The organism is Microbispora sp. H11081, assembly GCF_012999535.1.
GTDB lineage: Bacteria > Actinomycetota > Actinomycetes > Streptosporangiales > Streptosporangiaceae > Microbispora.
Genome location: NZ_JABBWV010000001.1, coordinates 1,085,573 through 1,143,243 on the forward strand (window position 1 = coordinate 1,085,573; position 57,671 = coordinate 1,143,243).

At 69.9% G+C, this 57,671-nt stretch carries 34 protein-coding genes (1 of these 34 cut by a window edge); 20 read left to right on the forward strand and 14 right to left on the reverse strand.

All coding sequences use genetic code 11. From position 1 onward, the window contains the following. Positions 1–635, forward strand: the 3' portion of a protein-coding gene (locus HHX31_RS04750; protein WP_169945289.1) for an N-6 DNA methylase. Its footprint begins 1,219 nt before the window's first position; only the last 635 of its 1,854 coding nucleotides appear in the window; its start codon lies off the left edge, out of view; the stop codon is at positions 633–635. Between the two features lie 45 nt (positions 636–680). On the opposite strand, the gene HHX31_RS35905 is transcribed toward HHX31_RS04750, so the two are convergent. From HHX31_RS35905 to HHX31_RS04760, 3 genes are all read right to left on the reverse strand, one after another. Continuing rightward, the gene (locus tag HHX31_RS35905) at positions 681–887 is read right to left on the reverse strand and encodes an IS3 family transposase (protein ID WP_396709943.1); all 207 of its coding nucleotides are present in this window, start codon (positions 885–887) and stop codon (positions 681–683) included. A gap of 281 nt (positions 888–1,168) precedes the next feature. After that, complete coding sequence (locus HHX31_RS04755; protein WP_169945291.1) at positions 1,169–3,217, reverse strand: MBL fold metallo-hydrolase; 2,049 nt, start codon at positions 3,215–3,217, stop codon at positions 1,169–1,171. Next, the gene (locus HHX31_RS04760; RefSeq protein ID WP_169945293.1) at positions 3,214–9,444 is read right to left on the reverse strand and encodes a hypothetical protein; all 6,231 of its coding nucleotides are present in this window, start codon (positions 9,442–9,444) and stop codon (positions 3,214–3,216) included. The genes HHX31_RS04755 and HHX31_RS04760 overlap by 4 nt, the downstream gene beginning before the upstream one ends. A gap of 564 nt (positions 9,445–10,008) precedes the next feature. Here HHX31_RS04760 and HHX31_RS04765 point away from each other — a divergent pair. Genes HHX31_RS04765 through HHX31_RS04775 form a run of 3 tightly spaced genes read left to right on the forward strand, consistent with a single transcriptional unit; the run spans position 10,009 to position 18,918 of the window. Further along, entirely contained in the window at positions 10,009–11,028 is a 1,020-nt protein-coding gene (locus tag HHX31_RS04765) for a serine/threonine-protein kinase (RefSeq protein ID WP_169945295.1), read from the forward strand. A 10-nt stretch (positions 11,029–11,038) separates the two neighbouring features. Continuing rightward, positions 11,039–13,846 (forward strand): helicase-related protein, encoded by a 2,808-nt coding sequence (locus HHX31_RS04770; RefSeq protein WP_311931507.1) that lies wholly within the window; start codon positions 11,039–11,041, stop codon positions 13,844–13,846. Continuing rightward, complete coding sequence (locus tag HHX31_RS04775) at positions 13,843–18,918, forward strand: Eco57I restriction-modification methylase domain-containing protein (protein WP_169945297.1); 5,076 nt, start codon at positions 13,843–13,845, stop codon at positions 18,916–18,918. Before HHX31_RS04770 ends, HHX31_RS04775 begins: the two co-directional genes overlap by 4 nt. Before the next feature lie 155 nt (positions 18,919–19,073). On the opposite strand, the gene HHX31_RS04780 is transcribed toward HHX31_RS04775, so the two are convergent. Continuing rightward, positions 19,074–19,232 (reverse strand): hypothetical protein, encoded by a 159-nt coding sequence (locus HHX31_RS04780; RefSeq protein ID WP_169945299.1) that lies wholly within the window; start codon positions 19,230–19,232, stop codon positions 19,074–19,076. 903 nt (positions 19,233–20,135) lie between these two features. After that, on the reverse strand, positions 20,136–20,636 hold the full coding sequence (locus tag HHX31_RS04785; protein WP_249345376.1) for a hypothetical protein: 501 nt from the start codon (positions 20,634–20,636) through the stop codon (positions 20,136–20,138). A 176-nt stretch (positions 20,637–20,812) separates the two neighbouring features. Here HHX31_RS04785 and HHX31_RS04790 point away from each other — a divergent pair, with 176 nt between their 5' ends. From HHX31_RS04790 to HHX31_RS04800, 3 genes are all read left to right on the forward strand, one after another. Then, positions 20,813–27,319, forward strand: coding sequence for a DEAD/DEAH box helicase (locus HHX31_RS04790; protein WP_169945303.1), 6,507 nt, complete (start codon positions 20,813–20,815; stop codon positions 27,317–27,319). 100 nt (positions 27,320–27,419) lie between these two features. Next, on the forward strand, positions 27,420–29,603 hold the full coding sequence (locus HHX31_RS04795; RefSeq protein WP_169945305.1) for a UvrD-helicase domain-containing protein: 2,184 nt from the start codon (positions 27,420–27,422) through the stop codon (positions 29,601–29,603). Further along, entirely contained in the window at positions 29,600–30,493 is an 894-nt protein-coding gene (locus HHX31_RS04800) for a serine/threonine-protein kinase (RefSeq protein ID WP_211589199.1), read from the forward strand. Before HHX31_RS04795 ends, HHX31_RS04800 begins: the two co-directional genes overlap by 4 nt. Before the next feature lie 434 nt (positions 30,494–30,927). On the opposite strand, the gene HHX31_RS04805 is transcribed toward HHX31_RS04800, so the two are convergent. The 3 genes from HHX31_RS04805 to HHX31_RS04815 all read right to left on the reverse strand — a co-directional run bounded on the left by HHX31_RS04805 (position 30,928) and on the right by HHX31_RS04815 (position 32,593). After that, positions 30,928–31,272, reverse strand: a complete 345-nt coding sequence (locus tag HHX31_RS04805; protein ID WP_169945307.1) for a hypothetical protein — start codon at positions 31,270–31,272, stop codon at positions 30,928–30,930. 50 nt (positions 31,273–31,322) lie between these two features. After that, the gene (locus tag HHX31_RS04810; RefSeq protein WP_169945309.1) at positions 31,323–31,883 is read right to left on the reverse strand and encodes a flavoprotein; all 561 of its coding nucleotides are present in this window, start codon (positions 31,881–31,883) and stop codon (positions 31,323–31,325) included. Positions 31,884–32,032: 149 nt separating this feature from the next. Continuing rightward, positions 32,033–32,593: a TetR/AcrR family transcriptional regulator gene (locus HHX31_RS04815; RefSeq protein WP_169945311.1), complete on the reverse strand. Its 561-nt coding sequence runs from the start codon at positions 32,591–32,593 to the stop codon at positions 32,033–32,035. Between the two features lie 80 nt (positions 32,594–32,673). Here HHX31_RS04815 and HHX31_RS04820 point away from each other — a divergent pair, with 80 nt between their 5' ends. Then, entirely contained in the window at positions 32,674–33,411 is a 738-nt protein-coding gene (locus HHX31_RS04820) for an SDR family oxidoreductase (protein WP_169945313.1), read from the forward strand. A gap of 192 nt (positions 33,412–33,603) precedes the next feature. On the opposite strand, the gene HHX31_RS04825 is transcribed toward HHX31_RS04820, so the two are convergent. Beyond that, positions 33,604–34,038: an ester cyclase gene (locus HHX31_RS04825; RefSeq protein WP_169945315.1), complete on the reverse strand. Its 435-nt coding sequence runs from the start codon at positions 34,036–34,038 to the stop codon at positions 33,604–33,606. 409 nt (positions 34,039–34,447) lie between these two features. On the opposite strand from HHX31_RS04825, the gene HHX31_RS04830 reads away from it, so the two are divergent. Next, entirely contained in the window at positions 34,448–35,665 is a 1,218-nt protein-coding gene (locus HHX31_RS04830; protein ID WP_169945317.1) for a cell wall metabolism sensor histidine kinase WalK, read from the forward strand. Between the two features lie 193 nt (positions 35,666–35,858). Here HHX31_RS04830 and HHX31_RS04835 read toward each other — a convergent pair whose 3' ends face one another. The 3 genes from HHX31_RS04835 to HHX31_RS04845 all read right to left on the reverse strand — a co-directional run bounded on the left by HHX31_RS04835 (position 35,859) and on the right by HHX31_RS04845 (position 38,863). Continuing rightward, on the reverse strand, positions 35,859–36,485 hold the full coding sequence (locus tag HHX31_RS04835) for a TetR/AcrR family transcriptional regulator (protein WP_169945319.1): 627 nt from the start codon (positions 36,483–36,485) through the stop codon (positions 35,859–35,861). A 244-nt stretch (positions 36,486–36,729) separates the two neighbouring features. Continuing rightward, entirely contained in the window at positions 36,730–37,647 is a 918-nt protein-coding gene (locus HHX31_RS04840; RefSeq protein ID WP_169945321.1) for an NADP-dependent oxidoreductase, read from the reverse strand. 184 nt (positions 37,648–37,831) lie between these two features. Next, a complete protein-coding gene (locus HHX31_RS04845; RefSeq protein WP_169945323.1) occupies positions 37,832–38,863 on the reverse strand; it encodes an inorganic phosphate transporter in 1,032 nt (343 codons plus the stop codon). A 798-nt stretch (positions 38,864–39,661) separates the two neighbouring features. Between HHX31_RS04845 and HHX31_RS04850 the strand changes: the two genes are divergently transcribed. The 8 genes from HHX31_RS04850 to HHX31_RS04880 all read left to right on the forward strand — a co-directional run bounded on the left by HHX31_RS04850 (position 39,662) and on the right by HHX31_RS04880 (position 49,350). After that, positions 39,662–41,281 (forward strand): OPT/YSL family transporter, encoded by a 1,620-nt coding sequence (locus HHX31_RS04850; RefSeq protein WP_169945325.1) that lies wholly within the window; start codon positions 39,662–39,664, stop codon positions 41,279–41,281. 105 nt (positions 41,282–41,386) lie between these two features. Beyond that, on the forward strand, positions 41,387–41,521 hold the full coding sequence (locus HHX31_RS34945) for a hypothetical protein (protein WP_259402773.1): 135 nt from the start codon (positions 41,387–41,389) through the stop codon (positions 41,519–41,521). A 103-nt stretch (positions 41,522–41,624) separates the two neighbouring features. Next, positions 41,625–43,145, forward strand: a complete 1,521-nt coding sequence (locus tag HHX31_RS04855; RefSeq protein WP_169945327.1) for a radical SAM/SPASM domain-containing protein — start codon at positions 41,625–41,627, stop codon at positions 43,143–43,145. After that, positions 43,100–44,017: a methyltransferase domain-containing protein gene (locus tag HHX31_RS35525; RefSeq protein WP_169945329.1), complete on the forward strand. Its 918-nt coding sequence runs from the start codon at positions 43,100–43,102 to the stop codon at positions 44,015–44,017. The genes HHX31_RS04855 and HHX31_RS35525 overlap by 46 nt, the downstream gene beginning before the upstream one ends. Then, complete coding sequence (locus HHX31_RS04865; protein WP_169945331.1) at positions 44,008–45,387, forward strand: TldD/PmbA family protein; 1,380 nt, start codon at positions 44,008–44,010, stop codon at positions 45,385–45,387. Before HHX31_RS35525 ends, HHX31_RS04865 begins: the two co-directional genes overlap by 10 nt. After that, positions 45,371–46,711 carry a metallopeptidase TldD-related protein gene (locus tag HHX31_RS04870; protein ID WP_169945332.1) on the forward strand — a complete coding sequence of 447 codons (1,341 nt, stop codon included), beginning with the start codon at positions 45,371–45,373 and terminating at the stop codon, positions 46,709–46,711. Before HHX31_RS04865 ends, HHX31_RS04870 begins: the two co-directional genes overlap by 17 nt. Positions 46,712–46,726: 15 nt before the next feature. Continuing rightward, a complete protein-coding gene (locus HHX31_RS04875) occupies positions 46,727–47,950 on the forward strand; it encodes an NAD(P)/FAD-dependent oxidoreductase (RefSeq protein WP_169945334.1) in 1,224 nt (407 codons plus the stop codon). After that, positions 47,947–49,350, forward strand: a complete 1,404-nt coding sequence (locus HHX31_RS04880; protein WP_169945336.1) for a hypothetical protein — start codon at positions 47,947–47,949, stop codon at positions 49,348–49,350. Before HHX31_RS04875 ends, HHX31_RS04880 begins: the two co-directional genes overlap by 4 nt. On the opposite strand, the gene pepN is transcribed toward HHX31_RS04880, so the two are convergent. Beyond that, positions 49,327–51,855, reverse strand: coding sequence for an aminopeptidase N (pepN, locus tag HHX31_RS04885; RefSeq protein WP_169945636.1), 2,529 nt, complete (start codon positions 51,853–51,855; stop codon positions 49,327–49,329). The two genes, HHX31_RS04880 and pepN, sit on opposite strands and share 24 nt — an antisense overlap. 50 nt (positions 51,856–51,905) lie before the next feature. On the opposite strand from pepN, the gene HHX31_RS04890 reads away from it, so the two are divergent. The 3 genes from HHX31_RS04890 (at position 51,906) to HHX31_RS33535 (ending at position 54,990) form a co-directional block, all read left to right on the forward strand. Further along, entirely contained in the window at positions 51,906–52,295 is a 390-nt protein-coding gene (locus HHX31_RS04890; RefSeq protein WP_169945337.1) for a helix-turn-helix transcriptional regulator, read from the forward strand. A 316-nt stretch (positions 52,296–52,611) separates the two neighbouring features. Then, a complete protein-coding gene (locus HHX31_RS04895) occupies positions 52,612–53,712 on the forward strand; it encodes a GTP-binding protein (RefSeq protein WP_283244366.1) in 1,101 nt (366 codons plus the stop codon). A 63-nt stretch (positions 53,713–53,775) separates the two neighbouring features. After that, positions 53,776–54,990, forward strand: coding sequence for a GNAT family N-acetyltransferase (locus tag HHX31_RS33535; RefSeq protein WP_211589201.1), 1,215 nt, complete (start codon positions 53,776–53,778; stop codon positions 54,988–54,990). A 104-nt stretch (positions 54,991–55,094) separates the two neighbouring features. On the opposite strand, the gene HHX31_RS04910 is transcribed toward HHX31_RS33535, so the two are convergent. Beyond that, positions 55,095–57,401: a heavy metal translocating P-type ATPase gene (locus HHX31_RS04910; protein ID WP_169945341.1), complete on the reverse strand. Its 2,307-nt coding sequence runs from the start codon at positions 57,399–57,401 to the stop codon at positions 55,095–55,097. Positions 57,402–57,671 lie beyond the last annotated feature (270 nt).

Consider the following 57,671-nt stretch of genomic DNA (forward strand, 5'->3'; position numbering starts at 1 on the left):
CGGCGGTCCGCGAGCAGTTGCTCCAACGCCTGGAGCGGTTGGCCACGATGGTCCCCGAAGCCGTTCCCGCTCCGGCCAAGACGATGCCCTCGGTCGATCTCGCCGAGGTTGAGCGGGCCGGGGCGATCAAAGTGTTCAGTTCAGGACGGTTCGACATATCCGGATCGGGCGACCCCGTCATCACCGACCAGGACCTGTTCTCGGGAAACACACCGCAGTCTCGCACCCAGCCGGACGACCGCATCGTCACAGAACCGGGTGACGTCGTCGTGTCCGCCAGGGCAGGCGAGCTCGCGGTGAGAGTCGTCACGGAGAAGGGGATCGTGCTCGGCCCGCGGCTGACCCTCCTGCGTCCCGACCTGCAACGGGTCGACGCGTACTTCCTCGCGGGCTTCCTGAAGGCGGCATCAGGAGCGTCGGGCGGCGGTTCCCAGTCCAGCATCAGCCGATTCGACCCGCGCCGGGTGCTGGTTCCGCGCATGTGCATCGAGGAGCAGCGACGGTACGGCGAGGCATTCCGGAAGGTCTTCGAGTTCGAAGAAGAGCTCCGGAACCTCGAAATTGCCGGCCGCGCCGCTGCCGCCGCCATCGTCAGAGGTTTCAGCACAGGCGAGCTCAGCCCGCCTTTGGGATAGGTCGCTGAGCTTGTTCCGCTTTGACGGACACCGTTGGTGTGGTAGTCAGGCTGCGGCAGTTTCTTCGTAGGCGGCGGGGCTAACGTAGCCGAGGCTGCTGTGGAGGCGGCGGAGGTTGTACCAGCTTTCGATGAATTCGAAGATCGCGCTGCGGACGGCGGCGCGGGGGGGGGGGGGGGCCAGCGGTGTTCGTCCAGCAGTTCGCCCTTGAGCGTGGCGAAGAACGACTCGGCCAGCGGGTTGTCCCAGCACTGACCCAGACGCCCGACCGACAACCGGACTCCGAGCCGCTAGGTTCCACGCGATTCACGGTGGACGCCGCCGATGCGTTCGCTCAACTGTTTGTCGCGGACAGCGCGGGGCCGGGTGTGGGTTGCGTCGGGCGTAGAAGCCGGCGCGGGAGACTTCCAGCAGTTCACACGCCCCTTTGACGTTGTGACCGCCCTGCTTCTCCGCCTCGATGAACGGGCCCACGCTCACCGGGTCTCCCGCACGAAGAAAGCCAGGGAAACTCGCCTAGCTAGTCGGTGCCCTCAGTCGTCACCCCACCGCCCGGTTGTCACGGGGTTGTGGCCCCGGACCTCCAGAACCTTGGCGAATTCCCGCTGGCGGTGGCGTAGGCCGTGAACAAGCATCACCTCGTGGGCTCCCACCTCGTTGGCGATGTCGAGGAGTCCTCGTCTGTCGGCGTGGGCGGACAAGCGCATCATCTCAACGCGGGCGCGCAGTGGGATTTCCTTCACCGCACCATGATCGTTGACGGACAGGTGTGATGCCTGCTCCTCGACGAGTCTGAGCAGTCTGGCGCCAGCAGACTCCTCGTCCTGGTAACCGGAGAGGAACAGCGCGCTGCGGGGCTCTGGCAGTATCCGGGCAGCCCACTGGACGGCGGGACCCCCGGTAAGCATGCCGGACGTCGTAATCACGACGCCAGAAGTGAACAGGTCCAGGTCACCGGGACGCTGCGCGCGGGCCACGCCGTCGCCGAAGATGCACAGAGGAGACGGCCGGTCGGCTGTGATGCGCTCGAACGACGACGTTACATCGGCTGCCATCCCGTCGAGCAGCACGGGTACGTGCGGAAGGTGCTTGCGCATGATCATGGCAAGTTCCTGCGCCCGCCCCAGTGCGAAGGCCGGGATGAGCACACGCCCGCCGGTCGTGTACACCTCCTCAATGGCCCGGACCAAGTCCCTGACGCGGGTCTCCCGGGAGTCGTGGTCCTCCGCGCAGCAGGTGGACTCCATGACGAGGAGATCCGCCTCGCGTGCCGAGTCCGGGACGGAGTAACCGTCCACGGTCTCTTGACGAAAGCCGGAGATATCACCGGTGATGACAACACGTTCGCCACCGGCCTGCACGACGACTCCCGCAGCACCGAGAATGTGGCCAGCCGGGAACAGCTCCACAGTGAGGTCGCCAATCCTGACTACGGTGCCAAAAGGGACTTCCTCACATCGTTGTACGGCCGCCTCGACCGCATCGCGCCGGTACAGGACTTCGCTGTCCGCGCCCCATCGGCGGTGGAGCCGCTCCCGCTCGCTCATGAGCTTGGTCGAGTCGGCCCACATTCGGGGCATCAACTCGGTCGTCTCCGGAGTGGCCATGATCCGCAGATTTGGAAGGCGTTCGACCAGGGCGGGGACGTAACCGCAGTGGTCGGTGTGGGCGTGCGTGACCACGACGGCATGAACCGGCCCTGTAAGAGCCTGGTCGATGTCGCGCGGCGGAAGCGCCGGATCGCCGGGCCGTAGTCCGGCGTCGATCAGCAGGCGGGTCGTACCTGCCTCGACAAGTACGCAGGAACCGCCGATCTCGTCAGCGCCCCCCAGCGGTTGAACGCGAAGGTGACGTTCTCCGCTGACGGTCACCCGAGGAGGCGCCGGCACTGGCTGTGGAGGCGTAACAATCGCCTGAAGCGCCGCTGCGAGAGCCTCCGGCGCGATACCAGCTGTCTGGGCCGCGAGAACAAGCGGAGGCTCTGACCGCGCCTTTGGTTCGGCGCGGAGGTTGCGTGGGTCCCGGGTCTCCGGTCCCCCGTCGACTGTGTCGGGAGTCTGCTGGAGGACCGCCAACAGGGTGGACGCCAGGATTCGGTGGTCGTGCAGTCGCCGCTGCAAGGCCGCTACCTGGGTGTCCAGCTCCTCCGCGCGCTTTTCCGCGTCGGCGAGCGCGCCCTTGGTATTTTGAAGGGCTTTGTCGGCGTGCTCGTGCCTCCCTCTGGCCACCTCAAGTCTGCCACGAAGATCATCAATCTTCTCCTGGTGGCGTTTGCGTAGAGTGCGGCGAGCGTCCTCCTGCCTGGACAACTGCTCAGCGAGGCGCAGGCCAGCGCGGACGATGTCGCTGTCAGGAGACAGGAGCAGGGTGGCGACCGCCCGCAGATTCGGCTGGTCGCGGTCGATCAGCAGGTCACGCCGGAGTCTCGCACGCAGAGCCGGAACCCGGACGAGTGCATCGATGATCACCTCGCGATGTTCGGTGGCGAAACATCCCGCGTCGTATTCTCTCCCGGCCAGAGCCGGCCGGGAAAGCATCACCTCCGCCGCCGCGTGGAGGATCGGCAGGAGAAGGTCCGTCATCGGGACAGCCCCATTCGCTGGGTGGCCTTCAGAAGAACGGGCTCCGGCCTCAGCGTCCCGTCGTCCTGAGGGACCAGCGCACCGAGAATCCGGAGCACCTCCACCAGGTCCGCCGTCGAGATAAAGCCCTCCTCCTGGAGATTGGCCTCCGACAGAGGGTGGTCGTCCCCGTCGCTCCCGATCGAAGCAAGGAGGTCGGAGAGCGTCTCGGGGCTCTCCGCCGTGTCGAGGATCTCCACCAGCGTCTGCCATGCGGAGCTGAGCGCCGAGCCGGAGAGCACACCGGTCGACCGGACGAACTCCTCCGGGACCTCCTCCAGGTGTCTCCGGCAGCGCTCCAGAGCGTGTTCGGGGTCAGGGTCGCCGACGGTGAGCGTCTGGACCACCTTGCTGATCAGCAGCGGCCAGCCACCGGTGGTGCGCAGCAGTGCGTCCTGGCTCGACCTGTCCTGGAAGCCGAGTCCGACCTCGTGCATCCACTGCCGGACAGCGGCATGGTTGAAGCGCTGGAGTTCAATCAACTCTGCGACGCCGGTCAGGCCGCCGAGGCTGTCGTCTTCCGGCTCGGCCCCGCGACCCGCCGAGAGCCATTCCGAGGCGTGCTCGGGCGGCGCGACCAGGGCGATGGATCGTGTCCCCTTGGTCGGGGCGGAGATCGCCTTGGCCGCCCTCCGCGCGATGGTGGCCGCCTTCCTGGGCTGCTGCCCCGTCAGGTCGACGATCACGATGTCGTGGCCGGAGCTCTGCTCGGCGCGCTGCAACGCCCCTTCCAGAGTGAGACCGTCCGCTCCGACCCGCAGTGTTCGGGCCTGCTTGTGCCGAGAGGCGGTCTCCTCCAGGGCGGCGGCCACCCGGTCAATCTGCAAGGCCGGTGAACCGGCGATCAGGTGCAGCACGTTGCGATGACCGAGCACCCTTGTCACCTGACTACCGGTCAGGGGGGACCGCTCGCCGTGCTCCTTGTAGGCGTCGCGGTAGGACTGTGCGTCGAACTCCTCGGGCCGCTCGAACGTCTCGGCCTGCCCGAGCACGGCCTCCACCTCGTCGGCGCCGCCGAGCAGGTTGAGGATGTGCGGAGTGCGCAGCCGGTAGCGTTCGCCGTCGGCGGCGAGGACACCGAGGTTGACACACTCTTCCAGCAGCCCACGGAATCCGTCGCTGGTCGAGTCCTTGAATCCGTGCGGCCACCACTCCTGGCAGTCCGCCCGCAGTTGGCTCGCTGTCAGCTCGCCGACCCCGCTCTCGTCGAGCGCGTGGAACGCGACGGTGTAGGCGATGACCTTGTATCGCTTGTCCAGGTTCAGGGTCCACTCGAAGCGGTCGCGGAAGCCACGCGCCAGTTTGCTGTCTCGCCAGACCGCGTCCACGTCCTCCCGCGTGATTTCGTACGGCAGCGCCATGTGCGTCGCTGAAATCCGGCGCAACCGGGTCAGCAGGGCGTCGGCGAACAGCTGAATGAGGGCCGGAGCGTTGTTCGCCTCCGCGATGACACGCGCCCCCAGGCGGGGGGAGAACCTGAAACCGAGCGCCTCCAGGGGCTTGGTCAGCAGATTGTAGGCGTCCTGCGGATCGAGCGGACCGACCGCGATGGGCGTTCCCAGATGGGCGAGAGGCTGGTTGGACAGGCTCTCGAACCGGGCAGTCTGGTGCAGGCCGGCGAAGACGACCTTGACGCGGCCGTCCGTCTCGTTCATCAGGTTGCGCAGCGCGATGACATTGCTGAAGGAGGCGTCCCTCGCGTCCGCGTTGAGGAACTCGTCGGCTTCGTCCAGCAGGATCAGCAGTTGCCGCGCGGGATCGGCCTCAACCCACTCCTTCACCCCCCGGCAGATCTCCTCCGGGTCGGCAGGGGGTGCCGATCGCTGCGGCAGAACCTCGGCCTGCGTGAGCCGGTCGGCGAGCGTCCGCCATAACGCGGCGACGGATTCGACCTTGCCGATGTTCTGGATGACCTCGGAGATGACCAACCGGTTCGGGTCGGTCTTGCGGATGTACCGCTCGGCCTTGCGCAGGAGGGCGGACTTGCCGAGCTGCCGCCCGCCGTACACGAAGGAAGATCCGGCCCGGCTAATCACCTCCTGCCACTGGTCCAAGCGCCCGTAGAACATCTCCTCTGGCACGTCTCCCGTGGGGGCGTACGGATTGGTGGCGGTGAACGGGGCCAGCAGATTCACCGTCGTGCTCCAGTCCGCGTCGGGCAGACAGGCGAGGTAACTGATCGCGGCGTCGTCGAGGAACGCCGCGATCGGTGTCGGACGCCTGCGGCTCACGGCGGCCAGTTGCCGGCGCTGCTCCATGGTGAGCACACCGAAGTAGAGGACGAGGACCGTCTGGTCCGCCGGCTGCTCCTTCAGCCACTCGATGACCTGCTGCGGTCCCGGCGGTCGCCATACCAGCAGGAGCTGGAGCCGGTCACCTGACGGGCTCATCCGGGAACCGAAGGCCGGCAGCTGCGGATCGACGATCGTGCGCACCTTGTCCAACGTGATCCAGAGCCGGTCTCGTTCTTCACGAGAGGCTCCCTGCTCGCCCTCCAGGCCGATAACCTGCAGAACCGCGGTAACGGCGGACCTAAGGTTGCCCGCCCCCTTCGGCCCCTGGGACAGGGCGTGCCACAGACGCAGGCCCTCTCCCGCCACGGCGCGCCGGGTGCGAGGAATGCCAGAGATCGACAGCCCGGTGCGGTGTAGGAGGAGACCCAGCTCAGGCTCGTCGATCTCCTGGCCGGTACGGAGCGCGTCCTTGAGCCGTTGCAACCACTCCGCCCCTTCCTGACCCTTCTGCCTGGCCGGCAGCCGAGCGGACATGGTTTCGAAGGCCTGCGGAAAGTGGGGGAAGAACCGCTTCAGGTGGTCGACCGTGTCCGATATCTCGGGCAGCCGCTTGCCGCTTTTCGCCTGCGCCATGAACTCACGGGCGGTGGTCAGGTCACCGTCCTCGATGTAGGTCCTGATGCGTTCTCGGACGTCGGCGACATCGGCGTTCTCGGCGCTCAGGGCGGCCAGTGCGGCCAGCTCCGCGGTGATCTGTTCGTCGCGGACGCGGGCGACCTCCCGCTCCAACGCGTCCAGCTCGCGCGTGATCAGGTCGAAGTCGTCCCGCTCGGTGTTACCGAGAGCCTGGAGCAGAGCGGAGAAGCGGGTGGCGGTCACCTCAGGGAGCACTCCCGCCCGGCGCCACTCCGCGATGCGGTCCTGAAGCTCGTCGATGCGATCGTCACGCTCGTGCCGGGCCTCGTTGACCAGCTTGTCCCTACGCTGGCGGAGCTCGGTGTGGAGTTTGTGGTCCTGCTGAGCCAGGACCGAGAGGAGGGCGCGTGTTCCCCGGTGGTCGCCGTTCCCGGCGCGTCCCTCGAAGGCCGTCCGCCAGTCACGGTCGCCGGTGGTGCAGAGGGGGAGCAGGTCTTCCAGCGTAGGCCGGGCCCGCGGCGCGACGGTGTCGGCGTCGAAGTCGATCGTGGGGGAGAGGAGTAGGTCGCCGTTGAGGAGGTGTGTGATCAAGGGCTCCGGCTGGGAGAGCGGCTCGCCGTCCAGCAGGCCCAGGGTGTCATGCACCAGCAGTGAGACACCGCTCGCCGCCGCGGCGACGAGCGGGTCGGAGGACATCGCCAAGGCAGCGATCTCCTCCTCGACCTGCGTCCGGTAGCCCTGCACGGTCGCGCGAAGTTCGTCCAGGTGCCGGACGACCCAGGAGACGCCGGACGCGTCCGTCTGCAGCGACTCCACCTCGCGTACCGCGGCCACCCAGTTCGCCACGAGGTCGAGAGACTTGTCGATTTTCTCGATCAGTTTGGCCCTGGCGCCGGAGTGAATGCGGTCGGCCCCTCTGCGGGAAGCGCGGGCCTTGGCCGTCTCGTCGATCAGCCGGTCGATCGCCTCTCCGGTCCGGAGCTTGTCGAGTTCCTGTTCGACCTCGCGTGCCAGGGACGCGTCGTCGCGGGCCGCGCTCGCCAGTAGCCTCCCCGGACCCGACGAGTCATCCTGGATCAGGGTCTTCCAGACATCCGTGGCCAGAGCGTACTTGATCTTCTGGGATGGGCCCTCGTCCAGGAACCTGGCTGCGGCGGCAGAGGCTTGCTCCCGGCTTCCGTCCGCCTGCGAGGCGTCGTGCATCCGCCCCGACAGTCCGGACACCAGATAGGCCCCGGCCTTCGCCATCCGGCCGAACGCCTCACCGTACGCCGTCAGACCAGGGTACGGCGCCAGCGCCGGCGACAGCTCGTCCAGCAGGCGAGTCGCCTCCGGGGTCGGGTGAACCAGGCCGCTGCGCAGCGCCGCTGCCCAGGCCAGCAACTGACCGGGCACGTCGTCGCCAAGGGCCTTCACGGTCACGTTCACAGCGGACTCCGTGAAGGCGGCCGACAGCCGCCCGGCGAACTCGCTCGTCTCGGCGGATATAGCGGCGCACCGCCGCGCGCTCACCTCCGCGGAGGGTCTATCCGCAGCCTCACGCAGCCACGCCGCCAACCCGAAGCGCCCAGCACGGAGCGCGGCCGCCTCTGCCTCGGCGGCGGAGCCGGTGAGGCCCACTCCACCGGTGAGCTCCGCGGCGCCGCTGGTCGCTAGGGAGCCGGTCGGCCGGGCCGGTTCCAACTCGGACCTGTCGTCCGCGCCCGCCTCATGCACTTCTGTGTCCGACGGCGGGACGCGTTCCTGCGACACGGCCGCACGCGCCTTCAGCGGACGCGTCGGCTTGTCCTTCACCGGCTGCGCCGCACTCTCGATGAAGGCGTCCAGGTCGGCGAGCTCGTCCAGGTCGGCGTGCCGGCTCACGTCCGCCGGAACGGGTGGAGCATCCGCGGCGGATGGTGAGGAGGGCGCCTGCGGCTCGTCCGTCCCAGGAGCGACACCCCCATCGTCCTCTCCTGCCGGATTCTCATCCACCGAGCCCCCGCCTGTGGAGCCGTCAAAAGATGCGTCATCCGACGGGATAGTCGCGCCGCCGTCATTCTCTGCAGGCATCCCGTCGTGCAGTGGAGCGGGCAGGGGCACGCCGACATCACCGGGAACTGTCAGCGAACCTCGAACCGCGGCCGCGCCCAGCTTGCGCCATCCGGGGGGTGCCTCCTGGCGGAATCGTTCCTGCAGCTCGTCGATCCTGTCAAGGGCGTCGGGGTCGTCAGCCAGGCTGATGAGTTCCGCCAGGATCTCCAGGACTGGGCTCTCTGCTGTGGCGGCCTCGCGGACCTCCTGGAGAAGGTCTTCGAGATTCGATGGGCCGTTGACGTGGGCCAGCGCGAGGATCCTGCTGCGCCGGTAGTCCTCGGACTCGAGCTGGACGATTTCGTGCTGGAGCGCCTCGGCGGTCGTGCCAGAGAGTGCGGAGCCGCGAACAACCTCGAGGCTGCCCCGGAGCCCGTCGAACTCTCGGACGCCCCGCAGGATCGCCTCGACATCCTCGTCAAAAGGCCGTCCTGCGTCCGCGAACGCCTGCCGTACCCGCTCGGCGGCGGTTGCCGCATCCTTAAGCGTCCGGCGCAGAAGGTCGAGTTCCGTACGCAGGGTCGATCTGGAGGGCCGCTGATCGTCATCAACGGGTTCCCGGGGGACCGAGGTCATCTCTTCCTCTCCAACATGAGACTCCTCGGTATAAGACGCTTGGAGCGATCCACTGGACGACAGGGATAGGGCGGCCTCCCGGAGCTCGGAGAATGTGATCGGCTCCTCCGGGAGCGTGGGATAACCGGTGCGGAGCTCCCGCCAGGCGGAGCGGACCGCGTGCGCAGCGGAGGCACCCATCCGCTCAGTGGAGCCCATGAGGAGCCCGAGCGCCACCGTGGACAGCGGCAGATCGTGCCAGTAGACGTGTGCGAGCACGAGGTCAACCATGCTCTCGGTAAGACCCTTGGCACTGGTCAGTGTCGCGGCGAGCATGGGGGCGTTGGAGAGAACGTCGGCGGCCTGACCGGAGTGGAGCAGGCGAGCGCACTCGTCCGCGGATAACTCGTCGTGGTTATCGAAGCCGGGAAGGAAGGGGGTGCTCAGGGCGCAGGAGAGGGAGGTCTGCAGCTTCCCGTCAGTTCCGTGGAGGATGCGGGTGAGACCGATGGCCGCCGACCGGGGTATCGAGCGTACGTCGCCGAGCTTGACATAGCTCAGGACCCTTCTGCGGACCGGTGGCGGATAGTGCCGGACCACCATCAGATCGTCCGGGGTCACACGGGCTGCCGCCTCCGCCACGATCAGGCCGACGTGTTCGAACGCGGCCAAGGCGCTGACTTCGCCCACTGGCGCCGGATGTCGGTCATGCGGGCCCTTCGCGATGCAGAGTTGCCGCACAGTGTCCCCCTTCTTCGTTGGTGGGGCGCGAACAGTCCGTACGCGGAGAAATGCCGATCAGGACCGTCGAGTCCGAGCAAGAGCGGCTGGGGCATGGGCCGCGCAGGGATGACCGGTCCTTCTTGGTGACGGGTGAGCGTGCCGGGCTTGTCGATGACGAACGGACCATATCCCAAGAGAAGCCGACTGACAACAGTGAAATCAGTTCACAGGAAACGCCATGTGAGGGTACAAATTGAATGCTTTGGGGCAGGCACGGTTGAAGCTCATGAATCCGGCGGTAGGGGATTCCAAGCGTCAGCATGGCGACAGCAATGCTGACTATCGAGCTGTTGCTTGGGTTCACAGTGTAGATCCTGTAGATCCCGCGATGTCAACCGGCTACTGTTGCGTGGCGCAGGCGAAATTGTCAGGCGTGATCTCCTTGAGACCGGAACGAGCATCTCAGAAGCCCGACCCGCATATCTTGAGGGCGGTGCGTTCCCCCCTACGTCGCCGTGGAGGCAGGTAAGCATGGACCCCCTGGACCGCTCCGACCCTCAGCGGATCGGCGGGATCACGCTACGCGGACGGCTCGGTTCCGGCGGAATGGGCCGGGTCTTCTACGGGATTACCGACGACTACGAGCAGGTGGCTGTAAAGATCATCAGGGAGGATCTGCTCGGCCATGCCGAGGCGCGCGCCCGGTTCGCCCGGGAGATCGACGCGTTACGCACCGTTCAGGGGCCGCACGTCGCCGCTCTGTTCGACGCCTCCGGCGAGGACGAGGAACCGCCCTGGCTCGCCGTGGAGTATGTGCGCGGCCTGAGCCTGAAGGAGTTCGTCGAGACCTACGGCCCGCTGAGCGGCGAGCATGCGGCGACGCTCGGTGTCCTGCTGGCGTCTGCCCTGGGGGACATCCACGAGGCCGGCCTGCTTCACCGTGACCTCAAGCCCGGCAACATTCTGCTCGGCAAGGATGGAGCGAAGGTCATCGACCTGGGCCTGGTCGCCCTCGTCGAGGGCCCGACCGACCTGACCACGACCACCTCGACGCTCGGCACGCCCGCCTGCATGTCGCCCGAGCAGGCCAACACCCCCAAGAAGGTCACCGCCGCCACTGACGTCTACTCTCTCGGTGCGACGCTGATGTTTGCGCTGGCCAAGCACTATCCGTACGACGGCAAGACGGTCGCGGCGCTGTTCATGAACATCATCAGCGCCGAGGTGCAGCCTGACCTCAGCGGCCTTCCCGCGGAGTTCGAGCCGCTCATCGCCGCGATGATCGCCCACAACCCTGAAGACCGCCCCACGGTGTCCGAGGCGTACGAGCGGCTGAAGGACCTGGCGACGGCAGAAGCAGGCACGCTGCCGGTGGCCGTGCGCAGACTCGCCGAAGTCACCTACGTCGAGCGGGAGACCGATCCCAAGGCCCCTGCCCCGTCCGTCCGGCCTCGCCCCCGTAACCTGTCCGAGGTCGTCGTCCCCGGCTCCGTGGTCGCGAAGCTCGCCGACCGTCTCCGCGGCGCGTACGCTGCCGGCGCCCGTTTCTAAAGGGAGAACCGTGACCGAGACCTCCTTCCCGCCCGGCGCCCGCATCGAGGTCCGGGACGCCGAGTGGATCGTCCGGACCTGCGCGCAACTCTCGACCGCCGGAGACCAGCCCAGATACAAGATCACGGCGGTGGGCGCGTCGGAGTTCGTCCGCGACGAGGACGCGGTCTTCTTCACCGATCTGGACACGGTGAGCCTGCTCAAGCCGGAGGAGACCGTGCTGGAGCAGGACATGACCCCGCGCTTCGCGCAGAGCCGCCTGTTCATCGAGGCCGTCCTGCGCCGGACGCCGCTCCCGCAGACGGAGAAGGGCCTCGCGCTCGCCGACCGGTTCCTCCTCGACCCGCTGCCGTACCAGCGGCGGCCGGCCGAGCTCGCGCTGAAGGGCCTGCGCCCGCGCATCCTCATCGCCGACGTGGTAGGTCTCGGCAAGACTCTGGAGATCGGCCTCATCCTCGCCGAGCTCATCCGGCGCGGCCGGGGCGAGCGCATTCTCGTCGTCACGCCGCAGCAGGTGCTGGAGCAGTTCCAGCACGAGTTGTGGACCCGGTTCGCCATCCCGCTGATCCGCCTCGACTCGGTCGGCATCGAGCGCATCCAGCGGGAGATCCCCGCCGGCCGCAACCCGTTCACCTACTACAAGCGCATCATCGTCTCCATCGACACCCTCAAGAACGAGGGCAAGTACGGCCAGCACCTGGAGAAGATGGACTGGGACGCGGTCGTCATCGACGAGTCGCACAACCTGATCGGCGAGGCCAGCCTGCGCAACAAGCTGGCCAGGCTGCTCGCCCGCCGTACGGACGCGTTGCTCCTGGCCAGCGCCACCCCGCACAACGGCAACAGCGAGTCGTTCGCCGAGCTGATCCGCATGCTCGACCCCGCCGCGATCGCCGACGACCGCAGCTACTCGGCCAAGGACATCGAGCACCTCTACATCCGCCGTACGAAGATCAGCCCCGAGGTGCGCGACCAGATGGGCGCGAAGTGGCCCGAGCGGGGTCCCTCCGTCCCGGTGCGCTGCGCCGCCACCCCCGCCGAGGAGAAGGTCTTCGAGGAGCTCACCCAGGTCTGGCTCGCGGGGGACCAGCGCGCCGGCGGCCCGGTGGTCGACGGCAAGAACCGGCTCTTCCCCTACACGCTGCTCAAGGCGTTCCTCTCCTCGCACAAGGCACTGGCCAAGACGGTCGGCAACCGGCTGAAGAACGCCAAGGAGCCCCGGGAGATCGACGCGCTGAAGACACTCGCGGACCTGACCACGCGGATCAACGACGCCGACTCGGCCAAGCTCGACGCCCTCGTCCGCCTGCTCCGCGACGAGATCGGCGTACGGCACGGCGGCGAGACACGGGCCGTGGTCTTCTCCGAGAGCGTCGAGACGGTCAGGTGGCTGGCCGAGGTCCTGCCCAAGCGGCTCGGCCTGACGGGCAAGGGCCAGGTCGAGATGATGCTCGGCAACGGCATGTCCGACCAGCAGCAGCAGGAGATCATCGAGCGGTTCGGGCTCTCCGACGCCCCGGTCCGCCTGCTGGTGACCACCGACGTGACCTCCGAGGGCGTCAACCTCCACCGGCAGTGCCATCACCTGGTCCACTACGACGTGCCGTGGAGCCTCATCCGGATCGAGCAGCGCAACGGCCGCATCGACCGGTATGGCCAGACGCGGCAGCCGCAGTTCCGGGCGCTCATCCTCACCTCCGAGGTCGAGGGCGCCAAAGACGACCGGGCCGTCGCCGAGAAGCTGCTGGAGAAGGAGGAGACGGCGCACCGCACTCTCGGCACGGCGGAAGCCGAGACCGGCGAGTATCGGGCCGAGAGTGAGGAGCGCCGCCTCATCCAGGACCTGCTGGCCGGCAAGACCGTGGAACAGTTCCTCACCGAGCGCAAGGCCGATGACCCCTTCGCCGACCTGTTCGGATCGATTGACGGCGGTGTCACGGACGCCGACCCGCTCCGCGCGGACGTGCCCCGGCTGTTCGATGGTTCCGAGGCGTTCGTGAAGGAGGCCGTCGACACGCTCGGGCTGCTCAAGGACCTGGAGGACGACGGCGTGATGCTCGCCTTCGAGCCGCCGCCGGACCTCGCCCACCGCCTGTCCGCGCTGCCCGCCGACTACCTGCGCACCCACGACGTCCGCAGGCGGATGAAGGTCACCTTCGACCGCAAGGAGGCCCAGCGGAAGCTCGACGAGGCACGCAGGACCAAGACGATGTGGCCGGAGATCGCCTACCTCTCCGACCTGCACCCGATGGTCGACTGGGTGACCGACAAGGTCCTCGTACGGCTCGGCCGCCAGAAGGCGCCGGTCGTCACCGCCCAGGTCGACGAGCCGACCTTCCTCATCCAGGGCATCTACTCCAACCGCCTCGGGCAGCCGACCGTCGTCGAGTGGATGGCCGTCACCCCCGTGGGAGTGCTGGACCGGAAGATGACCGACGTCCTCGCCGCGGCCGGCGTCGAGCCCAAGATGATCAACACCGGGCAGGTGATCGACCTCCGGCCGCTCCAGGAACGGGTGCCCCAGGCCGTCGCCACCGCCCGCGCGCACCTGGAGGAGCGCCGCTCGGCGTACGAGAAGCAGGTCGTGGAGCCGCTCGACCTCTACCGCGACCGGCTCGGTGAGTGGCAGCAGCTCACCCTCGACGGCGTGCACGCCTCCCAGCGGGGGCGCAAGGAGCAGCGCGTCCGCGAGACCGTCGAGCGGCAGCAGCGCCTGCTCGACTCTCTCAAGATCACAGGGGAGCCGCTGCTGCGGGTCCTCGCCGTACTCGTGCCTCATGACGGACACCAGACCGGACCCCAGGACGGACACCGATGAGCTTCGACTCGCTGGTCAACCGCGGCGACTACTTCTCGGCGCACTACCTGGCCGAGGTGCTGCCCAAGGACCTCAAGAAGTCCGGCGGTCTGTTCGCCCGCTGGAGCGAGGAGGAGAAGGCCGGGCGCACCACTCCGCGCAAGGGGCTGCGTGGGCTGTCCAAGCCCTACTTCGCCGGCCGGCCGTACTTCGCCGAGCTGGACGCGCGGCTGCGCGACGGCGAGACGCTGACGGCGGACGAGCGCGCCGAGTGGCGCAAGGAGCTGGGCGAGCTCCACGGCGACGTGCTGCGCGCCCTCGGCTACGTCGCGGCCCTCCGCGAGCTGACCGTCGAGCGGGCGGGCAAGGAGCACACCGTCGAGGTCGCCTACGCCGACCGGCATCTCGTTGCGATCGAGTGCGGCTGGGCCGCCGATGTGGACGCCGCCCTCGACGACGACCAGGCAGGGAGGCTGCTGGCTCCGGTCCGGCTCGACAACATCGAGGAGATCACCTCCGGCACCAAGCTCGCCACCTGGCTGCTGACCTCCGAGGAGCCGCCGCGTTACGTGCTCATCCTCGCCGGCGGCGTGGTCGTGCTCGCCGACCGCGCCGTCTGGGGCGAGGGCCGCTACCTCGCGGTCAGCCTCGACGTCGCGTTGGGCCGGGGCAACGAGGCCGAGCTGGGCACGATCGCCGCCCTGTTCGGCGCCGACTCCCTGCTCCCGCCCGAGGAGGGCGGCTCGGAACCGCTCGCCGAGCTGCTCGACCGGTCGCGCAGCCACGCCGTCGGGGTGTCCAAGGAGCTGCGCGACGGCCTGAAGGAGTCGGTCGAGCTCATCGCCAACGAGGTGCTCGCCCGCATCCGCGCCCAGGGCGTGCGGCCCGAGGACGTCATGGAGCCCGCCGCCCTGGCGAAGGAGCTGGGCCGCGAGTCGCTGCGCTACCTCTACCGGATCCTGTTCCTGCTGTACGCCGAGGCCCGCCCTGAGCTGGGCATCCTGCCGACCGACGACGAGGACTACGTCAAGGGCTACAGCCTGGCCCGCCTCGGCGATCTGGTCGTACGCGACCTGACGGGGGAGGAGGCCCGCAACTCCTTCCACCTGTACGAGTCGCTCGACCTGCTGTTCCGTATGGTCAACCAGGGGCACCGGCCGCGCATGGGCGCCGAGATCGAGGGTTCGGAGGGGGAGGGCCTGCGCTTCGAGCCGCTCCGCTCCGACCTGTTCGAGCCCGAGGCGATCAAGCTCATCGGCCGTGACGCGATCTCCCTGGACGAGGACGACCCGGACGCGCCGGGCATCGACACCCGGCTGCGCAACGAGACGCTCTACAAGGTGCTGCGCAAGCTCATGCTCACCAAGGGGCGCAAGAAGGAGCGCGGCGGGTTCATCTCGTACGCCCAGCTCGGCATCAACCAGCTCGGCGCGGTGTACGAGGGCCTGATGTCCTACACCGGGTTCATCGCCGCCGAGGAACTCTACGAGGTCGCCAAGGGAGGCGACCCGAAGGACGGCTCGTGGCTGATCCCGGCCTCGAAGGTGGACGACTACCCTTCGGAGGTCTTCGTCCACGCCGTCGACGAGGACGGGACCAGGCTCGACGAGTACAAGCGCTATCGCCAGGGCGCGTTCGTCTACCGCCTGGCCGGCCGCGACCGGGAGACCAGCGCCTCCTATTACACGCCCGAGTCGCTGACCCGGGTAACCGTCCAGCTCGCGCTCCAGCACCGCCTCGACCAGGACGACACGGTCACCCCTGCCAGGGAAATCCTGGAGTGGAAGATCTGTGAGCCCGCCCTGGGCTCCGGCGCGTTCCTCAACGAGGCCATCAACCAGGTCGCCGCCGAGTATCTGAAGCGCCGCCAGCAGGAGCTCGGCGTCTCGATCGACCCGGAGCGGTTCGAGGAGGAGCTGCAGAAGGTCAAGGCGTACGTCGCGCTGCACAACTCCTACGGCGTCGACCTCAACGAGACCGCCATCGAGCTGGCCGAGGTCTCGCTCTGGCTCAACGTCATGCACCCCGGCCTCCAGGCCCCCTGGTTCGGCCTCCACCTGCGCCGCGGCAACTCGCTCATCGGCGCGGCTCGCAGGGTGTACGGCGCCGCCTCGCTCACCAAGGGCACCTGGCTGAAGGAGGCCCCCGAGGACCTGCCGTTCTCGGCGGGGGAGTTGCCCTCGGGCAAGGTGCACCACTTCCTGCTTCCCGCCGAGGGCTGGGGCGCGGTCGCCGGTGCCAAGGAGGCCAAGGAGCTTGCTCCCGAGCAGGCGAACCGGCTCAAGGCCTGGCGCAAGCAGATCCAGAAGAGCGTTTCCGACAAGAAGAAGCAGGGCCAGAAGTTCACCCAGCTCCAGCGGTTGCAGGCGCTGTCGAAGCGGGCCGAATATCTGTGGGACCTGGTCCAGCAGCGCCTTGCCATCTCCGAGCGGGAGATCAGCCGCAAGATCGACGTCTGGGGCGCCGACTGGATCGAGCAGCCGGCCGACGCCGTGCCCAAGGAGAAGGTGTACGGCGACCTGACCGCGCCGGGCACGCCGTACTGGCGGCTCAAGAAGGTCATGGACGCCTGGTGCGCGCTGTGGTTCTGGCCGCTGGACAAGGCTGGGCTGCTCGACGGCTCCGACGAGGCCTACGCCCGCCGCGCCGCCGAGGCCGCTGAAGCCGACCCGGTACGGCCCGCGTCCCCGTCTGCGCCCGCAATCGAGAGCACCCCTGCCGACGAGTCGATCGGCTTCGGGGAGGTCTACGTCACCGATTCGCTGTTCAGCATGGGGGACAAGCAGCTCGACCTTGCCGCCTACGCCATGGACGCGAAGGCCACCAAGGCCGGCGGCCCGGCCAAGCCCGCCGCCCGCAAGCCCCGGCCTGCTCTGGAGCCGCTCCGCCCGGTGATCCCACTGGCCACCCTCGACGACTGGCTCGACTTCGCCGAAGCCCTGCTCGGCCGGGCGGGTGTTCCGGAAAACTCGCTGGTGGAAAGCTTCGCGTCGCTCGACGACCTGGAGGAATACGAGAACCAACTCCCGGCCTGGACGGGCATGGACTCTGAGTTCAAGCTCGCCGAGCGCTTCCCCTGGCTCGATGTGGTCGAGGACATCACCGACCAGCAAGGTTTCTTCCACTGGGAGCTCCAGTTCGCCCAGGTCTTCACCAAGGGCGGCTTCGACCTCCAAGTCGGCAATCCCCCCTGGGTTCGACCGGACTGGCAGGAGGACGCGGTTCTGGCCGAATTGGAGCCGTGGTTCAAGCTCGTGGAGAAGCCGAGCGCCACCGAGTGGCGTGATCGGAAGGCCATGGTGTTGGCAGAAGGGGCAGCGCGAACCTACTACCTGCGAGAATTGTTGGCCACCGCGGGCACGGTCGAGACCATTGGTTCCGGGATCGCCTATCCGTTGCTGGCCGGGACTCGGCCTGACCTCTATCGCGCCTTCATGTGCCGGATCTGGACCAATCTTGGCCTTGCCGGTACGGCCGGCCTGATCCATCCCGACACTCACTTCAGTGGCGTGAAGGAAGGACGATTGAGAGCGGCCTCATACCGACATCTGCGACTTCATGCCCACTTCACCAATGAATTGCGACTGTTTGAAATCGGGCACACCCGTCCTTTCGGCATTCATATTTACGGCCCCACCGGCAGTATCGGATTCGTCAACGCGAGCTGGCTCTTTCACCCAGTCACGCTGTTGGGCTCCTTGGAACACGATGGAAGCGGTAAGCTGCCGGGGATCAAGCACGAGGGCAAGTGGGAACTACGCCCACACCGAGAGCGGCTAATTCAGGTGGACGAGCCCTTGCTCGCTCGATGGCAACGGCTCACTGGCTCCACTAACATACCGGTGGCCCAGGCCCCATTGCTTTACCCGGTATCCACGGCCGAGGCGGGCGCGATTGAGGCACTAGCGGCTTACCAGCGCCGCCTGGGTGCCAGTGATCCGCGCATCAGTTCCGGCTATAACGAGAAGACCGCCAAAGACGACGGTTTGATCCGATGGAGGACCGGTAATCCTGAATCGCTGAATACCGTTATCTTGCAGGGGCCGCATCTCGCGCAGGCCACGCCATACAGTAAGCAGCCCAACATCCCATGTAAGACGCATCACGACTGGTCGACCTGGGACCTCACGATCCTGTCAGAGGACGCGGTACCGGTTACCAACTACGAGCGAGCCTGTGATGAGGAGACCTACCGCGCCGTTCAGGACCTTTGGTATACGGCCGATGGCGGCACCCGCAGATACACCGAGTTCTACCGGTTGGCCTGGCGAGTCTTGATTGATACAAAGAGCACCGAGCGGTCGCTGTTCGCCGCGCTGATCCCGCCGGGGCCAGCGCACGTGGACGCGGTAGGCACGCTGGCACTCGGCGACAACAAGAACACGGCCCTAGCCGTGGGGTTCTGGGCGGCGCTGCCGCTGGACTATTTGTTGCGGATAACCGGTCGGTCGCATCTTCGGAACGCCGAGGCTAACGCCATGCCCGCCGCCGATTCCGACCATCCGCTGGCTCCGGCGCTGCTGCTCCGCACTCTCCGTCTCAACTGTTTGACCAACGCCTACGCTCCGCTTTGGGCTGAGTTGTACGACCCGGTCTGGAATGGTGAGCAGTGGGCCGCTGACTGGCCGAGGCTCAAGCCGCTCGGGGACCCGGCCGCTGTCACCCCGGAGTGGGCCTATGCCACCCCGCTGCGTACCGAGCGGGAGCGACGGGCCGCGCTGGTCGAGCTGGACGCGCTGGTTGCGCTCTGGCTCGGTATGACCGCCGAGCAGCTCGTCGCGATCTACCGCTCCCGCTACCCGGTTCTGTCCGACTACGAGGCGCAAATCTGGTTCGACGCGAACGGGCGGAAGATCGCGGGCAACCACAACACCTACGGCTACAGCCAGACGAAGCAGCACTTTGAGCAGCTCATGGCGTATCTCGACCCGGAGATCAACGGGCCGGTGCCCGACGGGTACACCGCGCCCTTCTATAAGGCCGGCCGGGAGGCCGAGTACCGCCAGGCCCATGCCGTCTTCTCCGAGCGGCTCCGCCAGGCCGGCTGGGAACCGCCGACTGAAGTTGCCAGTGGCGGCGAGAACGCATCGTGACGATAACCGCTTGCCCGGTCACCCAGGGTGCGGCACCCTCAACAGTGCCGCACCCCCGGTGGGTGCCGGAAGCAGGGGCCGGGACGACCGATGGAATCGGGTGCCCGGCCCCCGCGCCCTGTCCGGCGCCCCGCGTCTCACGGTTGCTCTTCGGACTACGCCGCGGGGCTTTCCCTGCTTCCCTGGCCCTTTTGCCCCTCGGCCATGATCTGGCGGTAGCGGCCGGACAGCTCACTCTCCCCGCTCTCACCCAATCCAACCCAGGGGAAGCGCCGCCGCACGGCCTCGTAGTCGATGGGCTTGTCGTCGCTCATGTCTTCAGCGTAGATAGACGTCTTACTGTGAGTGATTTGGCGGATACGACTGGAAGCCGGTTTGCTGGCCTTAACCGCGCCATCGAACTCGCGTCGATGGTTGAAGGCCCCGCCCACCGGACGGGGCCTCGCCTCTTCTCTTGGGTCGGCCTCGCGCCCGTTGCTCTCAGTGAGTTGACGAGTGAGGAAGCGGACTGGTCTGCTGTTTTGGGCTGCACCATTCGTCTTGAAGGATGGCCCGAAGCCTCGTCCGCTGGGTGGGGCTCTATGTTTCAGTCATCACGGATAGCCGCTTGCTTGATCGCTTACAGTGAGGCAGGCTTAGTGATGCCGCACTCTCGGTGGGTGTCGGAAGTGAGGCCGGGCTCCCCGATGGAATCGGGTGTCCGGCCTTCGCGTTGCTGCGTAGCTTCTGGGTCGGGCCGGGCGCATCCGCGAGCTCCCCTGCTGAGTCAGGAGTCGGCGGAATCTGCTTGCCGGGTCACGCGGCGTACGTCATCCTCGGCTGTGCCGCACCCCTGGGAGTGTGGAAGTGAGGCCGGGGCTACCGAGGGACATCGGGTGCCCGGCCTTCGCGCTGTCTTCGTGCCCTTAGAGGGTGTTAAGTGTCTGGCCTTCGCGGTGCCCGCGGTCCGAGGCGGGGTCGGGAGTGCCCGAGTTACGCTGAGTGAGTTGACGAGCACAGAGGCGCTCTTGTTTGCTGTTCTCGACTGCACCACTCGTTTCGGTGGGTGGCTCGGAGCCCCGTTCAGCGGACGGGGCCCTATGTCGGGGTCGTCACTGAAAGCCGCTTGCCCGCTCACCCTTGGTGAGGCATACTTGGGGAAGCCGCACCCCCTGGGGTGCGGAAGTGAGGCCGGGCCTCCCGATGGAATCGGGCGTCCGGCCTTCGCGCTGTTCGGATCATTCAAGGCTGATCGCGCGGACTTGCTCGACGAGCAGGTTGTAATGGTGGGCGCGGTCATCCAGCCACCAGGTCGTAGCGCTGACAACTGCGTCCGCAGCCCAAAGAAGCGGTTCGCTGACGGAGGGCTGCCAGGTAACGGTCAGGCTCTTCGGCAGCATGCTTGCCATGCGCAGCCCGGTCAGCAGTCCCCGATCGAGGTGGTCCTGCTCGGGCGACCGGCTCTCGATGACCACCTTCGAGACTCCGGTCTGCTCGACTTCCATGAGCAGCCGCTCCAAACACCGTCGACGGGCTCGCTCCGTGCGGACTTCCTTGCCGTGGAGATACACCGTGACGATGCCTCGAATGGGCATGGTCGCAAGCCGCTGAGTGATCATGAGTTGTCGGGCGGGGGACTCGTCTCGCCAATGGAGGCGAGGGCTCTTGCCCAGCCGAAGAGATTCCAGATCCGCGCGGATGTTCGCGTGGTCGGCGGAATCTACGATCACGGCGGCCATCGCGTAGACGCTGTCGTCGTGAGGACGGCGACGGAGGCTCTCGTCGACATAAGCAGCAAGCACTGCGTAAAGATATCGTCACTGAGGGTAAGAATGCGTAGGGTTGGTCGAACGGGAGTGCGGGTGCGGAGCGGGTTCAGGTGCAGGCGGGCCGTACGGGTGCACAAGGAGGAGCGGTGAGGCCGACGCTGGCCGCGGACGAGTTGCGGCAGAGCCTGACGCAGTACCTCACCACCACCTTCGCGCTGGCCGACCCGCCCGTCCGCCAGGCACTGAAGCGGTTCCTTGAGCATCCCGAGCAGGGCATCTTCCGCGGGCCGTACCTGCGCATCCGTACGCCGTTCCGGACCGCGAAGGACGGCTGGCGCACCACGGTGGAGTGGGCGCCGGAGGGCTTCTCGCCGTACCGGCACCAGGCGGAAGCGTTCAAACGGCTCAGCACGCTCGGCGGCAAGAAGGCCGAGCCGACGCTGATTACGACGGGCACCGGCTCGGGCAAGACCGAGTCGTTCCTCATCCCCGTGCTCGACCACTGCCGCCGGGAGCGCGCCAAGGGGAAGGGCGGCGTCAAGGCCGTCCTGCTTTACCCGATGAACGCCCTGGCCACTGACCAGGCGCACCGCATCAACGGCTACCTGCAGCAGTCGGGGCTGCACGACGTGACCGCCGCCCTCTACATCGGAGACACGCCGGAGGTCGGCTACGCGAAGGTGATGACGCGGCGGTCGGAGATCCGGCACAACCCGCCGGACGTGCTCATCACCAACTACAAGATGCTCGACCTGCTGCTTCAGCGGCCCGACGACCTGCCGCTGTGGCAGGACGCCGAGATCGCGTACGTGGTGGTCGACGAGTTCCACACCTACGACGGCGCGCAGGGCACCGACGTGGCCATGCTGCTGCGCCGGCTGGCCGCCGCGACCGGGAACTCCAGGCCCGGCCGGCCGCTCGGCGACATCTGCCCGGTCGCCACCTCCGCCACCCTCGGAGAGAACACGGGTCAGGAGGGCGGCGGGCGAAGCATCAGTGAGGTCGCTGAGCAGGTCTTCGGCATGCCGTTCCCCGAGAAGTCCGTCGTCGGCGAGGACCGGCTCACGGTCGAGGAGTTCATCGGCGACATCGACGTCACGCTCCCGCTGCCCGGCCCCGAGGACCTGATCGCCTGCGGCGACCCGCTGCGCGACCCGACGGCGATGGACGAACTCGCCGCCGCCGTCACCGGGCGGACCGGGCTCGGTCCGCAGGATCTGGGGAAGGTGCTCCGCCGGCACATCCTCACGCAGGCCGTGCTCGACGTGCTCGGTGGCGAGCCGCGCACGTTCGACGAGATGCTCGACCTGTTGCCGCGGCGCGGCGCCTACAACTGGGGCGCCGCGATTCGCGCGAACCCGGATCGGGCGGCCACCGCGCTCGCCCGGTTCGTCGCCCTGCTGTCGTCCGCCCGCGACCCCGAGGACACCGAAGACCTCGGCAAGCGGTCGCGACGGCCGTTCCTGCTGGTCGAGACCCACATGTGGGTGCGCGCGGTCTCGCGGCTGCTCCGCCTGGCGCATCACACCCCGGCCTTCGCCTGGATCGGCGAACTGCCGGTGGTGGACGCCGACTCCACGTTCAGCGTGCTCGGCAAGGCCCTGCTTCCGGCCGTCTACTGCCGCCACTGCGGCCGCTCCGGCTGGGCCGCGTTCTCGCCCGAGCGCGACCCGGACCAACTGGTCACCACGCCAGAGCGGATCTACCGGGCGAACGTCGGCGCGGAGAAGAAGCGAGTCCGGCCGCTGATCCAGGCGACCAAGCGCGAGGTGGAGGCGGCCGTACGCAACCTCGCCGTTCTGGACGGGGAGCGGGTCCGGCCGTACGACCCGGCGCGTGACACCTACGGTGAGGGCGACATCGTCTTCGTGCTGACGGACCTGCGCACCACAAGGGAGGCGCTCTACGCCGCCGAGCAGGACCGCTGCCCGGCGTGCGAGATGGACGAGGGCATCCGCTTCCTCGGTTCCGGCCTGGCCTCGCTGGCATCGGTGGCGATCACGCAGTTGTTCGCCGGAGGCCAGTTGGAGCCGGAGCAGCGCAAGACGCTGCTGTTCAACGACTCGGTGCAGGACGCCGCGCACCGGGCCGGGTTCGTCGCCAACCGCTCCTACGCCTTCTCCCTGCGCCGGCTGCTCACCTCGCGGCTGGACCCCGAGGCGCCGATCCTGCTCAACGACCTCATCGGCGATCTCGCGGCGGCGGCCAGCGAGGCCGGGGTGCTGCCCGCGGTCGTCCCGCCCGACCTGCACGACCGCCCGGAGATCGACGCCATCCTCGCCGAGGAGACCGAGGGCGGACCCGACGCCTGGAACCTCATCGGGGAGCGGCTGGCCTTCGCCACCGTGATGGAGCTCGGCCTGCGTTCCAGGAACGGCCGCACACTGGAGCTCACCCGGACGGCCGCGGCCGAGGTCGTGCTCGCCGACCCGGCGAGGATCGCCGCGCTGGCGCGTGACGCGCACACCGCGACCTCCGGCATGGTCGAGTTGCAGGCCGGCGACCGCTACCTCGTCTACGTACGCGGCCTGCTGGAACGGCTCCGCTACCGGGGCGCGGTCAAGCACGCGTGGCTGGACAGGTGGATCGGCAACGCCGGAACCAGCCGTTACAACGCCATCTGGGGACGCCGCCCCGACGGCATGCCCGCGTTCCCGCGTGGGGTCAGCGCTCCGACGTTCCTGCTCGACCGGATGAAGACGAAGTCGGAGTTCGACCGGGTCGACGCCGAACAGGGCTGGTCGCGGGACTGGGCCACCCGCTGCCTCGGCCTGACCCGGGGCCAGGCCGACGAGTATCTGTCACGACTGCTGCCTCTGCTGGCAGCCGAGGGCGTCGTCGCCAAGCGCACCGCCGACGACGGCGCCACCGGCGTGTACGGCCTGCAGCCCGGCCATATCCAGGTGCACCTGCTCGAAGACGAGCACGTCGACGACGCGGGCATCGGCTGCGACCGATGCGCCTGGCAGCAGACGCTCCCGCCGCACCTCGTCAAGGACTGGTACGGCCAGCCGTGCCCCCGCTACCGCTGCGGAGGCTCCCTGACCGACCGCGGCACCCGCGACCACCGGAGCGACTACTACCGCCGTCTCTACCGGGGCGAAGGCGTCTTCCGGGTCGTCACCGCCGAGCACACCGGCGCGCTCACCCGCCGCCAGCGAGAGCAGACCGAGGAGCGCTTCCGCGAGGGCACCCGCTACAGCGACCCCAACGTGCTGTCATGCACGCCCACTCTGGAGCTGGGTATCGACATCGGCGAGCTGTCCGCGGTCATCCTCGCCTCGCTGCCGCCGGGACCGGCCAACTACGTGCAGCGGGTCGGCCGGGCCGGTCGCCGCACCGGCAACGCGTTCCTGGTCACGATGGTCGGCCGGTCTCCGCGTGACCTGTACTTCCTGGAAGAACCGCGCGACATGATCGCCGGTGAGATCGTCCCGCCCGGCAGCTATCTGTCGGCCGTGGAGATCCTGCGCCGGCAGTACGCGGCCCACCTGATCGACCTGTGCGCACGTGACAGGCTCTCCGGCGTACGGGCGCTGCCGCGGCGGGCGTCGGCGCTGTTCGGGGAGACCGGCTGGCTCGCCGGCTTCACCGCGGCCGCGCTGGCGTCCGGCGCGACGCTCGCGGAGGGTTTCCTGGAGTTGTTCGGTGACGCGGTGAGCGAGGCGGCGGCCGCCGAGCTGCGCGGCTTCGCCACGGGTCGGCTGAAGGAGACCGTGGAGGAAGCCGAGCAGGTGTGGAACCGGCGCCTGGACGACCTGCGCGAGCGGCTGAGGGTCATCGACGCGGCGTCCGAGACGCTGGTGGAATCCGACCCGAGCCAGCAGGCGATCAAGCGGTCGCTGGCGGCCGAGCGCCGGGCCGTGGCCCGGCTGATCAGTGAGATCGGCAGGGAGAACGCCCAGGGTACGCTGGTCGAGCTCGGCCTGCTGCCGAACTACTCCCTCATCGACGCCGCCACCACGCTGGAGGCGACGATCACCTGGGATGAGGAGGTCCCGGGCGGCAGGCGGTATCACAGCGAGGTCCGCGAGTACAAACGTCCCGCCAGGCTGGCCCTCACCGAACTGGCCCCGGGTAACTCCTTCTACATGCGCGGCTACCAGCACAGCATCAGCGGTCTGGACATCGGCACCTCGTCCCGCCCGGCCTGGGAGGAATGGCGGGTCTGCCCCGGCTGTGGTCATGTGCGGACCTTCCGGGCGGCCGAGGACACCTCGCCGTGTCCGCGCTGCGACAGCCGGCAGATCGGGGAGCTGGGCTCACTGCACAAGGTGCTGCGGCCCGCCCGCGTCACCGCCCATGACCGGCGGGACGACGCGCAGATCCGCGACGACAGCGACGACAGGCGGCGGCGCTACTACGAGACCGCCGTCGCGGTCGACGTCGACCCGGCCGACATCGCACCGGGAGCGTCCTGGCGGCACGCCACCGCCGTCTTCGGCGTCGACTTCACCCGGCAGGCCGTGATCCGGCGGTTCAACCTGGGCACCGCCCGCTATGACCGCCCGGCGGGCGACCGGTTCGCGGGCGAACTCGTCCGGCTCAACCCCTTCCACGCCTGCCCGTCCTGCGGCGGGACGACCGTGGACGGCCCGCCCGCCTCCAGCGAGTCCGACGGGCTGGTCGCCACCTCGTCGTTCGACCGGTCGCGCAGCCACCACCGGCCGTGGTGCCCATTCCGGCGGTCCGCCCTTGACGCCGAACACGTCAAGCTCATCCTCGCCCACGAACTGCACACCGAGGCGCTGCGTATCCTGCTCCCGGTCGCCACGCTGATGGTCGAGCAGCGCTCCGCCTCCTTCCAGGCGGCGCTGATGGCCGGGGTGGCGGCGCGGTACGGCGGCGACCCCGACCACCTCGACATCGTCACCGCCACCATGCCCGACCCTGCCACGGGCCGGGAACGACGCTTCCTCGTGCTGCACGACACCCTGCCAGGCGGCACCGGCTACCTGCACCGGCTCTCCTCGCCCGAAGGCTTTCGGGAGGTGCTCAGCGCCGCGTACCGGATCGTGGCCGAGTGTCGCTGCAAGGAGGAGCGCCAGAAGAAGGCCTGTCACCGCTGCCTGCTCGCCCACGTCCCCGGCAGCATGTACGACAAGGTCAGCCGGGTCGACGCCCTGGAGATGCTCGGCGAGTTGCTGGAGAAGTGGGAGGTCGCCCCGGTCACGACCACGGCCGACATCTCGCTGTGGGACCAGGTCGAAAGCGAACTGGAGGCACGCTTCCTGGACGGCCTGGAAGCATGGGCCCGCCGGTCCGACACGCGTGCCGCGCTCGCCCGTGGCGAGGTCGTCAACGGCAGGAAGACCGCCGACCTGCGCGTCGAGGGCCCCGACGGGGTGATCAGGCACTGGCGGATGACCCTGCAGAACACCATCAGGGGAACGCGGCCCGACGTGCTGTTCCGGCTGGTGGACGACGAACCCCAGGAGGTGGCCGTCTACCTCGACGGCTACGCCTACCACGCGACGGCGGAGATCAACCGGCTGGCCGACGACGCGGACAAACGGGCCCGGCTGCGCGCCCATGGCCGGGTCGTCTTCCAGCTGACATGGGAGAACCTCGACGAGTGGGAGGGGCGCGGCTTCGCCCCCGATGAGTCGGTCGAGCCGCTGCGCAAGCCGTACGAGGGCATCGCGCAGGAACAGGCCCGAAAGTTCTACGGGCGCTATGAACCGCACCGCGAGTCCGTCGATCTTGTGCGCACGATGTGGACCAACCCGGTCGAGACGCTGCTGGCCTACCTCCGCGAGCCCGACCGGCGGCTGTGGCTGCACCGCGCGGAGGCGGTGGTGGCGGGCACGGTCCGGAAACTCAACGGCATCAGCGTCTGCGACGCCGATGGGGTGGCGGAGCGGGTGACGGCATCGTTGCGCGGCGAGGACCTCCCGCCCGGCGCGGCGGGTCCTATCAGGGTCTGTTCCACAGACGATCTGGACGGCTGCCGGCTCACGGTCGTCGTGGACGGACGCGCCGGAGGCGCGTGGAGCGCCTTCACCGTGATCGACGACCGGAACGAGACGATCCTCGCCGACGACGCGGCGCACCGGCGCCACTGGGCGGGCTGGCTCTACTGGGGCAATCTCCTGCAGTTCCTCGACGCCGGTGCGGGCGACGGCGGTCAGCTCGTCTTCAGCGAGCTGGACCTGTTCGATCCGGGGCTGCTCGCCGCGGCGGGCGGCGACGGTCTGCTCACGGTGCTCAGCGGGCTCCCGCTCGACGACGGACTCGTGGGGGAGCTCTCCGAGGCCACGCCGTTCGTACCGCGCCCGCCGGACGAGGACGGCGAGTCGGGACGGCCACCTTCCGACGACACAGAGGCGACGGACAAGACGACGGATGACGTTGTCCCGCAGGACTGGGAGGAGGTGCTCGACCTTCTCGACCCCGAGGACGCCGCGCTGGCGCGCCTGGCGCACGCCCTCACCGAGCTGGGAGTGCCTGCCCCCGAGGCGGGCTACGAACTCGGCGAGCAGGCGTGGCAGGCCGAGCTGGCCTGGCCGCAGGCCAAGCTGGCGGTCATGCTCGCCGGGGACGACGACGAGGCGCGCAAACGCGACGCCGCCTACGCCCAGGCGGGCTGGGACGTACGGGTCGCGGAGGGCTGGACACCAGAGGAACTGGCTGAGCGGATCGGCGGACGGTGAGTGTGCGAGGCGAGGCGGACTCGACCCGGAGTAGCAAAGGGGACCCGGTGAACGGGCGGGGCAACCGGTACGGCGATGGCGTCCCAGTGAAGGAGGTCGCGTGAGCACGGTGACGTTACGGCTCCTCGACAAGGCCGACAAGGAGATCCTCAAGCTCCCGCGCGCGGTCAAGGGCGCCATCTACGACTTCCAGCACAAGTTCCGCCAGGACCCGGAGAGCCCCGGCCTGCGGTTCAAGCAGCTCAAGGGGCATCCGCGGTTGTACTCGGCGCGGGTGAACCTGGACTACCGGGCGCTGCTGCTGCACGCGGGCGGCGGCGACTACATCCTGGTCGCGGTCAAACCGCGCCAGGAGGTTTATGACAACCTGGACAAGTTCGCCTACCAGATCAACCCGGTGACGGGCGGCATCGAGTTCCTCGACCTGCTGACGATCGGGGGGAAGGTCGAGCCGGCAGCGCCCCCGGTGACTCCCGCTCCCGCAGCGGAGAACCCGCCGCCGGAGCCGCTCTTCGCGAAGTTCTCGGCCGAGACCCTGCTCGGCCTGGGCGTGGCGGAGCCGCTGCTTCCCCTGATCGCGAAGATCACTACTGAGGACGAACTGCTCGGCCTGACCACCTACGCGCCGCAGCTCACCGGTGAGGTGCTGCTCGCGCTGTACGACGGCAAGACGGTCGACGAGGTCATGGACCAGATCACCGCGCCGGTCGCGGTGGAGGAGACGGTCGACACCGACGACTACCAGGCGGCGCTCGCCCGTCCCGCGACGGTCGTGACCACCGAGGACACAGCCCTGCAGGAGGTGCTGGAGGACGGCGACTTCGGACGCTGGAAGGTCTTCCTGCACCCCACCCAGCAGAAGATCGTGGATCGCGTCTACAGCGGCCCCGCCCGCGTCACCGGCGGCCCGGGCACCGGCAAGACGATCGTGGCGCTGCACCGGGTCAAGCATCTGGTCGAGCGGCTCGGCCCGGGCGAGGGCAAGGACGTGCTGCTGACGACGTTCAACAAGAACCTCGCCGCCGACCTGCGGCGGCGGCTGCTCGACCTCGCCGGGCAGGAGGTCGTCAAGCGGGTCGAGATCGTCAACATCGACAAGCTGGCCAGCGACCTCGTCGCTCCCACTCAGAGCGGCACCGGGCGGCAGTGGATCGACGACACCAAAGCCGTCATCCAGTGGGAGGAGCTCCTCGACGAGTTGGGGGAGCGCCGGTGGGATGCCGAGTTCCTGCACGCCGAATGGTCGCAGGTCATCCTCGGCCAGGGTGTCGCTACCAGAGCCGACTACTTCCGCGCCCGGAGGGCCGGGCGGGGGCGCGCCATCAGCAGGCAGGACCGGGCGGAGATCTGGAAGCTCGTCGAACGCTACGTGATGCGCCTGGACGACAGGAAGCTGTGGACCTTCAGGCAGGTCGCCGAGAGGGCCGCGCGACTGGCCATCGAGCGGGCCAAGGCCATCGCCACCTACCAGGCCGCCCAGATCAGTTCGGTGAAGCTGCAGCACGAGTCAGGCATCTGGTACAAGCACCCCTACCGGCACATCGTCGTCGACGAGGCGCAGGACCTCGGCGCGGCGCACTGGCGGATGCTGCGCGCGATGGTGCCCGAAGGCCCGGACGACCTGTTCATCGCCGGCGACACCCACCAGCGGATCTATGCCAACCAGGTGTCTCTGGGCAGCCTTGGCATCAACATCCGGGGCCGGTCGTCGAAGCTGACTCTGAGCTACCGCACCACCCACGAGATCCTCGGCACCGCCTGTCGCCTTCTCGGTGAGGAGGAGTGGGACGACCTCGACGACGGCACCGACGACCTGACCGGCTACCGTTCGGTGCTGCGTGGGCCCGACCCGGTGCTCAGGCCGTACTCCACGTGGGCCGCCGAGCTCGACGGGATCGCCGAGCAGGTCAAGGAATGGGGAGGAGGCTCCATCGCGGTCTGCGTGCCGGAGCGGCGGATGGTGGCCGAGGTCGAGAACCGTCTGGGCAAGGCCGGCGTCATGGCCGCGTCCATCGGCCCCGACGGGCCGAAGTTCGTCGAGGCGCCCGTCCACGTGGGCACGATGCACCGGTTCAAGGGGCTGGAGTATCAGCGCATGATCATCGCCGGTGTCACGGAGGGCCGACTGCCCGGTGAGCGGCTTCTCGCGTTCGAGAAGGACGACCCCCTGCGCTTCCGCCGGGAGTTGCAGCGGGCCCGGTCGCTGCTCTTCGTCGCCGCCACCCGCGCGCGGGACAGCGTGGTGATCAGCTGGCACGGCACCAAGAGCAGGTTCCTGCCGTGAGGACCGTCGCCGACCGTTACCGGATCACCTCGCCTATCGGCCGGGGTGGCATGGGCGAGGTGTGGGAGGGCACCGACCTGCGGCTCAACCGGCCGGTCGCGATCAAGCTGATCAACTCCGCCGACCTCGCCTTGGAGAAGGAGGCACGGCGGCGCTTCAACCGTGAGGCCAGGATTACCGCGCGGCTCCGCCACCCGGGCGTTCCGGTCGTCTACGACTTCGGTGACGACGGCGATCTGTACATGGTCATGGAGGCGCTGCGGGGCGAGTCTGTCGGCAAGCTCAAGGACGAGGTGGGCAGCCTGCCCGTATCGTGGGCGGCGTTCGTCTGCGCTCAGGTGTGCGCCGTACTGGCCGCAGCGCACGAGGCCGGGCTGCTCCACCGCGACGTCAAGCCGGAGAACCTGCTGCTGTGCGGGGACGGGGCGGTGAAGGTCATTGACTTCGGCGTGGCCGCCTCGCTCGGCGCCAGCGAGTTCTCCCGGATCACCCAGAGCGGGCAGGTTCCGGGGACCGCTCGCTATATGGCACCCGAGCTCGTCGAGGGGGAGAACGCCAGCCGGGCAAGTGACCTCTACACCATCGGCTGCGTGCTGTATGAGCTGCTCACCGGCACGCGGCCGTTCGAGTCCCGTGACCTGCTACGGGAAATCGTCCGCAGCAAGGAGGAGGACCCACCGCCGATGGCGGGTGTGCCCGCAGAGTTGGAGGAGCTTACGCACCGGCTGCTGATCAAGGACCCGGCTCGTCGTCCCTCTGACGCGACCGAGGTATACCGGAGCCTCCTGCCGTGGGTGCGCGACCTTCCCCCCCTTCCCGGCTGGGTCGCCCAGGACCTGTCCACCGATCCTGTCCACATGTACTCGACAGTGATCGCGAGTCTGGGGTAATCCATGCATACCCGCGCCACAGTCGCAATGGCCGACATCGCGCAGCCGGCACGGGCCGGACCCGCCGGTGCCGGCAACTCGCGCCGCTGGTTCGACGACTTCCCGGCCCCCGTCGGCGGGCCGTCCACCAGGTTGTTCTCCTCACTGGAGGACGTGGCGGAGTGGCTTCGGCGCCGGGGCAAGCTTGGGCGGGATGCTCACCACGATTGGCTGTCGGGGCATCCCAATGGTCTCTGCGGTCCGTCTCGTCCCCGTGGTTGAGATCCAGCCGAAGGACGGCTTTCGGGCATGGCCGATCGACGCTGCTGTCGGCAGGCTCGCGCTGACCGGACGCCTCGCTCCCGCTCAGGTCGGCGCAGTTCTCGCCGCGCTGAGCGAGGCGAACCTGCATGACGAGGATGGGCCGGTCCTGGCTGGTGCGGAGGCCACCACGGTCATCGGTTGTTTGGTGAGTGGGCGCGTCTGTCGAGGTCCTGGATCCACTTGACCGCGACCGCCGCGACCTGGACGAGTTCGGCCCGCAGGCGGTCGGCGTCGTCCTCGGCGAACGCTTCGAGGACCTCTTCGTGCAGGATGTGCCGCCAGGTCAGCCGGCCTTCGGCCGCGGCGTCGGCCACCGCCTGCTTGGCGAGGTCGGCCTCGGGCGCGTACGCGGGCCCGGTGCCGTCGGGGTGGTCCCGCAGGCCCCACATCGCGTCCTGGGCGGCGCGTTCCGCTGCCACGTCGTTCAGCGCTCGGTGCAGCGACCCAGGCAGGCCGTAGTCCCCGGGGTGCGTCATGATGTCCTTTCCTTGGACGGCGATTCCGATGCCGCGCGGCAGAGTCCGCTTCAGCCCGATGAAGAGCCGATGTTTCCTCGTACGGCCTGCAGCGCCTCGTGTAGATCTTCCCAGGGGAAGGAAACCGCTCCTGGTGCGTCCGAATCCGGTGCGGGAAGACGGTCCCAATCGAGGATCACCCGTACGCCCCATTCTTCGAGCCGGGCCACGCTGCTGGGGAAGGCGGGATGCCTCGCGAGCGCGTGGTTGGGCCAGGGGACGGCGACGATCGGCAGGCCGAGCCCGATGGCTTCGTTCAGCAGGCCCAGCGCCAACGTGTCGCTGATCCCCTGGGCCCACTTGTTGGTGGTGTTGAAGGTCGCAGGGACGACCGCCATGGCGTCGGCCGGGGGCAGGACGTCCGGTTCCTCGGGCCGCTTGTAGTCGTGCCGTACGGGATAGCCGGTAAGTGTGCTGAGCCGCTCGGCGTCGACGAACTTCGTCGCTGACGGCGTCGCGATGACGCACACCGTCCAGCCGTCCGCCTGAAGGCGCTCGACGAAGGCGGGGAGGTCGCCCGCCGGCCGCCCTCCGCACGCGATCACATACAAAACCGGCGTGCCTTCTGCCATATCCCGCCCTTACCCCGCTTTCCTCTGTATCCGCTGACCCGCGGGCACGGCTGCCGTGGTCAGGCGAACACTACGTCTCCAACATGAGGTCGTGCCACGGCGACTGAGCACGTGGAAAGCGGAGAGCTGAACCGGCGCATCGCGCCGGGTCATCGTCGGCGCAGGCCGTCGACGATGATCGTGACCACGGTGCGCGCCCGGGTTTCCCATTGGGTTCGGGGCACTCGTGACAGGGCGCCGAGCAGCAGGATGACGTCGGCGGCGTCGACCCCTTCGCGTATCTCGCCCTCGGCCTGGCCTTTGGCGAGCAGTGCGGTGAGAGCGTTGTCGAGTTTGCTGTGGTTGTCCGCGTACAGGTCCTGCCACGCGGACGCTTCGACCGCGGCCATGACCCCGCGTTTGACGCGCGCGTATTCGACGAGCCGGTCCAGCCACCGGGTGAGCGCGTCCAGTGGCGTCAGCTGGGCGAGTAGCGCAGGCACGGCGGAGACCAGTTCGTCGATCTCCTGCCGGTACACCTCGGCCAGCAGGTGCTCGCGGGTCGGGAAGTTCCGATACAGGGTGCCCTGTCCGACGCCCGCGGACTTGGCGACCAGGTGCAGCGCCAAGTCCTCGTCCGCGCCGTTCAGTTCGGCCAGGGCCGCACGGGCGGCGGTGACGATGCGCTCGCGATTGAGCACCGCGTCCGAGCGGCGTGGCCGATCGGCCATCGCGGACCTCCCCATTAAGTGGACAATTGTCCGGTATGCTCGAGCTAAGCGGACAACTGTCAGCTTAGTTGGAGGTCACGATGAGCGGAGTCAGTGGCAAGGTTGTCGCCATCACCGGAGCGAGCAGTGGCATCGGTGAGGCGGCCGCACAGGAACTCGCCCGGCGCGGCGCCGCGGTGGTGATCGGCGCCCGGCGCGAGGATCGCCTGGACGCGCTGGCCGAACGGATCCGGACAGGTGGCGGGCAGGTCGAAGCGGTCGCTGTGGATGTGACCCGGCGTGCGGACCTGGAGCGACTGGTCTCGGTCGCGGTCGAGCGGTTCGGACGGCTCGACGTGCTCGTGAGCAACGCCGGTATCGCGAGGACCGGTCTGGTGAGCAACCTCGACGTCGAGGCCTGGGACGAGATGATCGACGTCAACGTGCGTGGGGTGCTGCACGGGATCGCGGCCGCGCTGCCGGCGTTCCGCCGCCAGGGCCGTGGGCACCTCGTCACGACCGTGTCGACCTCGGGTCTGAAGATCGTCCCGACGCAGGCCGTTTACGCCGGCACCAAGAACGCCGTCCGCACCCTGCTGGAGGCGCTGCGCCAGGAGTCCACCGACGGCGTCCTGCGCACGACCTCGATCTCACCGGGGTACGTGCACACCGGGCTCCTCGACTACATCGAGGATCCGGTGGCCCGGGCCGAGGCCCAGCGCCTCATGGCCAAGGGAATCAGCCCGGACGCCGTGGCTCGCGCCATCGCCTTCGCGATCGAGCAACCCGACGACGTCGAGATCGGGGAGCTCACGATCCGCCCGACCAGGCAGAACTGACCCCCCAGGTGGAGGTGGTCCGGCAGGCGGGTGTCGCGTGCGGATCATCCCGCACGTGGACGGCCTTGCCGACGGTGTTCCGTGAGTGGGCGCCGTGGCCGTGCGACAGAGTGCGGCATTTCCCTCGACGGCCGCCGCGCCTGCCCGCCGCCCGCCCGCCGCCGCCGCGCCCCGCGGGCCGCGCAAGAGCGCTCAGTCGGCCATCGCCGCTACGCGGGGCAGGCCAAGCTGGCTGCACAACTCCATTTGGTCGTAATACACCTGGTGAGTGATGACCTTGCCGTCCTCGACGCGAACCACGCAGCAACCGCGAACGGCGATGCGACGGCGGGACCCTTCCAGGTAACGCCCGCATGGGAGGAGAAACGGCCCCAGATGGGTGCCGGTGAGCATCCATTCCGTGACCGCGGGGTCGCTGCAGGTCGCCTTATACCAGGGTGTCAGGCGGGCATCGGGGAACGCCAAGAGTTGCTGTTCGTAGACGGTGACGATCTGCTCCAGTCCTTCCGCCATGCCCTCTGGCCCGACCCAGATCGCGCTCGCGCTGTAGTACAGGCCCAGTTGGCTCAGGTCGTGGTCGTTGAACACTCGGAACAGCTCGTCTCGGACGTCGTAAGCAGTGGACATGCCAACCGCCCCCTCGCCGCGCGATGCAGTGGCACCACGCGCTTGACACCCAGACTTGACAACTTCGACAAAGATAGCTTAAGTGGACCAAATAGTCCACTCTTGTCAGAGTAGCGGCTGTTCTGCCCGCCTTGCCGGTGGCCGGTCAGCGTCCCATGCGCAGACCCATCGCACGCCGGACCCACCGGGATGTCGGGGGCTACGCGGCCCGCAGGTGGTGCCCCCGCCCACGAGAGGGAGCGCGGCGGCCCCAAGAAAGAGAGCTCACATGGCTCGGAATCAGCCGGCGCCTGCGTGCGTCACCGATGGGCTGCGGAGCGCAGCCGTCGCACCAGTCGTCGAGAGCGCCGCGGCCGCGGGGCGGCGGTCGCTCGTACGTGGCCGGCCGCGCGGGAAGAGCGGTGAAACGATGCCGTCGCTGTCCTCCATCCAGGTGCGCACCACGACGTCGGTGGCGCTGCTCGTGCTGATGGTCTCTGTCGTGATCGGCGCGATCACGGACGTCGCCCTCCGTCGGAACATCCGGGACGAGGCGTTCCGCACGGTCGAGAAGACCACCCTCAGATGGAGCGCGTATGCGCGGAGCGGGCAACTGCCACAACCCATCCCCACCTCCGACAGCGTCGATCTGGTCCAGGTGGTGGACGCCCAGGGCAGGATCGTGACCTCGACCCCTCAGGCGGGCCGTACCCACCTCAGCATGTTCCGGCCAGAGCCCGGCGACCGCCTGCAGTGGTGGACCGAGTGCCTCCCCGATGAGCGGTGTGTCCTGCTCGTGGCCGACAGGATCTCGCCGAGCGCGGATTCTCCTGTCGTGTACGCCGGCGCGGCCGAGCCGTCGATTCTGGCGACCCACGACCTCGAATACGCCATCGCGGCGGGCGCGCTTGTGCTGACGGTGGTGTCGGCATGGCTGACGTGGCGGATGACGGGCCGGTTGCTGCGCCCGGTGGAGCGGCAGTGCCAACTGGCCTCCACCACTTCTCACGAACTCCGTAATCCGATCGCCAGCCTGCGGGTGCTGCTGGAGGAGGCGCTGATCTACCCCGATCGCGTCAATCCGCGTGACACGATTCAAGGAGCCCTGTCGGCCGCCGAGCGGCTCGAGGCGATCGTCGAGGACCTGCTGCTGCTGGCCCGGCTGCGCGGGCCTGAGCCGGCGCACCACGAGCCGATCAGCCTCGGCGCGCTGGTGACGGAGGAGGCGAGGAGGCACTCCGGCGCCATGCCGGTGGATGCTCAGGTCGCCGAGGATGTCTGGGTGCACGGTTCACGGATGCAGCTGATCAGGCTCGTGAGCAACCTGCTGAGCAACGCGCGGCGGCACGCCGCGACCGGCGTCACCGTATGCGTCACGTCCCATGGCGGCGAAGCGGTCGTGGCGGTGACCGATGACGGAGCCGGCATCGAACCCGCCGACCGAGAGCGCGTCTTCGAGCGGTTCGTACGTCTGGAAGACGGACGCCGCCGTGACGCCGGCGGCAGCGGACTGGGCCTTGCGATCTCCCGCGAGATCGCCCATTCCCACCGGGGAACCCTGCGCATCGAGGACTCGGCCTGCGGCGCCCGGTTCGTTCTCCGGCTCCCCCTGACCTCCGCTACTCGGCATCGAGGTCTCAGTTCGTAGGCGCAGAGTGTTGATCGACGGTGCGGCCACCTCGTCGAATCTGATCTATATAGTCCAATTGCCGTCGACGTCAACCGCTCGGCTTTCGTCGCCACTCGCACCGCGAGACGCGAACAGAAAGCGGTGACGTGAGGGACGGCGGTGATCTCGCCCCGCGACTTCGGCGCGTGTCCGGGGCCGTACGGCGACGAGCTCAGCGTTCGGACAGGTTCTCGATGTGCGCGAGCACCATGTCGATCGCCGTTGCCATCGGTGTGACGTCGCGCGCCGTCTGGGCCAGCATGTACCCGCCCTGGAGGGCGGCCATGAGCCCGGTCGCGAGCTGGTCCACCGACGCCTCGGGCGGAAGCGTGCCACCGTCCTGAAGCCGTCGCAGCACGTCCGCGAGGAGCCCCTGCCATTCGGTGAACAGCCGAGACAGGGCTTGACGTGCGAGAGCGTCGTGATCGGAGACCTCGGAGGCCAGCGAGCCGAGCGCGCAGCCGTAGGCGCCATGTCGAAGGGCGTTGTTCTGGACCAACGCGTCCCGCCAGCGTCGCAGGCCCCGGATCGTCGAGACACGGCCGAGGGCCTCGCGCTCGCGCTCGATGACGCGTTCTCCCACGTGGTCGATGACGGCCCGCACGAGCGCGTCCTTGCCGTCGAAGTGGTGGTACAACTGCGACTTGCTCACTCCGCTGGCCGCCAGCACGTCATCGAGCGTGGTGGCCCCGACACCTTTCACGTACATCAGGTCGGTCGCCGCGGCGACGATCCTTGCCCGCGTCTTCGCACCGCGCGCCGTGAGGCGTCTGCCGTCGCGCGAATCGGCGGTCGTCATCACGGCTTCATGGTACCGATCGGACCACTCGTCCCCGTCCTCGCGGGCTGTGGTCCGCGGCCTCCGTAGCGACGCGAGATCCGATAGATCGGACCAAGTAGTCCGGAAAAACTTTGGGTAGAGATGTGCCGTGGTTACGCCGGGATGGCGGATCGTTCCGATCTCGTGTTCCCGTACGAGACGCCCGGCAGGACGCGAAGCAGACCCTGATCCACGAGAAAGGCGGGGCCGCTCGCCGTGGTCCTCACGGACGGACGCGGATGACGGTCTTCCCTTTGCGCCGCTCGGTCGGGTTGAGGGCGGCGACTGCGCCGTCGAGGGTCGCGATGTCGCCGATGTTCGTCCGCAGCCGCCCGTCGCGCACCCTCCGCACGATCTCACCCAGCTGGGCGCGATGGGACTCGACGACGAAGTCGATCGCCAGGCCCTCGTCGGGCCGCGCCTCGGGCGGCCCGACGACGGACACCAGCGTTCCTCCGGCCCGGATCATGCGTGCGGACCGCCTCTGGATGTCACCGCCGATGGCGTCGAAGACCAGGTCGACTTCGCCGACGTCTTCCAGCGAGTCGTCGCCGAGGTCGACGAACTCCTGGGCGCCGAAGTCGAGCGTCTTCTGACGGTCGCCGGCGCGTCCGGTGCCGATGACGTACGCGCCGAACTCACGCGCGAGCTGCGTCGCCATCGTCCCCACCGCGCCGGCCGCGCCGTGCACGAGCACGCTCTGCCCCGCCCGAAGGCGGCCGTGGTCGAACAGCCCCTGCCAGGCGGTCAGCCCCGAGATCGGCAGGCTCGCGCCCACCGTGAAGTCGACGTCACCCGGGAGTGGCGCGAGGTTGCGCGCCTCGACGGCCACGTACTCCGCGAGGGTGCCGTCGCGATGCCAGTCCGTGAGGCCGAACACGCGCTGCCCCACCGACAGCCCCGTCGTGCCATAGCCGAGTGCGGTGACCACTCCGGCCAGCTCATGCCCGGGGATCGACGGGGTTCGGTCGCGGCCGCGGCGATCGGTCCACGTCGACGGCCACTGCAGCTCGGTCGGGACGAATCCCGACGCGTGCACCTCGACGACGACGTCGTTTATGGCCGCCGCCGGCTCGGGCCGCTCCATCAGCGTCATCCCGGCCGTCCCCGCGGTTTGGTCCGTCACCACGATCGCTTTCATGGAGGTCGTCTCCTCGATGGTCGTCACAGATGGTTCTTGTGGTGCGATTGGCTGACGACCAGCATACTGGACTACATAGTCCAGTTTTTCGGCGCTGCGGCTGTTCGCCGCGCCGATGGGAGCCCTCGCGATGTCCGAGGTGATCCGCAGGTCCTTGCCTCCGGCGTTCAGGCCGGGGAGCGCGTCAAGCGAGCAGTAGATACGCTCCTGCGGCTACGGCGGCGGCGACAGGCGGTGTGCACAACCATGCGATCAGAAGGTCGCGGACCGTCTTCTTGTTGAGCCTGGAGAGGTCGTTGGCGGCGATGCCTGAGATGGCTCCTGCCGACACCTGCGTGGTCGACATGGGCAAGCCCAGCACGGCGCCCAGCCCGACGAGGCTCGCGGTCGTGAGGTTGGCGGTGAAGCCTTCGACATGAGGAATCTTGATCACGGAGTACGCGAGCCGGTCGGCGATGCGCGAGCCCGCCAGAAGACCGCCGACGGCCATGGCCGCCGTGACGGCGAACAGCAGGCCCGTCGGGGTCATCCCGCCCACCAGCGCGAAGGAGCCGATGGCCACGATCTTGGGCGCGTCGTTGAGACCCCGGGCGAAGCTGGCCAGGCCGCTTGTCGCCCAGTGGGCGATGCCGATGGTGTGCTGCGCCTTGGTCGGCTCGGCCCGCGTCGTCAGGGTCGCGACCGGCGCCGCATCGCCGTCTGGAGCCGGAGCCTGGATCCTTTCCCTTCTCGCCGTACGGATCGTCACGACTTTCCGGGTGATGATGCCCAATACGGCTGAGATGGCGTAGGCGACCAGGATGCTCAGCAACAGCGGCTCCACGACCTTCCCCATCAGTCCGTTCCACTCGACCGCGGAGCCGGCGAACAGGCTGCCGGCGCCGAGAAGCGAGCCGACCAGGGCATGGGTGGTGGAGACGGGCAACTTCAGGATGGTGGCCAAGACGACCCAGAAGATGGTTCCGATCAGCACCGCGACCGTGAACGCCGGGGTGGGCTTGGCGGAGACGATGCCTTTGGAGAAGAGGTCGGTCATCTTCGAGGCCAGCGTCAAGGAGACGAGGCAGCCGAGGATGGTGGCCACGGTGCCCCATGCGAGGGCCGTGCGGATCTTCGTCACGCCCGCGCCGGCGAGCGTGGCGACACCCTTCGGCACGTCGTTCGCTCCGTTGGCGGCGGCCAGTAAGAGCACGAGCACGAGTACGAGCACTTCCATGGAATATGCCTCCGGGGGGTAGCGGTGCTCGTGGGGGAGCGCGCGCGACGAGAGGTATGGCCGGCCGGACCACATGTCCGCGGTGTCAGACCGAAGGGCGACTCTCGACGGCCGTGGTCGGCTTCCGGGCCGCATCGGAGACCCGCGATGCGGCGCTGTGGCGCTGTCGTACGGCCTGTTCGACGTTCAGCCCTACATCACCGGCCTCTGGATCGCAGGTTTCCTGCCCCCCGACGGCAATAGCCTCAGGACTGTCGGAGCTTTCGTCAAGACCTACCGAACGCGCAGCGGTTCGCGCGTGCGCACATCCACCGGCGTTCCCCGATATCGTCCCTGCTGGTGGGTTTTCTGCCCTTTTTGGGCTGTCCGGAAATGGGCCGTAATGGCGGGCTCTCGGCGCGGCGGTCAGGCGGGTTTCCCGGAAATCGGCGCTACCAAATCGAATTGATATCTCGCCCTGGTGGCCGGGCCGCACGGCCGGGATCCGGGGGCGGCGGCGACCGGACGTGTGGACGCCGCCCCCTGCCGGTCGATCGCGCGCTGTGATGTGTGGGATTGGCCGACGCGTCGTACGGCATTATCACGAAAAATATCGTAATAGTCGCGTAACGCAGGGATGTGTGCATGAATAGGCGGCCTTGTCAAGACTCTTGACCATTGGCGTCGACCCATCCTAATGTGCACTCGTCAGTCTGCATTGATAGATATCAATGCAGCTCACCTGGCCGAGATAGGGGGCGCTCTGTGGGAGGAAAGGGGCGCACCGCATCCTCCACCACAGCGCATCCGCCTCTGGCCATGGACGCCCCCGCCTGGCGCGGATCGTACGTCTGGGCCACGCTCATCGGCCTGGCCATCGGCGTGCTGCTCTGCGTCCTCAACGTGCTCGTCCTCTTCCGCACCGGCACGTCCTTCGGCGGGTCGGCGCTGGTGGCCGCGCTGGGCGCGGCGCTGCTCCGGGTGGCGGGAGCGCTCAGCTGGCAGGGTCTCTTCGTCGTCTTCTCCATCGCGTCCAGCGGATACATGGCCACGGCCGCGCTGGACACCGGCATCGGCGCCGTCGTCCTGCAAGCCGGTGAGCTGCCGGCCTGGGGCTTCCTGGTGGTGCTGGCGATGGCCGCGAACGCCGTGGGCATCCTCCTCGGCGGTCTCGTCGCGCGGACGCTGGTGGTCGCCGAGAGACTGCCCTACCCGACCCTGAAGCCGGCCATCACCCTGATGGCGTCGCTCAGCAGCCCCAGGGACGGGGACAGCGACCGGCTCGGCCGCATGCTTCCCATCGCCGCCGGCGTGGGCGCCGCGTCGGCCCTGGGGGTCGCCCTGTGGGGCCGCGACGTCACGCCGGAGCTCACGGGCACCCATCTCGCCCTTGCCCTCTCGCCGTTGCTGTACGGCGTCGGGTTCCTCATCGGCCCGCGCGCGTGCGCCTGGCTCGCGGTCGGCGCGGCGTACACCGTCGTCGTGTGGGCGATCCAGGACGGCGCGGCGGGCCGGCCCGTGGCGTACACCGACCACCTGTCCTATCCCTGGGTGCTCGCCGCCGGCGTCGGCCTCATCCTCGGCTACTCCCTCGCCGCGATCGCCCGGGTCCGCGGCCCGCTGGCGCGGTCGCTCAAGGACGGACGTCTGCTCCCTGGCCGTACGCGGTGGCTCGCCGGCGCCGTCCTCGTGGGTACGGCGCTCCTGGCGCTGGCGTACCCGTCCCTTCTGCGTTACCTCGGCTGGGGCCTGCTCGGCGTCGTGCTGCTCGCCGTGATGACCGTGTTCCTCACCCGGGCAGGCGGCGAGATCGGGCTGGTGCCGTTGTCCCCGGCGCTGTACTTCAGCGTCGTGGCCTTCGCCATCTCCGGCGCGGACCGGACGGCGGCGTTGCTGATGGCCTCGACCATCTGCTGCGCGGCCCTCGCCGCCGTGTACTTCACCTACTCGGTGAAGGTCGCCCACGACCGTCCCGAGGGCCTGGCCGAGCCGCCGAGGCGGCTGACGGGCTGGACGCAGTTGGCGGGCGGCCTGGCCGGCGCGGTGATCGGCGTCCTGGTGATCGCGGTGCTCAGCCGCGCGGGTGTGCTCGGAGGAGGTTCCTTCCCCGCCCCCGTGGCCACCGCCGTCCAGTTCGTGGACACCACCGTCCGGGGATCGGCCGAATACCCCGCCACCGTGGCCCTCGCGCTGGCCGTCTCGGGCCCGATAGGCCTGGGCCTGGCCTTCACCTCGGCCATGCCCACGATGATCGGCCTCGGGGTGCTGCTTCCCCCGGCCGGTTCGCTGACCCTCGCCGCCGGAGGCCTGACCCAGTGGCTGCTCACTCGCCGCAACCCCGGCCGGCGCAGCGCCACCGAGATCGTCGCCTCCGGGCTGATCATCGGCGAGGGCCTGATCACCGTCGCGGTGCTCATCGTGCGGGAGGTCCTGCGATGACCCGCCATCTGGGGCACGCGCCCCACCAACGACTCTCCCCGCCGCGTCGCGGCGGGGAGCGGGCCGGAGAGCGCGGCAGAGACCACAGCGGAGGAGGTGATACCTATGATCGCCATTTCCATGATCGAGAACGCCGAAGTGTCCGAGAAGCAGACCGACTGCTGCACCGCCATGCGCGGCCGGAAGAACCTCGACGTCGTGACCAGCATCATGGCCAACGACCCCGACGGCTGCGAGTGACCGTGGCCTGCGGACCGTACGACGCGGGTATCCCCTGCCGCGCCCTCCAACTCCCGGCCCACCCCCTGGCGGCACCACGGACACCGTTTCTGGGAGACACACCATGCTTGTGAGCCCGAACACCGTCACCTTCTCGGTGGAGCTCCCCGAGGGCACCCTGGACCCGGCCTATCTCGACGAGAGCGGCAAGGTGAGCGTCCTCGCCAACGCGGTGTCCGGATCGATGGACATCGTCACCCCCGCAGAGGTCGCCGTGCTGGAACGGGTCCGCGCGGGAGACCCCGCCGTCGACCGCGAGGCCGTGGCCGGCCTGCTGGAGCGCGGGTACGTCTGCACCGACCCGGTCGAGGAGGAGGCGCGTTACCGCGCCATCGTCGACGGCTACTTCCAGGCGATCCAGGAAGCGCCGTTCCAGTTCATGTTCATCCCGTCGTTCGTGTGCAACCTGGCGTGCCCTTACTGCTTCGAGGGCGAGCTGACCACCAAGAGCCCGCGCATGGACGAGGAGATGATCGAGGCCGCGTTCGACACCATCCCCGAGATCCAGGACAGGCACCAGAACTCCGGCCCGCCGTACATCACCCTGTTCGGCGGGGAACCGCTGCTGGACACGCCATACCACCGCGGGGCCGTCGAGCAGATCCTGCGCGGCTCCTACGACCGCGGCTACCCGGTCACCGCGATCACCAACGGCGTGGCGCTCGACGCGTACGTGCCGATGCTGCTCGAGTACGGCTGCGAGGAGGTCCAGGTCAGCCTGGACGGCACGCCGCGGACCCACGACACCCGGCGGGTTTTCCGCAACGGCAAGCCGACGTTCGAGCTCATCGAGCGCAGCATCGACGTGGCCGCGGACGCCGGGATCCGCGTGCTGATCCGGGTGCTCATCGACGACGACAGCGTGGACGACATGCCGCGCTTCGCGGAGTTCGCGCAGGCCAAGGGGTGGCTCGACCACCCGAAGATCCGCCTGTTCAACGGCTTCACCAAGGCCACCACGTTCCTGTACGTCACCCCCGACCACCCCGAGGAGAAGCGCAAGCGCATGGTCAGGGGGGACGTCAAGGCCGGGCTCCAGGAGGCGTTCTGGCGCATGGTCCAGCAGAACCCCCTGGTGGACCGCATGCTGCAGCCCGACCTGGCCCGCATCAGGTCGGCCGTCCTTGAGGGCGACCGCCTGCGGCCCAACCTCCAGGGGTGCAGCGCCGGCACGAGCGTCGTCGCCTTCGACCCCAACGGCAAGATCTACGGCTGCCCGGAGACCGTGGGCCGTCCCCAGCACGCCTGCGGGACGTTCTACCCCGAGTTCAGCTACGCGGCCGGCTACCGGGACCCCTGGCGGCACCGCCACGTGGACACCGTGCCCATGTGCCGCGACTGCAACGTGAAGTTGTTCTGCGGGGGCGGCGGCTGCCCCATCAAGGCGTGGGCGGCCAACGGCGGCGACTTCAACACCTGCTACTGCCCCAAGGTGTCCAGCATCACGACGCGTGTCGAGACCCAGCTGGCCTACCTGCTGCCCATGGCGCTGCGCCGGCAGCAGGAGCACGCGAACCGACCGGAAGGAGAAGAGGGAACGTGGGAGCAGATGACACGCGTGGGTTCGTTTCCCTGGATGAGCTGATCCGGCCGCGGACGGCGGCCGCGATCGTCGCGGAGCCGGACGGCTGCGGATGCGCACCGGCGACCGCGGACGAGGCGGCCGGCTGCTGCGCGGCTCCGGAAGCGGCCCCGGCCGGCCAGGGTCCCGTTCCCGTCGAGACGCACGTCAAGAAGCGCTACGACGCGCTGGCGGTGCAGGGCACCAGCACGCTGTGCTGCTCTCCCACGTCGGTGTACACCCCGGAGGAGCTCGCCGAGATCCCCGACTGGGTGCTGGAGCTGTCCAGCGGCTGCGGCTCGCCCATGAACGCGATCGGCCTGCGCCCCGGGCAGACCGTCGTGGACTTCGGCTGCGGCGCCGGGCTGGATCTGCTTATCGCCGCACGCCGGGTGGGTGAGACGGGCCGGGTCATCGGTGTCGACGCGTCGATGCAGATGGTCAGGACGGCCAGGCGCGCGGCCAAGGAGATGGGGCTCAAGAACATCGACGTGCGGGTCGGCGACATCCGGCGCCCGCCGGTGCGTGAGGCCAGCGTGGACGTGGTGATGAGCAACTGCGTCCTCGGCATGTTCCCCGACAAGAAGGAAGTGCTCCACGCGGTCGCGGCCGTCCTGCGCCCGGGAGGGGTGGCGGTGATCTCCGACGTCGTGTACTCCGACGACGGCCCGCCCCCGGCGGACGTGGCGGCCGGCGAGTCCGCCGGCGCGGAGGACTTCGCCCGGTGCGTGGTGGGCATGACCGAGAGCCAGTACCGGGACCTGGTGCTCGGCGCGGGCTTCGGCAGCGTGGAGATGCGCAGCGACGGGCTCGTCCCTTACCGCGACGGCGCGCAGGTCACCAGTGCCATGATCTTCGCCTACCGGGACGACAGCCCCGCCCAACCGTGCTGCTGACCGGCGGCTCGCCCGCGCTCTTCCGGGACGCGGGCCTGCGGGCGGACGACTACGCCGAGGTACGTCTCGAACGGGCCAGGACCGTCGACCTCGTGTGGCGCGGCGACGGCCTGGAAAGCAGCGTGACCAGCCGAGACGAGGGGTGCTGTGCCCGAGTGATCGGCCGGTCGGGGTCGGCGTTCGCGTCGGCCACCGGCATGGACGCCGGGCCGGTGCTGCGCAGGGCCGCACGGGACGCCGTCGAACTGGGGTGCGCGGCGGGACGTCTCGCCGCGCACCGCCCCTACCTGGACGACCGCCCAGGCGACACCGGCGAGCTCGCGGAGACGGTCGGCCTGGCGGAGAAGACGGAGCTGCTCGGCGCCTACCACGCGGCGGCGCTGGCCGCGCACACCGGCGTGACCGGGGCGCTCGTCTACTACCGCGAGTCGGTCGCGGACGTGGAGCTGTTCACCAGCGAGGGGACCGGCGTCGCGTACCGGCGCAGGGACCTGACGCTGCAGATCACCGTGTACGCCGACGGCGGCGCCGCGAGGACCGCAGGCTCGGTGTCGGCGGGCAGCGGCGGCGACTTCTCCGTGGTGCGGGGCCTGGCCCCGGATCTGGAGGCCGCCGTCGCGACCGCGGTGGACCTGCGCGCCGCCCCCGTGGTGGCGCCCGGGGAGTACGACGTGGTCTGCGACGGCCCGCTGGCCGGCATCTGGGCCCACGAGACGATCGGGCATCTCGCCGAGGCCGACCACCACCTCGGGGACGCGGCGCTGCAACGGTCTCTGGCCCCCGGGCGCCGTCTCGGCCCGTCCATGCTGACGATCACCGATCACCCCGGACGTCCCGGCGCGCGGGGATTCGTGCCGGTGGACGACGAGGGCACGGCGGGGTCCGCGGTGGAACTGCTGCGCGACGGTGTCGTCTCCCGGCCCCGGCTGCACGACCGCTCCACCGCGGCGGCCTTCCGTGAGGACCCCACAGGCAACGCCAGAGCCCTGAGTTTCCGCCACCCGCCGCTGCCCAGGCTGCGGACGATCGCGATCGCCCCCGGCGCCGCGTCCGAGGAGGAGATGATCGGCGGCGTGGCGCGCGGGCTGCTGGCCCGCGGCGTGCTCGGCGGGCAGACCGACCGCGCCGGATTCACCTTCCTGCCGGCGGAGTGCCGGGAGATCCGCGACGGCGAGGTCCGCGGACGGGTCAGAGGCGTCGTGCTGTCCGGTGACGTGCTCGGCGCCTTCGCGGCCATCGACGCGATCGGCCGTGAGCAGTGGCGCGGCGACACCTCGGCGAGCTGCGGCAAGCAGGGCCAGAACGCGCTGCCGGTCAGCTCCTGGGCCCCCATGCTGCGATTGCGAGGCGTACGTGTCACCTCTGGCTGACCGGCTGGACAAGGTCGGAGCGGAGGCCGCGGCCCGCGCCGACCACTGGGAGATCCTGGCCGTCGAACGCGACGACACCGTGGTGGAGGTCGGCTCTGGCGTGCCCGATCTGGTCAGGTCCGCGCACGAGACGGCGCTGTGCCTGCGGGTGCACCGCCACGGGCGGGTGGGCACGGCCACCACGACGTGCCTCGACGACGTCCGCGGCCTGGTCGGCGAGGCCGTGCGGAACGCGGCTCACGGGCCCCCCGCGTCACCCGGCCCGGTCGTCGGCGGGGCCGCCGCCGCCGGGCCCGCCGAGAGGCCCGCCGCGGACGAGGGCAGCCGGTCCGTACGGCTCCTGGCCGAGCGGCTGGGCGCGCTGCAGCGCTCGGCCGGGCTGACCGTGCACGGCACGGTGACCCGGACGCGGCAGGCGGTGCACCGCGCGGCCCCTGACGGGCGGACCACGACTTCGGACCGGTTCTTCCACGTCGCCGCGCTGGCGGAGGGGTCGGCCGTCCAGCTGCCCTGGACCGGCTGGACCCGGACTCCGGAACTGCCCGCCGCGCTCTCCGCGTGGCTGGAGGCCGCGGCGGGCTGGGACGGGCTGCCCGCCGCCGACGCGCCCTCCGGCGACCACGACGTGCTGCTCGCGCCGTCCGCGGTGCACACCCTGCTCACCCCGCTGGTCACCGCGCTGAACGGCACCGCCGTCACCGCGGGCCGCTCGTTCGTCGCCGGGCGTCTGGGCGAGCCGTTCCTGCACCCGTCGATCGGCCTGCGCGACCATCCCTCGGACCCGGCCGCGCCGGACGAGGAAGGCACCGGAGGGCTGGCCTGGCCGGGCAGCGACGACGACGGCGTGCCGTGCGCGCCCCTCACGCTGGTCGAGCGGGGCGTCCCCGTCCGGGCGTACCACAGCGTCCGTACGGCGGCCGCGTGCGGGACGGCGCCCACCGGGCACGGGTTCCGCGGCAACGCGCTGCGCCGCACGGTGCTCAAGCCCGCCACGCCGGTGCTCAACGGCGCGACGCTGTCGGCCGCACCGGCCGACGCCGGGTCGTTCGACGACCTGCTGGCCGGCGTCCGCGAGGGGGTGCTCGTCGAGTCGCTGATGGGCGGGCACCAGCGCGCCGGCCTCTCGCCGGTCGTCGAGGGCAGGCTGCGGCTCGGGTTCCTGATCAGGGACGGACGGGTGGCCGGGATACTCCGGCAGCGGCCGATCGCCCTGGACCTGCGTGAGGTGCTCGGCCGCCGCTTCCGCGCGGTCAGCGACCGCAGGTGGGCCGTCAGCAGGGTCTGGTCGGGCCGCCTGCCGTTCGTGCTGGCCGGTGGGACATGACGCGAGGAGCGGCCGATGTATGACGTGATCGTGGTGGGCGGCGGCGTCACCGGGGCCGCGAGCGCCGCACTGCTCGCGCGGGAGGGTCTGCGGGTCCTGGTGTGCGACCGCACCAGGCTGCCCGCCCCGGCCGTCTCCACCCACTTCTTCGGCCCCACGACGCTGTCCTTCCTGGACAGGCTCGGCGTGCTGGACGAGGTCCTCGCCACCGGCGCGCCACCGCTGCGGCGCTGGCACCTGGAGGTCGAGGGCGGGTACTACGGCGCGCCCATGCTGCCCCGCTCGCCGTACCACTACAACCTGTGCGTACGCCGCGAGACCCTCAGCGGGGTCCTGCTGCGCGCCGCGAGCAGGCACGGGGCCGAGATCAGGGAACGCAGCCCGGTGGGGTCCCTGCGCTGGGACGGTGACCAGGTCATCGGGATCGAGGGCGCGGGGTGGTCGGAGAAGGCCAGGATCGTCGTGGGCGCGGACGGGCGGGGATCCGCGATCGCCCGTCAGGCCGGCGCGGCCACGACCTTCGACGCCGGAGCCATGCGCTGCACGTTCCACGCCTACTGGGAGGACGTCGTCCCCCTGCCGGCGCCCGCGCTCGAACTGTGGCACGACGACGGCCACGTGCTCCAGGTCGGCCCGTGCGACGGCGGGCGGTGGGTGATCATGTTGTCGGCGCCCATGGGGGAGTACGCCGCCCTGCGGGGAGACGAGGGGTACGAGCGCCTGCTCCGGTCGATCCCCGCGATGGCGGACCGGTTGCGCACGGCACGGCGGGTCTCGCCCGTGTACGCGTCGAAGAGCCTGCGGAACTTCCACCGCGAGCCCGCGGGGCCGGGCTGGCGGCTGGCGGGCGACGCCTACTGCCACAAGGACCCGCTGTTCGGCGCGGGCATCACCGACGGCTGCGCGGCGGCGGAGGCGCTCGCCGCCACCGCGCCACTCGCGATGGACGGCGACACGCCGCAGGCCAGGGAGAGTTACGCGGCCACCCTGGACGAGCGCGTCGGGGGCAAGGTCCGCGCGGGTCTCGCGGGGCTGCGCATCGACCCGCCGGAGCCCGGCCAGCTCGCCTGGATCCGCGGCGTGCTCGCCCATCCCGGGCTGGCGCTGGAGATGACCCGCCGCTGCTCCGAACTGTTCGCCGGGCTCCCGGCGGACCGGCGCGACTTCTGGCAGCGGGTCGCCGACGGCGCCTCGGAGGTGCTCGGCCTGCCCCCGGCGGCCTCCGTGGACCCGCCGTGACCACCGTTCCCGGCTACCTGGCCGGGCACGCCGAGGATCTCGTGGCGCTGCAGGCCCGGGTCGCCCATGCCCGCTGGCTCGCCGCGACGGGGCAGAGCGAGGACCACCCGGCGCCGCCGGAGGGCGGCCTCACCTGGCTGACCGGCGGCGGGCTCGTGCATCTGGCGCTGGAGCACGGCGACCTGCACTACGCGGGGGAACTGGTCCTGTGGTACTTCCGCGTCCGGCTGACGGAGGCGACCGCGCGGCTGCGGTCGCTGCAGCGCACCGTCACCGCCGACGCCTGCGGCAGGACGCTCACCCACGGTGAGCTGGTCGCCCTCTCGCGGACCGTCACCGACGACCGGCGGCGCGCCGAGGTCCTGGCCGCCCTGGCGGACGTCGGCGAGCGGCTGCGCGAGGGCCGGCGGCGCTGGCTCGACGCGTACGCCGAGGCGCGGGCCGAGCTGGGATTCCCGGCACACGCCGCGCTGGTGCGGGCGCTGCACCCGGAGGTGGACCGGTTCGTGGCCCACGCCCGCGACTGGCTGGACGCCACGCGGGCCGGGTTCCTCAGGCGATGGGACGACTGGCGGGCACGCGACGCGATCTCCACGCCGTCCATGGGGGACGCCCGCCAGGTCGCCGCACGCGCCGTACTGCCCGAGGGCGCCCGCGGCGCGCTCGAGAGCGTCCGCTCCACCGTGCGCCAGTGGGGTTTCGGCCGATGCCTCGAACGCGTCCTCGTCGACGACGTCGCACGGCCCGGCAAGTCGGGCACGGCGTTCTGCTCGCCTGTCGCGCCGCCGGTCGACGTGCGGGTGTCCACCACCCCGGGCACGACGCTGGGGCACTACGCCACGCTGCTGCACGAGTTCGGGCACGCGCTGCACTTCACCGCGGGCACCCGGCACCCCGCCGACCTGTGGCGCACGCACCCGGCGCTGACCGAGGCGTTCGGCTTCACCCTGGAACGGGTCGTCAGGCGGCCGGACTGGCAGCGGCGCCACCTCGGCGTCACGGTGGACGCCGAGTCCGTGGAGCGCCTGGCCTTCGCGCGCGAGCACGTCCGGCGCCTGGTGGCGACCAGCCTCTGCTACGAGATGGCCGTGCACGACGGCCACCCGGACCCGGCCGCCGAGTACGTGCGCTCGTACGAGCGGGAGTTCGGCGTCGCGGTGGACCGGGGCGCCGCGTGGGACCGGATGCAGACGTACCTGGAGGGCAAGCCCTGCTACCCGCTGGTGTATCACCAGGCGTTCATGCTGCGCGAGACGCTGTGGGACCACCTGGCCGGGCGGGCGGGGGAGCGGTGGTACGCGGGCCGGGACGCCGGGCCGGCCATGCGGGAGGTCTTCCGCGGGTTCGCCGAGGGTGGCGGCGCGGAGGAATGGCTGTCACCCGGCGGCGTCCCGCTCTGACAGGTCCACGGCGAGGGCGAGCTCGGCCCTGGCGGCGCCGGTCAGCCTGACGAACCGGTCGTCGGACGGCAGACGGTCGATCAGGCGGTCGATCACTGTCAGCGTGTGTCGTGAGACCGCCCAGGAGGGGAACAACCGGACGGCGATCGTACGGGCAGGTTCCCGGTCTCCCGCGGCGGCCAGCAGCGGGGGGACGTCCCGCGCGTAACGCCCCGCGAACGGCGCGAGCAGGTGATGATGCGCGGGGTGGGCGAAGCCCTCGGCCAGCGCGCGCACCCGCGCGACGCTCTCGCTGCCCAGCATGGTCGTCCACGCCTGCTCCTTGGCCGCCGCGGTGGGCGCCGACGCCCTGAGCCCCTCGGCGAGCCGGTCTCCCACGGCGGTGAAGGCGCCCATGACGTCCTCCAGGGGCTCGCCGTGCGCGACCAGGCACCGGGCGAGCCTGCGGCGCGACGCGTCGTCCACGTCGAACGGCGCCGCTCCGTGGAACCACTCGCGCACCGTGCCGACGTGAACGGGCGTCAGCGCCGCGTCCGCGACGGCCCGCGCCGCCGCCAGCCTCTGGTCCGCGTCGCCGTCCGGGGTGTCGACGACGTCCAGCAGGTGGCCCACGTACGAGGGCCAGCCGTGGGCGCGGGCCCAGCCCTGCTCGGTGTAGGACGCGAGCACGGTGGCGGCCCGGACGAGGAGCCGCTGGAACACGCCGATCTGCGTCTCCGCCGTAAGTCCGTTGAGGACCATCGTCAGGAAACGTCGCGGCGGCAGCTCCCCGTGCCTGACCATGTCCCAGGCCGCCGTCCAGCAGAGCGAGCGGGCCATCGGATCGGCCAGCCGGCCGATCCGGTGGACGACCTCCTCCGTCGAGCGCGGGTCCAGCACGATCCGGCAGTACGTCAGGTCGCCGTCGTTGGGCAGCACCAGCGCGCCCGACCGGCCGCCGACGAGCGCGTCCACGCTCGTACGGGGGCTGTCGGCGTCGAGTTCGTGCCTCCGCACGAGGACCAGGTCGCCCTTGCGGTCATGCGCGTAGACGCCCACCGCGAGACGGTGCGGCCGGGGCGATCCGTCCTGGAGCAGGTCGAAGCGCGTGAAGCACCCGGTCTCGTCGACGTCGAAGTCGGCCCGCACCTCGGTGAGCCCGGCCGTCAGCAGCCAGGCGTCCGTCCAGGCGGTCAGGTCCCCGCCGCCCGCCTTCTCCAGGGCGGCGAGCATCTCCGCACGGCCGGCCGTGCCGTAGGAGTGGTGCGCGAAGTAGCGCCGCATGCCGTCCAGGAACCCGTCGAGCCCCAGGCGGGCCACGAGCTGGCGCAGCACGCTCGCGCCCTTGTGATAGGTCAGCGCGTCGAAGGCCGACCCGGCCGCGTCCACGTCGGGGACGCCGGTCACGACCGGGTGGGTGGAGGGCGACTGGTCGAGCAGGTACGCGTGCGCCTTCTTGCCCGCGGCGAAGTCGGCCCAGGCGCCGGCGTCCCCCGTGAGCCGGGTCAGCGCGTGGACGCCCGCCCAGGTGGCGAACGCCTCGCTCAGCCACAGGTCGTCCCACCAGCGCAGCGTGACGAGGTCGCCGAACCACTGGTGGGAGATCTCGTGAAAGATCATCTCGTCCCTGCGGCGGTGCGCGTACCTGGTCACCGCCCGGTCGAACACGAACGTCTCCGCGGCGAACACGCAGGCGGCGTTCTCCATGGCGCCGAAGTTGAACTCGGGGACGAAGCACAGGTCGAGCTTCCGGAACGGATAGGGCGTCGCGAACGCCTCGGCGAAGAACGCCACCCCCGCCCCGAGCCGCTCCAGCAGCACGGCCGGGTCGACGTGCGCCGCCAGGGAACGCCGGGCGTGCACCCCCAGGGGCACGGCGCCTTCCGGGTCCGCCGTCCACGACGCCCACGGGCCCGCCGCCACGGCCACCACGTACGTGCTGATCGGCGGGGTGGGCGCGAACCTGTGGACGCCGGTCGCGGGCGGGTCGCCGAGCGGGGCGTTGGACACCGCGGTCCATCCGTCCGGAGCGGTCACGCTGATCGTGAAGGGCGCCTTGAGGTCGGGCTGGTCGAAGCAGGCGAACACCCGGGGGGCGTGGCCGGGCTGCAGGTGGCTGTAGACGTACACCTGCCGATCGGCCGGGTCCGTGTACCGGTGCAGGCCCTCGCCGCCGGTGGAGAAGTCGTAGTCCGCTTCCACGGTCAGCTCGTTGCGGGCCGCCAGGCCGGGCAGGAGGATCCGTCCCGCGCCGTCGTACTCGACCGGCCGGCCGTTGAGCACGGCGGAACGCACCCGTCTCGGCAGCGCGTCCGCCCAGCTTGAGGCGCCCGGCCGGGCGCAGGTGAAGCGGATCGTGCTCCTGGAGCGGAACACCGGCTCCCCGGTCCGGCTCAGATCGACGTGCAGGTCGTACGACCGCACGCGCAGCAGGGCGCCGCGCTCCTTCGCCTCGGCGTGGGTCAGCGGGGGACGCGGAATGACGAGACCTCCTGCGCGGAAGGGTTGTCTAGACTCGTGGGTGATGCGGCCGGGTGATCCACGCCCGGGGCGCTTAGGGAGAGGACCCGATCGCCATGGCCGAGCACGCCGAGCCCGTGCTGCTGCCGCATGAGAACCTTCCCGCGGTCGAGCCCGGCGTGCCGCGCCCTGCGCGGGTGACGGAGCCGTTGACCAGGGAGCAGAGCATCGCGCTCGCCGCGGGCTTCAAGGCGCTCGGCGACCCCGTACGGCTGCGGCTGCTCTCGCTCGTCGCCTCTCACCTCGACGGCGAGGCGTGCGTGTGCGACCTCGTCGGGGCGTTCGACCTCACCCAGCCGACCATCAGCCATCACCTCAGGGTTCTCCGGGACGCCGGGCTCGTCACGTCGACCCGACGGGGCACGTGGGTCTACTACCGGGTCGTGCCCGAGGCGCTCACCGCACTGACGGGCATCATCGCCCTGCCTTCCGCCGTCGCGCGATAGGCGATCCGGCGGGCGCCGCTGCCGTCATTACGGAAATGACGCACGATTGATTTCAGGCACGAATAGATTCGTGTTAATTGTAGCATCTATATTGATTGTCATCAATACCCCTTTTTGGTGCGATCTCGCGGCATTGTTAATCATTTGTTGCCTGGCGTCAAGGATCTTGACCTCGGGGAACAGAGGTTGTTAGCTGGCTGCGGATGGCGGATCACCGACACCACTTCGAGACCCTGTGACGCGAATACTCACTCATGCCGTGCCATGCGGCGATATCTGTACGGAGCACCGTTACCAGAAGTGAGGCGAACGCCGGTTGATCACCTTCATGACCTTGAGCGGTTTTCTCGGGGCGGGCAAGACCACCACTCTGGTCGCGATCGCGAAACATCTCCAGTCGCAGGGCCGCAGGGTCGCGGTCATCACCAACGACCAGGGCACGGAACTGGTGGACACCCAGCTCGCCAGGTCCGAGATCGCGGAGGCCGGCGAGGTCACGGGCGGCTGTTTCTGCTGCCGGTTCGAGGACCTGCTGACCGTCGCGCAGCGCCTGGTCGACGGCCACCACGTCGACACGCTGCTCGCCGAGGCGGTGGGCAGTTGCACCGATCTGCAGGCCACCGTCATCCGGCCGCTCAGCGCTCACTACGGCGAACGTTTCAGGCCCGCCCCCCTCCTGGTCGTCGTCGAGCCGGACAGGCTCGCCGCCCTTCGTACGTCGCTGCCGCTGGACGACGCGGAGTCGGACATGTCCTACCTGTTCGGCAAGCAGTTACAGGAAGCCGACGTGATCGCGCTCAACAAGATCGATCTGCTCGGCGCGGCGGAGGCTGCCGCCGTCACCGCGGATCTGCGCGAGCGGTACCCCACGGCCACCGTGGTCGGCTACTCGGCGAAAACCGGCGAAGGGCTGGACCGGCTGGTGTCCCTGTGGCTGGGCGCGGAGCCCGCCGGGCGCGGCCTCGACATCGACTACGACCGCTACGCCAACGCCGAGGCCGCGCTGGCGTGGCTGAACCTCAGCCTGGACGTGACGGCGGCGGAGGGCTTCGACCCGGACACCTGGGCCCGTGCGCTGCTGGAGCACCTGTCCGCGACCGCCGCCGGCAACGGCTGGCTGATCGGCCACGTGAAGGTCAGCCTCGAGTCCGCCGGCGAGCTGAGCAAGGTGAGCGTGACCGCGGGCGGCGCCGAGCCGACCGTGGACGCCGTCGCGGGCAGGACGTTCACCGAGGCGCGGGCGCGGCTCAACGCCCGCGTCGCGTGCGAGCCCGCCGAACTCGACGCCGCGGTGGCCGAGGCGGTGAAGGCGGTGTGCGCCGCCACCGGCACATCGGCCGTGCAGAGCGCCGGCGTGCCGTCCTTCAAACCCGGCTACCCGCGTCCCACCTACCGGATCCCCGCCACGGCAGGATGAGGTGAAGTCGCGGGGGCGACCTGGGCTCGCCGCCGCACCCGTCCGCCCGTGAAGGAGGCCGCCGTGGCTCACGAGGAGATCGTCGACCGCTACTCCAGGTTCGCCAGGAACGCGATGACCGGCCGGCCCGCCCACGCCTCCTTCGGCGAGGGCTGCGCCGGCGCCGCCGGCTACGACGACGACACCGCCCTGCCCGACGGCGCCCTGCGCGCCAGCCTGGGCTGCGGCGACCCCGTCGCCGTCGCCGACCTGCACGAGGGCGACGTCGTGCTCGACCTCGGCTCCGGCGGCGGGATCGACGTCCTGCTGTCCGCCCGCCGCGTCGGCCCCACCGGCAGGGTCTACGGCCTCGACGCCAGCCCCGACATGCTGAAACTCGCCCGCGACAACGCCGCACAGGCCGGTGTGACCAACACCGAGTTCCTGCACGGCACCATCGAGCGCATCCCGCTGCCCGGCCGTACGGTCGACGTGGTCATCTCCAACTGCGTCATCAACCTGTCCGACGACAAGGCCGCCACCCTGGCGGAGGCGTTCCGGGTCCTGCGCCCCGGCGGCCGGTTCGGCGTCAGCGACGTCGTCACCGAGGACGGCGTCACGGATCAGGACCGGCGCCGCCGCACGGAGACCCGCATCGGTTGCACGGCGGGATCGCTGACCGTCGGCGAATACCGCACTCTGCTCACGAACGCCGGCTTCACCGGCGTCACCATCACCCCGACCACCGACCACGGCGACGGCGTCCACTCCGCCATCGTCAAGGCCGGCAAGCCTTCCGTCGCCCCCGGCTTCGAGATCCGTCCCATGCGGGACGCGGACGCCGCCCAGGTCCTGGAGGTCTACCAACTCGGCCTCGACACCGGCCACGCCAGCTTCGAGACCACCGCCCCGGCGTGGGAGACGTTCAGTTCCGCCCGCCTCGGCCACCTGCGCTACGTCGTCGCCGACACCCGTACGGACCGGGTGGTCGCCTGGGTGGCCGCCTCCCGCGTCTCCGCCCGTCCCGTCTACGCCGGCGTCGTCGAGCACAGCATCTACGTCCACCCCGATTACGGCTCCCGGGGCCTGGGCCGTGCCCTTCTGAACGCCTTCGTCGCCGCCAGCGAGGACGCCGGCGTCTGGACCATCCAATCCGGCGTGTTCCCCGAGAACACCGCCAGCCTCGCCCTGCACCAGGCGGCCGGCTTCCGCGTCCTCGGGACCCGGGAGCGCATCGGCCGTCATCACGGCGTCTGGCGCGACGTCCTCATGATCGAACGCCGCAGCACCGCCATCTGACTCCCCGCGGCGTGCATGCGGGCCGAAATCGGGTTGTCTGGATCGACGTCCGGCCTGTGCTCGCACGACAGTGCTGTCGCTCGCGCGGGACGTGGCGCCGGAGTTCAGGGGGCGAGGGAGAAGTAGTTCTCCTCTTCCTGGACGAAGTGCAGTCGCAGCACCGAGTGCAGCCCGTACAGACAGGCGCGCAGATCCTCCAGTTGCTCGGGCCGCAGTTGGCCGTCGGCGTCGGCGACTCTCACATGCGTGCCGATCCGGCGGGCCAGGCGATCGATCTCGCTGTGGGCCCTGCTCATGGTCGCGGTGGCCTCTCCTCCGCCGAGGGGACCGGCCAGCGCGGGATAGAGTTCGTGCTCCTCGGCGTACTCATGTGGCAGCAGGCGCTCGGTCAGCAACCGGTCGACCTCCCGCACGGCGCCCAGCACCCGCGGCCCGTCCCCTGCGGCCAGCAGGCCCGCGGCATCGCGTACGGCGTCCAGCACGTCGGCGAGATCGTCGTGCTCGGCGGCGAAGCGGCGGATCAGGTCCTCGGTGGCCGGCTCCAGCACCGGCCCGGCGCCGCGCCGGGGGAGCACGGCACGCAACGCGTTGAGGATGACCACCACGTCGATCCCCTCCTGCAGCAGCGCCCCGGCCGCGGGCGGGAGCCGGCCGAGCAGCGCGGCCACCATCGCCGCCAGCGACATGGCCATGCCGCCGACGGCCGACTGCACGGCGATCCGCCGGGTGCGCACCGCGATCTCCATGGCGTCGGCGAGCCGGTCGACCCGGTCGCTGACCAGCACCACGTCGGCGGCCTCCGAGGAGGCGGTGGACCCGCGCGCTCCCATCGCCACCCCGACGTCGGCCGCCGCCAGCGCCGGGGCGTCGTTAATCCCGTCGCCGACCATGACCGTGACCGCCCGCGCGGCCTCCTCCCTGACCGCGGCGACCTTGTCGACGGGCGACTGCTCGGCCCGCACCTCGTCCAGCCCGACCACCGCGGCCACCTCCCTGGCGGGCTCGGCGCGGTCGCCGGTCAGCATCAGCAGTCGGGTGATTCCCGCGGAACGCAACCGCCGCAGCGTGCGGGGAGCGTCGTGGCGCAACGGGTCGAGCAGCAGGATCGCACCGCGCAACGCGCCGTCGACGGTGAGCCAGGCGACGGCGGCGCCGTCCAGGGCGGCCCGGTTGTCGGCCGCGCGTGCCCAGCCGGGACGGGCGTCGAGCGGTATCGGCGTCTTGCCCACGGTCACCCGCCGCCCGTCCACCGTGCCGGCCACTCCGCGGCCGGGTTCCTCGGTGACCTCCTGGGGCGCTCGCAGCGCCAGCCCGCGGGCCCGCGCCTCCGCGACGATCGCCTCGGCGAGCACGTGAGGGGACATCTGGTCGAGCGACGCCGCCAGCCGCAGCACCTCCGACGGCGTACGGCCGGGAGCGGCGACGACCTGCAGAACCCGCGGACGGCCCGTCGTGAGGGTGCCTGTTTTGTCCAGCAGGAGCGTGCGGGCCCGCCCCAGCCGCTCCAGCGCCCCACCGTCCCGGACGATGACGCCCCGGCGGGCCGCCCGCGACAACCCCGACACGATCGCGACCGGCGCGGCCAGCAGCAGCGGGCACGGGGTCGCCACCACCAGAACCGCCACCGCCCGCACCGCGGACCCGCCGAGCCACCACGCGGCCCCGGCGACCCCCAGCGACAGCGGCAGGAACCAGGCGGCGTACCGCTCGGCCAGTCGCACCACCGGCGCCCGCCGCGCGCCCGCCTGCTCGGCCAGCCGGACGATCCGCGCGTAGGTGCTGTCCTCGGCGAGCGCTGTCGCCTCGATGTCGACCGCGCCGCCGGCGTTGACCACCCCGCTGCGGACCGCCTCGCCGGTGTCCCGTTCGACCAGGGCGGACTCCCCGGTGAGCGCGGCCTCGTCCAGCAGCGCCGGCCCGGCCGTGACCCGGCCGTCCACCGGCACCACCTCGCCCGTGCCGACCACCACCACGTCCCCCACCCGTACGTCCCGCAGGGGGACGACGGCCACGTCGTCACCGATACGGCGACGGGCGGAGCGCGGCGCGCGCTCCAGCAGCGCCCGCAGGTCACGCGACGCCCGGCGCTCCGCCGCCGCGTCCAGCGCCCGCCCGGTGGCCAGCATCAACGCGACCAGGGCCCCGGCCAGGTACTCCCCGACCGCCAGGGTCCCGGCCAGCGCCAGCGCCGCGATCAGGTCGACGCCCGCCCGCCCCTTCCGCAGGGCCGCGACCACCCACACCACCGAGGGCACGACGGCGATCGCGGTCCCCGCCATCCAGAACCCGTCGGCGACATCCGGGGCCCCGGCCAGCCAGGCCGCGCCGCCGCCGGCCAGCGCGGCCCCGGTCGCCGCCAGGAGCATCAGTTCGCGCCGCCGATCACTTACGGCACTGAGAGGACGCGGCATGTCGAGCCTCCACACGGGACGGACCATGAGCGTTCCGCCCTCCATACGACAACCCCCGCCGGGCCGGCCGATAGTGCCGAACGGCCCCCTGATGGTCGCTGCACGGCCGCGATATGACCTGTTCACTCTGTTTACCTGCGACCGCCGACGCCGCTCGCCGCCGGGCGGTCCAGGGGTTCGGGCGGCGTGTCGGGGTACCACCACGGTCAGGGGAGGTTCCGTACCGGCGTCGGCGGCTGCCCAGGGGCGCCGCCCTGCTCGTGCCGGACC

What these genes read in the sequence shown, in the direction of transcription:
- HHX31_RS04755 (WP_169945291.1), bottom strand. Translation starts at nt 3,217, where the DNA reads ATGACGGACCTTCTCCTGCCGATCCTCCACGCGGCGGCGGAGGTGATG.
- HHX31_RS04765 (WP_169945295.1), top strand. Translation starts at nt 10,009, where the DNA reads ATGGACCCCCTGGACCGCTCCGACCCTCAGCGGATCGGCGGGATCACG.
- HHX31_RS04775 (WP_169945297.1), top strand. Translation starts at nt 13,843, where the DNA reads ATGAGCTTCGACTCGCTGGTCAACCGCGGCGACTACTTCTCGGCGCAC.
- HHX31_RS04780 (WP_169945299.1), bottom strand. Translation starts at nt 19,232, where the DNA reads ATGAGCGACGACAAGCCCATCGACTACGAGGCCGTGCGGCGGCGCTTC.
- HHX31_RS04785 (WP_249345376.1), bottom strand. Translation starts at nt 20,636, where the DNA reads ATGGCCGCCGTGATCGTAGATTCCGCCGACCACGCGAACATCCGCGCG.
- HHX31_RS04805 (WP_169945307.1), bottom strand. Translation starts at nt 31,272, where the DNA reads ATGACGCACCCCGGGGACTACGGCCTGCCTGGGTCGCTGCACCGAGCG.
- HHX31_RS04810 (WP_169945309.1), bottom strand. Translation starts at nt 31,883, where the DNA reads ATGGCAGAAGGCACGCCGGTTTTGTATGTGATCGCGTGCGGAGGGCGG.
- HHX31_RS04815 (WP_169945311.1), bottom strand. Translation starts at nt 32,593, where the DNA reads ATGGCCGATCGGCCACGCCGCTCGGACGCGGTGCTCAATCGCGAGCGC.
- HHX31_RS04820 (WP_169945313.1), top strand. Translation starts at nt 32,674, where the DNA reads ATGAGCGGAGTCAGTGGCAAGGTTGTCGCCATCACCGGAGCGAGCAGT.
- HHX31_RS04825 (WP_169945315.1), bottom strand. Translation starts at nt 34,038, where the DNA reads ATGTCCACTGCTTACGACGTCCGAGACGAGCTGTTCCGAGTGTTCAAC.
- HHX31_RS04830 (WP_169945317.1), top strand. Translation starts at nt 34,448, where the DNA reads ATGCCGTCGCTGTCCTCCATCCAGGTGCGCACCACGACGTCGGTGGCG.
- HHX31_RS04835 (WP_169945319.1), bottom strand. Translation starts at nt 36,485, where the DNA reads ATGACGACCGCCGATTCGCGCGACGGCAGACGCCTCACGGCGCGCGGT.
- HHX31_RS04840 (WP_169945321.1), bottom strand. Translation starts at nt 37,647, where the DNA reads ATGAAAGCGATCGTGGTGACGGACCAAACCGCGGGGACGGCCGGGATG.
- HHX31_RS04845 (WP_169945323.1), bottom strand. Translation starts at nt 38,863, where the DNA reads ATGGAAGTGCTCGTACTCGTGCTCGTGCTCTTACTGGCCGCCGCCAAC.
- HHX31_RS04850 (WP_169945325.1), top strand. Translation starts at nt 39,662, where the DNA reads ATGGACGCCCCCGCCTGGCGCGGATCGTACGTCTGGGCCACGCTCATC.
- HHX31_RS34945 (WP_259402773.1), top strand. Translation starts at nt 41,387, where the DNA reads ATGATCGCCATTTCCATGATCGAGAACGCCGAAGTGTCCGAGAAGCAG.
- HHX31_RS04855 (WP_169945327.1), top strand. Translation starts at nt 41,625, where the DNA reads ATGCTTGTGAGCCCGAACACCGTCACCTTCTCGGTGGAGCTCCCCGAG.
- HHX31_RS04875 (WP_169945334.1), top strand. Translation starts at nt 46,727, where the DNA reads ATGTATGACGTGATCGTGGTGGGCGGCGGCGTCACCGGGGCCGCGAGC.
- HHX31_RS04890 (WP_169945337.1), top strand. Translation starts at nt 51,906, where the DNA reads ATGGCCGAGCACGCCGAGCCCGTGCTGCTGCCGCATGAGAACCTTCCC.
- HHX31_RS04910 (WP_169945341.1), bottom strand. Translation starts at nt 57,401, where the DNA reads ATGCCGCGTCCTCTCAGTGCCGTAAGTGATCGGCGGCGCGAACTGATG.